Source organism: Cellulomonas endometrii (assembly GCF_949769265.1).
GTDB lineage: Bacteria > Actinomycetota > Actinomycetes > Actinomycetales > Cellulomonadaceae > Cellulomonas > Cellulomonas endometrii.
On record NZ_CATKPC010000017.1, the window covers coordinates 1 to 57671 of the forward strand.

Below are 57671 nucleotides of genomic sequence, written 5' to 3' on the forward strand. Positions count from 1 at the left end.
TGGCGGTCGGCGTCGCGGGCGGCGTGCTGCTGGCCGCCGGGGTCGTCCTGGTCGCGGCGTTCCCCGTGCTGGAGGACTGGGTGCCGTACCCCCTCGTCGCCCCGCTGGTGCTGGGGGCGGGCGCGGGGGTGCTCGAGCGGGCGCCCCCGCGTCCCCCCGGCCCGCCGCCGCGACCCCGTACCGGGGGACCGCCCGGCTGGCCGGGGCGCTGTACCTGCTGACGTTCGTCGCCTCGATCGCCGCGCTCCCGCTCCTCGGCCCGGTGCTCGACGACCCGGCGTACGTGCTCGGCGCCGGGGCGGACGGCGCCGTCACCGCCGGCGCGCTGCTCGACCTGGTCAACGCGCTCGCGTGCGTCGGCACGGCGGTCGTCCTGTTCCCCGTCGTCAGGCGCTGGGGCGAGCACCTCGCCCTCGGGTTCGTCGCGTCCCGGCTGGTCGAGGCGGCGGTGATCGCGATCGGCGTCGTGAGCCTGCTCGCCGTCGTCACCCTGCGGCAGGAGGTGGCGCCCGGCACGGACGACGCCGCACGGATCGCGGTCGCGCAGGGCCTGGTCGCGGTGCGCGACTGGACCTTCCTGCTCGGCCCCGGGGTGATGGCCGCCGTCAACGCGCTGCTGCTGGCGCCGCTGATGCTGCGCTCTGGCCTGGTGCCCCGGGCCATCCCGGTGGCCGGGCTGGTCGGGGCGCCGCTGCTGCTGGTGTCGGACCTCGCGACGGCGTTCGGGGTGAACGAGCAGCTGTCGGCGCTGTCGGCTGTGGCCGTCGCGCCGGTGTTCGTGTGGGAGCTGTCGCTGGGCCTCTGGCTGCTGGTGAAGGGCTTCCGGCCGGTCGCGGCCCTCGCCGGTCAGGACGTCGCCGCCGGTCCAGGCCGTACCCTGGGGTCCTGAGGGTCGGACGAGCTCCCCGGGGGGCCTGAGCACGAGGAGCGGCAGTGGCTGACGCGCGCCGGCGCCCGTCCGTGAAGGACGTGGCGAGGGAAGCCGGCGTGTCGTTCCAGACCGTGTCGCGCGTGATCAACGACGGCGGTCGCGTCTCGACCGCCACCCGCGACCGGGTGCTCGCCGTGATCGCGGAGCTGGGGTACCGGCGGAACGACGCGGCGCGGGCCCTGGTGACCAGCCGGTCCCGTGCGATCGGGGTCATCGCGGACGCCTCACCGCGCTACGGGCCCGTGAGCACGCTCGCGGCGGTCGAGTCCGCCGCCCGGGACGCCGGCTACACGGCGCTCGTCACCACCACCAGCTACCCGGCCCCGCACGAGGTCGCCGACACGTTCCGGGCGTTCGTCGAGCGGGGGGTCGAGGGCGTCGTCGTCATCGCGCCCCGCGTGTCGCTCTCCCACGTCACGCAGGAGGTGACGGCAGGGCTGCCGGTCGTCCTGCTGTCCCCGGGGGAGACCAGCCAGGAGGGCGTCACCGTCTTCTACGAGGACCAGCAGCTCGGCGCCCAGCTGGCCACGCGCCACCTGGTGGAGCTCGGTCACCGGGAGGTCGCGCACCTCGCGGGGAACCAGGAGTGGCTGGACGGCCAGGTGCGGCTGCGGGGCTGGCAGGCGGAGCTGCGTGCGCACGGGCTGCCCGCGCCGGCGGTGCAGTACGGGGACTGGACGGGCGAGGGCGCCTACCGGATCGGCCGCCGGATGGTCGCCGCCGGGCTGCCCACCTCGATCTTCATCGCGTCCGACCTCATGGCGCTGGGGTTCCTCCGCGCGCTGTACGAGGCCGGGGTCCGGGTGCCCGAGGACATCTCCGTGGTCGGCTTCGACGACAACGAGTTCGCCGCGCAGACCTTCCCGCCGCTCACCACCGTCCGCCAGTCGTTCTCGACCGTCGGCTCGCGGTGCATGGAGATCCTGCTCGGCCTCATCGAGGGCCGCGAGGTCGACACCTCTCCCGCTGCTCCCACGCTGGTCGTGCGCGCGTCGGCGGCCGCTCCGTCGCCGCGCTGAACCTCCCCGGTCCCGCCGCCGTGCCGCCGCGCGTCACCGCAAGCGGGATCGCACCGCACCGCGCCCTCTGAGACCCCGCATCCCCTGAGGCTGCGCGTGCTCGACGAGCGCGCGTCCTCTCCCGCGGCTCAGGGCCGCGCCCCGCCCGGCAGATCAGTCCCGGTGACCGTGACCAAAACGTGACAGGCGAACGTTCGCCTAAGTCCTTGACCGCGCAGAGGGCGAACGTTCACACTCGACGTGTCGGGCGGTCCACCGTGGGGCCGGCGCCGGCGATCGGGGACCAGGCCGAGGGGGGCGTTCCCGACCAGCACCACCACCGCACACCGATCGAAGGAGATTGATGATGTTGCGCAGGCTGCGTTGGGTGGCACCCCTGGCCGTCGCCGCTGTCGCTCTGACAGCGTGCTCGTCGGGGACGGGCGAGGCCGCCGAGGAGAACACCGAGGTCTCGACCCAGGCGGACGAGGCCCTGGCCGACCTCGCGGGCCAGGTGCTCGCGAAGGGCCCGCACGGCGAGGAGCCCGCCCCGGCGTCGGAGGCGGAGCTCACGCCGGACGAGGTGGCGCAGGTGCGCGAGATGGGGGCGACCGCCGCCATCGTCATGCACTACGGCGGCAACGACTGGGCCAACGCCCAGATCGCCGGGCTGCGGGAGCGGTTCGAGGAGCTCGGCATCGAGGTCGTGGCCGTCACCGACGCCGACTTCGACCCCGGTCAGCAGGTCTCCGACCTCGAGACGGTCATGGCCCGGGACCCGGACATCATCGTGTCGATCCCCACCGACCCCGTGGCGACCTCGGCGGCCTACCAGGCCGCCGCGGACGCCGGCGTGAAGCTCGTGTTCATGGACAACGTCCCGGACGGGCTCGAGCCGGGGACGGACTACGTGTCCGTGGTGTCGGCCGACAACTACGGCAACGGCGTCGTGTCGGCGCACCTCATGGCCAAGGCCCTCAACGGCGCCGGGAAGATCGGCCTGATCTCCCACGAGGCCGACTTCTTCGTGACGCAGCAGCGGTACGAGGGCTTCAAGACCACCATCGAGGACGAGTACCCCGACATCGAGATCGTGGACGAGCGCGGGATCGCCGGCCCCGACTTCGCCGGGGACGCCCAGGCCGTCGCGGACGCGTGGCTGACCCAGTACCCCGACCTCGACGGGATCTGGGCGGTGTGGGACGTGCCCGCCGAGGGAGTCATGGCCGCCGCCCGCGCCGCCGGGCGCACCGACCTCAAGATCGCGACCGAGGACCTCGGGACGAACGTCGCGATCGCCCTCGCCCGCGGCGAGATGGTCGTCGGGCTCGGCGCCCAGGTCCCGTTCGACCAGGGGACGACCGAGGCCGACCTGGCCGCCGGGGCGCTGCTCGGGAAGACGGCGCCGCCGTACGTCGCTCTCTCGGCCCTCCCGGTGACGCACGACAACGTCCTGGAGGGGTGGGAGCAGGTCTACCACTCCGACCCGCCGTCCGAGGTGACCGAGTCCTACGCGGACTGACGCCCACCGACCCGCACGAACCCGCACAAGGAGGTGCCCGCATGCCCGCCGACTCCCCGCTCGCGATCCGGATGCACGGGATCCGCAAGGCGTTCGACGGCGTGACCGTGCTGGACGACGTCGACTTCGAGGTGCTCCCCGGCGAGGTCCACGCCCTCGCCGGGGGCAACGGCGCCGGGAAGTCGACGCTGATGAAGATCCTGCAGGGCGTCTACCAGCGCGACGCCGGCGTCGTCGAGGTGTTCGGCGCTCCGCTGGAGGCCAAGAGCATCCAGGCCGCCCGTGCTGCCGGCGTGGGGATGGTGTTCCAGGAGTTCTCGCTCATCAGCACGCTGACGGTCGCGCAGAACATCTTCCTGGACGGGGAGCCCACCCGCGCCGGGCTCATCGACGACGCGGCCATGCGCGCCCGCGCGGCCGAGCTGCTGCACCGCATCGGCGTCGCCATCGACCCCGCGACCGAGGTCGGCGCGCTGTCGACAGCGCAGTGGCAGCTCACGGAGATCGCGAAGGCGCTCGGTCAGCACGCGCGAGTCCTGATCATGGACGAGCCCACCGCGTCGCTCGCGAAGCACGAGGTCGGCGCGCTGTTCGAGCTGGTGGGCCGCCTCAAGGACCAGGGCATCGCGATCGTCTACATCTCGCACCGGATGGACGAGGTCTACCGGATCGCGGACCGGATCACGATCCTGCGCAACGGCAGGAACCTCGTGACCGCGGCGCTCGACGACATCTCGCCCCGGGAGATCGTCGCCGGCATCGCGGGCCGGGAGCTCGCGGACGCCGGCGGACCCGCCCGTGGCGAACCGGGGCCCGTCGTCCTCGACGTCCGGGACGTGCACGCCGCCGGCGTGGACGGCGCCACGTTCCAGGTCCGTGCGGGCGAGGTGGTGGGCATCGCGGGTCTCATGGGCTCGGGACGCACCGAGCTCGCGCGGGCCCTGTTCGGGATGAGCCGGATCACCCGGGGGGCGGTGCACAGGAACGGCGAGCGGTTGCGCCTCGGCTCGGCCGCCGACGCGATCGAGGCGGGTATCGCGCTCATCCCCGAGGACCGGCGGCTCCAGGGCCTGGTGCTCGACCACTCGGTCCGGGACAACCTCACGCTGCCGCTGCTGGACGGGCTGCGCCGCGGTGGCCTCATCGCCCGGGACAAGGTGCGCGAGCTGTCCGACCGGCTGATCGCGCGGCTCTCCATCGCCGTGGCCCGGCCGGACGCACCTGCCCGGCTCCTGTCCGGCGGCAACCAGCAGAAGATCGTCATCGCCAAGTGGCTGGGGACCGACCCCGAGGTCCTGGTGATGGACGAACCGACCGCCGGCGTCGACGTCGGCACGAAGACCGAGATCGTCCGCATCGTGCGCGAGCTCGCGCAGACCGGAAAGGGGATCATCGTGATCTCGTCGGAGTACCCCGAGCTGATCGCCATGTGCGACCGGTTCCTGATCATGCGTGACGGCCGCGTCGTCGACAGCATCGACGCCGACCGCGTCACGTCCGAGGTCGAGCTGGAGCTCGCGGTGCAGGGGCTCGCGGCATGAGCACCACGACCCCCACCCGCCCCGCCGACCGGACGGCGACGCCCTGGTGGCAGTCCGCGGCCGCCCGCGTCGACTGGCGCCGCGACATCATCTACGTCGGGTTCGTCGTCGTCTTCCTCGTGTTCGCGGTCCTGCTCGGGGACCAGGGCTTCCTCAGCTCGACGAACCTGCTGAACATCCTCCGGCAGTCGGCGATCATCACGATCATCGCCGTCGGGATGACCTACGTGATCGCCTGCGCGGAGATCGACCTGTCCGTGGGCTCGATCGCCGGCCTGACGTCCATCACGGCCGCCATGGCGATCGCCGCCTGGGGCCTGGTGCCCGGGATCGTCGCGGGCCTCCTCGTGGGGGTCGTGGTCGGGGCGGTCAACGGCTCGCTCGTGGCGTTCCTGCGCATCCCGTCGTTCCTCGTGACCCTGGCGATGCTCGGGATCGCCGCCGGCGTCGCCCAGTGGGTGACGGCGTCCGCCCCGCAGCCCATCCTCGACCGCACGTTCAACACGGTCTTCGGCAGCGGGAACGTCGGCCGGCTCCCCGGTCTGGTGATCTGGAGCGCCGTCGTCGTCGCCGTCGGTGCCGTCGTGCTCAAGAAGGCGAAGTTCGGCCGGCAGGTCCTGGCGACCGGGGCGAACCGCACCGCCGCGGAGTACTCGGGCATCAGCACCCGGGCCATCACCTTCCGCGTGATGATGATCTCCGCGATGGCGGCGTCCCTCGCCGGCCTGCTCTACGCCGGACGGCTGCAGTCCGGGCGCTTCCAGTGGGGCGCCGGGGACGAGCTCTCGGCGATCGCCGCCGTCATCCTCGGCGGGACCGCGCTGGCCGGCGGCCGCGGGTCCGTGATCGGCACCCTCTTCGGCGCCCTGCTCATGGGCCTCATCAACAACGGCCTGATCCTCGCCGGGCTCGACTCGAGCCAGCAGCAGGTCATCAGGGGCGTGATCATCGTCCTCGCGGTGGCACTCGCCCGGAACAAGTAGCACCACCACCTCACCCAGGAAGGAAGGGACAGTCGTGCCCCACCACTCCGGCACCCACCGCCCCGTGACGATCCAGAACGGCTCCATGGCCATCGACGGCGAGGAGGTCAGCCTCTACGGCGGCGCCGTGCACTACTGGCGCCTGGAGCGCGACCGCTGGGAGCCGATCCTCGACTCCGTCAGGCGCATGGGCTTCACCATGATCTCCATCTACATCCCGTGGGAGGCCCACGAGATCGAGAAGGGGCGCTTCGACTTCGGCGAGATCGACCCCTCGAACGACATCGACGCGTTTCTCACGCTCTGCGAGCAGAAGGGGTTCAGGATCGTCGTCCGCCCGGGGCCGCAGATCAACTCCGAGCTGACGTGGTTCGGGTACCCGCAGCGGATCCTCGCCGACGAGCGGCTGCACGCGGTGAGCGCCAAGGGCTCGAAGGTGATCCTCACGCAGGTCCCCAAGCCGATCCCCGCGCTCAACTACGCCTCGGAGGCGTTCTACGAGGAGACAGCGCTCTGGTACGACGCGATCTGCGCGATCCTCGCGAAGCACGCGTATCCGCACGGCGGGATCGTCTCGGCGCAGGTCGACAACGAGATGGCGTACTTCTTCGGCGTCAACGCCTACATCGCGGACTACTCGGCCGAGTCCCTCGCGGCCTACCGGCGGTTCCTCGTGGGCAAGTACGGGGACCTGGAGGCGGTCGCGTCCGCGTACTCCCGCCCGTACGCCGAGCTCGCGGAGGTCGAGCCGCCGCGGCGGTTCGAGGCCACCGACAAGGCGGACATCCCCTGGTACGCGGACTGGGCGGAGTACCGGGAGCAGTACCTCGTCGACTCGATGGACCGGCTCGCGGGGATGATGCGGGAGCGCGGTCTGGGCGGGATCACGCTGTTCCACAACTACCCGCACCCCCTGGGCCCGGGCGGCGCCGCCTCCGGCTTCACCACCCCGTTCAACCTCATGCGGCTGGAGGAGAAGCTCGACTTCGTCGGTTTCGACATCTACTCCCGCAAGGAGCTGTTCTCCCACGTCAAGACGGTCGCGTCGTACGTGGTCGGGACGAGCCGCTACCCGTACATCCCGGAGTTCATCGCCGGCGTGTGGCCCTGGTACCTCAACCCGGGCGACTGGCACGACGAGGAGTTCGTCACCAAGGCCGCGCTCATGCAGGGCATCCGGGGCTTCTCCCGGTACATGCTCGTCGAGCGGGACCGGTGGCTGGACTCGCCGGTGCGCCGGGACGGTCGGGAGCGCCCCGAGAAGGTGGCGATGTTCGGCAACGTCAACGCGATGCTGGACCGGGGGGAGTACCACCGGTTCCGGCGGGACGCCGACGTGCTGCTGCTCGCCAACCGCGAGTACGACCGGCTGGAGGCGACGAGCGTCCTGGTGTCGTTCCCGGGCGACTTCCTCGAGACCCCGTCGGGGTTCTCCGAGTACGCCGGGCCGGTCACGGTGAGCGAGTCGACGCTCGGCTTCGACGAGCCGGTCCAGCTGGCCAAGGGCACCTGGTTCAGCGCGTTCTCGGAGGCACTGGCCGCCACGGGTGCCAGCACGGTCCTGTCCGACACGGACCTGCGCCCGGAGCGGTGGTCGGGCCGGAAGGTCGTGGTCCTCACCACTCTGGACTACCTCGACGAGGGTGTGCAGCGCGCGCTCGTCGACTTCGCCCGTGGCGGTGGCCGGGTCGTCGTCGGACCGAAGGTCCCCGGCCTGGACAGCGTGATGCGGCCGTGCTCGGTGCTCGCCGACGCCATCGGCCAGCCCGGGTCGGCCGGCGGCGTCGCGACCGCGCGCGTCGGCGCCGGGGCCGTCACCGTCGTCAGCGACCTCCAGGCGGTGCCGCAGGCCGTCGCGGCGGCGGTGCGCGACGCGGGCGTCCACGAGGTCACCACGAACGACCCGCGGCTGGACGTGACGATCCACTCCGACCCGCAGGACCCGAGCACCCTGCTCGTCTTCGTCGCGAACCCGTCGGCCGAGCCGGTCGACGCCGAGGTGTCCGTGGGGGTCGGCCTCAAGGAGGTCCAGGAGGTGTGGGACGGCCGGGACGTCACCACCTCGGGCAGCCACCTCGCCGAACCCATGGCGCCGTACTCGATCCACGTCTACCGGTGCACCGTCACCGCCTGAGAGGAGCACGTTCATGCTGCACCAAGACGTCCTCATGGCCGACATCGACGTCGACCAGTGGCGCAACGCCCAGTCGCTGCTGCTGCGCTCGGCCAAGGCCGCCCGCCGGCTCGTCGTCATCCACGACCGGGGGACCGTGGTCAAGTTCCGGCACACCAGCGGTGCGCCGTGCACGGGCCGCGTCGACCGGGTCGAGGACCCGCACGCCCTCGCCGCGGAGCTCTACGAGGCGAACCGAGACGCGGTCGACTTCGTGGTCGTGATGGAGCGAGACGCCGTCGACTCCTACTTCGCGGCCGTCCAGGACTCGTGGGACATCGACGAGGACCTCGACGTCTTCGTCCAGCGCACCTACGCGCTGCTGGACAGGTTCTCCGACGGCATCGTCACCCACCCGGGACCGGCCCGGGAGGTGCTCGGCCTGCAGTGGACGACCGGCGCGTCCCGGGACGACATCGAGGCCGCCGCGAAGGCGCTCGTCCCTGCGGGCACGAGCGTCGTCCTCGGCGTCCACGACGACGGCGCCCTGTGGGCCTCGCTCGTGCTCGACCTCGACGAGGACCACAAGGTCACGTCCGTCACCACCGCCGACCCGTCGCTGGTGGACATCGCGGGGAGCCGGGCCGAGGTCCTCGACCGGCTCACGCGCTGGCAGGAGTCCGTCGGGAAGACGGTCTCCCTCGGTCTGGTGCTGGACCGCGCGGCGGCGGACGCCTACCTGTCCGCCCCGGCGCAGGAGAAGGCCGGCGTGCTGGCCTCGCTCGTGGAGCAGGGCGCCGCGACCTTCCGCTCCTGAGCCGCGCCGCCGCAGGGACGACGGAGGCCCGGACCGCCTGGTCCGGGCCTCCGTGGTGCCCGGCTCAGGCCAGGACCGAGTACCCCGCGGGCAGCGCGGTCCGCCCGGTCAGCGCGAGCAGCACGGCCGCCGCGTCCCCACGCGCTGCCGCTGCGTCCGCGGCCAGCGCGAGCGCGTGCGCGGCGGCCTCGCGGGGGACGTCCGCCGGGAGCCCCAGAGCGCGGGCGAGGTCGCACGTGTGCACGACGAGCTCGAACGTGCGGGTGGGGACGTAGTCCGCGAGCCGCATGCCGCCCGCCACGGTGCTGACGAGGGCCGTGCCGTCCTGCGCGTCGACGAGCCGGACGACGCGCTCCGCGGTGGCCGCGACCGCGGAGACCGGGTCCGCGCCGAGCGCGTCGCCGGCCGCGCGGCCCCGGGCGGTCACCTCCGGCCCCGCGGCGACGGCCGTGGTCGCGCGCAGGTACGCGGCCGGCGACGCGAGGTCCACGCGCGCCGCGGGCGCGGCGAGGTACGCCTCGACCGTGAGCAGCGCCCGGGTGGTGTGGCCGACGAGGGCGCGGACGTCCCACTCGCCGAGGCCGGGAGCGTCCCAGCGGCCGTCGACGCGGGTGACGGTCGCCGCGAACCACCGCGCGGCCTCGGTGAACGCCCGGCGGGACCCGGGCCAGGTCGGCTCCATGCCGGTCAGGGTAGGTCCGCCGGGCCCGGACGGCGTCAGGCGTGCCCGGCCTCGCCCTCGACGGTCTCGGCCAGCACCTGCTCGACCGACGCGCGCCGCATGCCGCGCAGCGACACGAACGCCACGCCGGCGGCGACGAGCGCGAGCACCGCGCCGACGGCGAACGCGCTGTGCAGGCCCGACTCGTAGGCGCTGGTCGCGAGCGCCGCGCCGGCCGCGTCGAGGTGCGCGGGCACCGCACCCTGGGCGAGGCCCTCGAGCTCGTGCTCGCCGAGGCCGAGCCCGGCCGCTCCGGAGCCGACCCGCGCGGCGACGACCGCCGACATGACGGCCGTGCCCAGCGCCCCGCCGATCTGGATGCAGGTGGACTGGAACCCGCCGGCGACGCCCGCCAGGTGCACGGGCGCGGACCCGACGACCGCCTCGGCACCCGCGGTGATGGTCATGCCGGCACCGAACGCGAGCACGACGAACGCCGCCGCGATGACGCCGTAGGACGAGTCGGCCGACGCGTCGAGCAGCACGAGGAGCGCCACGGCGGTCAGCCCGAGGCTGAGCACCGCGGTGAACCGGGTCCCGAGCCGCGACACCAGCAGGGCGCCGACCGGTGCGGCGACGATCGACAGGGCGCTGAGCGGCAGGATCATCACGCCCGCCTGGAGGCCGGTCGCACCGCGCAGGTTGATGAAGAACATCGGCAGCAGGAACGTCGCGCCCAGCAGGACGAAGAAGTTCACCGCGATGATCAGGCCGCCCGTCGCCACGGTGGTGCCGCGGAACAGGGACAGCGGAAGCAGCGCGTTGGCGGTGCGCGCCTGCAGGGCGAGGAAGCCGGCGATCACGAGCACGCCCGCGGCGAGCAGGCCGAGGGTGCGGGGGGAGCCCCAGCCCCAGGACTCCGACTGGACGATCGCGAAGACGGTCGCGCACAGGCCGACGCCGAGCACGACCACGCCCCGGACGTCGAACCGGCCCTCGGACGGGAAGCTGGTGCGGGGCAGCAGGAACGCGGAGTACACGAGCCCGATCGCGGCGACCGGGACGTTGACGTAGAAGACGGACTCCCACCCGAACGACGCCTCCAGGGCGCCCGCGAGCGTCGGCCCCGCCGCGATGGCGATGCTCGAGATGCCGCCCCAGAGGCCGACCGCCATGCCGAACTTCTCGCGCGGGAAGGTGGCGCGCAGCATGGCGAGCGTCTGCGGCATGAGCACCGCGGCGCCGATGCCCTGCACGACGCGGAACGCGATGACGGCGTCGGCGGTCGACGACAGGCCGATGGCCACGCTCGCGGCCGTGAACACCACCAGGCCCACGAGGTACAGGGTGCGGTGGCCGTACTTGTCGCCGAGCTTGCCGGCCAGGATCAGGAACACCGCGAGCCCGAGCAGGTAGCCGTGGGTGATCCACTGGAGCTGCGCGAACGAGGTGCCGAGGTCGGCGGCGATCGCGGGGTTCACGATCGACACGACGGTCGAGTCGAGGCCCACCAGGAACAGGCCGAACGCGACGCCGACGAGCGTGAGCAGGGGCCGTCCGCGGAGGGGGCGCGCCGGGCCGGTGGGGCCGGCCCAGGGGACGGGGTCGCCGTCGCGGGCGGGGACGAGACAGACATGGGGCTCCCTTCCCGGGGCATGGTGATGCCCGGGTCGTGAAAGATTTGATTATGGAAGTATACGCATCTGGGGACGGCGGCGGTCGAGAGGGGCGGTGGTGATGCGCGACACTGCACCCATGCCGCAGCAGGACGACGACGACCGCCTCGCCGATCTCGCGGACGCCGTCCTCGACCTGGCCCGCAAGCTCGACGCGACGCAGGCCTCGCTGCGGGACGTGCCGCTGACCGGCACCGAGACCACGGTGATCCGCGCGGTCCTCAACCGCCCCCGCAGCACCCCGACGCAGGTGGCGGCCGCGACCGGGCTCCGGCGCAGCAACGTCAGCACGGCGGTGCGGGCCCTGGAGGCCGGCGGTCTGGTCGTGCGCGAGCACGCGGCGGCCGACGGTCGGGTCGTCGAGCTCGTGCCCACCGCCCGGGCGGAGGAGAGCCTGCGGCACCTGCGGCGGTTCTGGGCGCAGCGGCTGGGAGAGGCCCCCGAGGAGCTGCGCGCCGCGGCCGTGCGCGCGGCGCCGGACCTCGCGGCGCTCACCGAGGCGCTCGCGCACGACGCGGACTGACCGTCGCGGGGGGGCTGTTCCCTTCCCACCGGGACCGCCGCGGAGCACACTGGCGCCATGCCCGCGGACGACGACGTCTTCGGCCCGGCCCTGGCGCGCGCCGACGCCCATGCCCGGCAGTGGCTCGCCGCCGCCGCCGACCGCGCCGTGCCGCCCCGGCTCACCCCCGCACAGGCGCTCGCCGCCGTCGAGGCGCCGCTGCCCGAGGGGCCGACGCCGCCGGACGCCGTGGTGGACGAGCTCGCGGCGCTCGCGGAACCAGGGCTGATGACGTTCGGGTCCGGCCGGTTCTTCGGGTGGGTGGTCGGCGGGACGCAGCCGGCGCCGCTCGCGGCCGACTGGCTCGTGAGCGCGTGGGACCAGAACGTCGGCATGCGGGCGATGTCGCCGGGCGCCGCGGCCGTCGAGGAGGTCGCCGGCCGGTGGCTCCTGGACCTGCTGGGGCTGCCGGCAGGGTCCGACGTCGGGTTCGTGACCGGGGCGACCTCCGCGAACCTGACCGGGCTCGCCGCCGGCCGCGACCAGGTGCTCCGCGCGGCGGGCTGGGACGTCGAGCGGGACGGGCTCGCGGGCGGCCCGCGGGTGCGGGTGCTCGTCGGGGCGGAGCGGCACGTGAGCGTGGACCTGGCGCTGCGCTACCTGGGGCTGGGCGTGCCCGAGGAGGTGGCGGCCGACGACCAGGGCAGGATCGACGCCGGCGCGCTCCGGCGGTCGCTCGCGGCGGGGACCGGGCCGACGATCGTCTGCCTGCAGGCGGGACACATCCACTCCGGGGCGTGGGACCCGATGGCCGAGGCCGTCGCCGCCGCGCACGCCCACGGCGCGTGGGTGCACGTCGACGGCGCGTTCGGCCTGTGGGCGGCGGCGTCGCCCCGGCTGCGGCCGCTCCTCGCCGGCCACGAGGGCGCCGACTCGTGGGCCACGGACGCGCACAAGACGCTGAACGTGCCGTACGACTGCGGGATCGCCGTGGTCGCCGACCCCGAGCCGCTGCGCCGGGCGATGGGCGTCCAGGTCGGCGCCGCCTACCTCGCGGCGTTCCAGCAGGCCGCGGACCCGCTGGACAAGACGCCGGAGATGTCGCGCCGGGCCCGGGGGGTGCCCGTGTGGGCGGCGCTGCGGGCGCTCGGCCGGTCCGGGGTCGCCGCGCTCGTCGACGGCCTGGTCGACCGGGCCCGCGCCATCGCCGAGGGCCTCGCGGAGGTCCCCGGCGCCGAGGTGCTGAACGACGTGGTGTTCACCCAGGTCTCGGTCGCGTTCGAGGACGACGACCGCACCCGGCGCGTCACCGCGCGCGTGCTGGCCGAGGGGGAGGCGTGGATGTCGGGTTCGCGGTGGCGCGGGCGCGACGTGCTGCGGGTCTCGGTGAGCAACGCCGCCACGACCGAGGAGGACGTGGCGCGCGCGGTCGCGGCGGTGCGCAGGGCCGCGTCCGCGGTCTGAGCCGGGCGCCGCCCCTCGCCGGGCGGGGCGGATGACGGTAGAACGGGCCCATGACGGTCCTGCACCGCGAGGTCGAGCGCACCTACGCCGCCGCCGACGACGCGACGCTGCCGTCGCTCGCCGCCCTGGTCGCGGGGGCGGACGGCGCCCTGCCCGACCCGGGGACGCCGGCGACCGAGAGCGGTGGCACGCTGCACCTCGCGGCGACCTACTTCGACACCGCCGACCTGCGGCTGGCCGCGGCGGGGCTGACGCTCCGGCGCCGGACCGGGGGCCACGACGCCGGGTGGCACCTCAAGGTGCCGGCCGGCCCGGACGCCCGCACGGAGGTGCGGTTCCCCCTGGGGCGTGCGGTCCGGACCGTCCCCGCGCCGCTGCGCGCCCTGGTGCGGGCCCGCGCCGGCGGCGCCGTCCTGCGTCCGGTCGCCGAGGTGACGACCGAGCGGCACGAGCACCGGCTGGTCGACGCCTCGGGCCGGGTGCTGCTGGAGCTGGCGGACGACCGGGTGACGGCCCGCCGGGTGCTCCCCGCCGGCGGGAGCGGCGACGCCCTCGGCGCGGTGCAGTCGTGGCGCGAGGTCGAGGCCGAGGTGGTCGACGGGCCCGAGGAGCTCCTGGACGTGGTGGACCGCGCGCTGCGGGCGGCCGGGCTGCGGCCGGCCGACGTGCAGTCCAAGCTCGCGCGGGTGCTCGGGACAGGGCTTGGGGAGCCGCGGGACGAGCCGGCGCGGCTGCGGCGGAGCTCCCCGGCGGGCGAGGTGCTCCGCGCGTACCTGGCGGGGCAGGTGGAGCAGGTGCTCGCGCAGGACCTCGCGGTCCGGCTCGGCACCCCGGACGCCGTGCACCAGATGCGCGTCGCCACGCGCCGGCTCCGCAGCGCCCTGCGGACGTTCGCGCCCCTGCTGGACACGACGGTGACCGGGCCGCTGCGCGACGAGCTCCGGTGGCTCGCGCGCGATCTCGGCACCGTGCGGGACGCCGAGGTCCTGCGGGACCGGGTGCGGGCGGCCGCCGTCGCCGCCGGGCCCCTGGTCGACGCGGGGCCCGACGAGCTCGAGGACGACCGGCGGGCCGCGCACGACCGCGTGCTCGCGGAGCTGGACGGCGAGCGGTACCACCACCTGGTCGTCGCCCTCGCGGCGCTCGCCGCGTCGCCGCCGCTGCGGGCCCGGGCCGCCGCACCGGCCCGCACGACGCTGCCGCGGCTCGTCGCCCGCCGCGACCCCCGGGCGCGTCGCCTGCTGAAGCGCGCCCGCCGGGCGCCCGCCGGCCCGGAGCGCGACCGGGTGCTGCACGAGGCGCGCAAGGCCGCCAAGGCCGCGCGCTACGCCGGCGAGGCGGTCCGCCCGGCGCTCGGCAAGCAGGCGGCGGCGTACGCCCGGGCCCTGGAGGCGGTGCAGGAGGTGCTGGGCGAGCACCAGGACGCGGTCATCACGCGGGAGCGGCTGCGGGAGCTGGCCCGGCGCACGGCGAGCACCGAGGCGGCGTTCCGGTACGGGCGGCTGCACGCGCTCGAGGAGGAGCGCGCCGAGCAGGCCCAGCAGCGGATCCGGCCGACGTGGAAGGCGGCTCGCGGCGCGGGACTGCGCCGGTGGCTGCGGTGACCCGCCCGCTCGCCCAGCCCGCCGACGCCCGGTCCGCTCGCCCGCAGCCCTCTCGCGCGCTGCCCTCGCCCGTCAGACCCGGAACTGCCCGACCAGCTGCTTGAGCTCCGTCGACATCTGCGCGAGCGAGACCACCGCGCGCTGCGACTCGGACGCGCCCTCGGTCGTGAGGTCCGCCGCGCCGGCGACGCCCGCGATGTTCGCGGCGATCTCGCCCGAGCCGGTGGCGGCCTCGGACACGCTGCGGTTCATCTCGGCGGTCGTGGCGGTCTGCTCCTCGACCGCGCTGGAGATCGACAGCTGGAAGTCGTTGATCTGCGTGATGATGCCGGTGATCTCGCTGATCGCCCCGACCGCGCCGTGCGTGTCCTCCTGGATGGACTCGACACGGCGGGCGATGTCCTCCGTGGCCTTGGCGGTCTCCTGCGCGAGCTCCTTGACCTCGCCGGCGACCACCGCGAACCCCTTGCCGGCCTCACCGGCGCGCGCGGCCTCGATGGTGGCGTTCAGCGCCAGGAGGTTCGTCTGCTCCGCGATCGTCGTGATCATCTTGACGACGTTCCCGATCTCACGGCTGGAGTCGCCGAGCCGGTCCATCGTGGTGGTCGTCGCGGTGATCGCGGCGACGCCGCGGCCGGCCACCTGCGCGGCGCGCGAGGCGCTGTGGGCGATCTCCTGGATCGACGCACCCATCTGCTCGGACCCGGCCGCGACCGTCTGCACGTTGCGCGAGACCTGCTCGGCCGCAGCGGAGACGACCCCGGCCTGGGCGGCGGTCTCCTCCGCGGACGCGGCGATCTGGCCGCTGGTGGCGGACATCTGCTCGGCGGCGGACGCGAGGGACGCGGAGGACAGGTCGATCGTCGCGATGACCTCGCGCAGGTTCGCGACGGCGGAGTCCAGCGCGGCGGCGGTCCGGCCGACCTCGTCGCGCGAGTCCAGCCCGGCCGTGACGGTGAGGTCGCCCCGGGCGAGCGCGTCGGCGAGGGCCTGCACGCGCTGCAGGCCGCGGACGATCGAGCGGGCCACGACCGTGCCGAGGCCCAGCGCCAGGGCGACGCCGATCACCAGCACGAGGATCATGGTCGTCCGGCTCGCGCGGTACTGCTCCGCGGCGGTCGCCGCGGACGCTGCCGCGTCGGCCTCCTCGCCGTCCACCAGGGTCGTGAGGCTCGTCGACATCGCGTCGAGGATGGGCTGCGCGACCGTGTCCCGGATCTCGGCGAACGCCTCGGGGTCGCCCTCGCGGCTGGCCACGAGCATCTGGTTGTCGCGGACGTCCACGTACTCGCCCAGCGCGGCCTCGAAGTCGGCCAGCGCCCGCTCGTCGTCGTCGTCCAGCGCGAGCCCGTGGTAGGCGGCGAGCGCCGAGCGGAGCTCCTCCTCGCTGGCGGCGATCTTGTCCTCGAAGCCGGCCATCACCGCCTCGTCGGTGGACAGGACGTGGTTCGTGACGTCGAGGCGCATCTGCACCATCGCGCGGCGCATCGTGGAGGCCTGCTGGAGACCGGCGAAGTTCTGCTCGTACATCACGGTCGTCGCGGCGTTCGTGCTGGCGAGCGACGAGATGCCGACGACGCCGACGACGCCGCCGACGAGGGCGGCCAGCAGCACCGCGGCGAGGATCCGCGTGCTGACGCCGCGGTCGCGCACCCACGACGCGAGCGACGGGCGCGAGGGGGCGGGGTTGTGCGGCACGGCGGTCCTTCGGGGAAGCGGGTGGGGCGGCCGATCCACCCCGTCGCTCGTTCATCGTGCGCCGGACCGCCGATCTGAGGAGACCTGAGCGTCTCGACGGGGACCGCTTTCCCGGGTCACCAGCCCCACGAGGAGTCGGGGTGCGGCTCCGGGCAGGCGCCCGTGCCGTCGGGCGGGAGCTCGAAGTGCCACGGCTCGTTGGCGTACGTCGAGCAGAGCCCCAGGTCCGGCGCGTGCTCGACCAGCCAGTACGCGCCGGCGGTCGGGCCGACGTCGACCGCGCGGCCCTGCACGTGCGCCGAGCGGTCGGGGGGCAGCACCCAGCGGTGGGCCTCGTCCGGGTCGCCGTACCGGTCGAGAGCGTCGGCGACCAGCTGCTCCTGCTCCTCGACGGTGCGGCGCCCCGAGGTGAGCGTGAGCTCGACGCCGTCGGCGGCGGCCGCCTCCTGCGCGGCGCGGAACCGTTCAGCGAGCAGCGGGTCGAGCGCGTCGATCGCCGGGTCGGGGTCCGGCAGGCGGGTCGGGGTGCCGCTGGGCGGGCCGGCGGGGCCGGCGACTCCCGGCGGGCTCTCGAGCGGCGGTGGCCGGCCGGCTGCGGGGGCGGCGGGGCCCGCGGGGCACCCGCCGAGCAGGAGCAGGAGGCGGCGGCGGGGGCGGCGAGCGCGGGCAGCGGGCCGGGGACGAGCAGGCGGCGGGGGCGTGGAGCGGGCATGCCCCCAGCGTCGGCGCCGACCGCCTGCCGCCGCGTCCCGCTGCGGGCCCGTCGCCGCGGTCGGCCGCCCGGCCGGGCGGTGGCCCCGGACCCGACCAGGGGTGCGCTCCGGCGGGCCCTGATGCCATCCAAAGGTGGTGCCTCCCCGGGCGAGGACCGGTCGTGCGGGGGTCGGCGACGAGCGGCGGACCTCCTAGGCTCGACGCGTGCCCACCCGCAGCGCCGCGCGCCTCGACGCCCTGACGGCGGCCGGGGTGCTGCTGGTGTGGACGACGGTCGCCCTGGTCGCGCGGCGCAGCGGCTACTGGTACCCCGCGTGGTTCGGCGCGTACCTGTGGGCCGGGGTCGGCGTCGCCGTCCCGCTGGCGCTGCGGCGGGTCGCGCCGGCCGCGGGGTTCTGGCTGACGGCCGTCGGCTACCCGGTCGGGTACCTGCTGCTGGTGCAGGGGACGCTCATGCGCTCGGACTTCCACGTCCTGCCGCTCGTGGTGGCGGCGTTCGTGGCGACGCAGGCGGGGCTGCACCCGGCGCTGGTCGGCGGGGTGACGATCCCCGTGGTGATCGCCCTCCGGGTAGGCGTCGAGGGCGCGCGGGCGATCGTCGGCGGCTGGGCCGGCCCGCACGACTTCTCCCGCACGACGCTGCTGGTGCTGCTGGTCGCGGCCGCGACGCTGCTCGGCGCGATGGTGCACCGGCAGGCGGAGACCAGCCGCTCGCTCGCGGAGCGCAACGCCCAGCTGCGGGCCCTGCAGGAGGTGCGCGCGCGGGCGGCGGTGCGGGCCGAGCGCACGCGCATCGCGCGGGAGCTGCACGACGTGGTCGCCCACCACGTCACCGCGATCGTGGTGCGGGCGCAGGCGGCCGACCGGGTGGGCGCCGACCGCCCGGAGGAGTACCGCGAGGCGGTCCGGTGGATCGCGCCGGCGGGGCGGGAGGCGCTGACCGCGATGCGCTCGGTCGTGCGGGTGCTGCGCGAGCCGGACGGCGCGGCGACGGCGTGGCCGCCCGTGCCGGGCGCGGACGACGACCGCCCCGTCCCCGCCGGTGCCGGCCCCGCCGACGCCGGCCCCGGCGCGGCCCCCCTCGCGCCGCTGCCCGGGCTCGCCGACCTCGTCGCGGTGGCGGAGCGCGTGCGCGGCGCCGGGCTGGCCGTCACCGCCGAGCTGCCCGACCCGCTGCCCGCCTGCCCGCCGGACGCGGGCCTCGCCGTCGTCCGCGTCGCCCAGGAGGCGCTCACCAACGTGCTCGTGCACTCGGAGGCCGGGCGCGCGTCGCTGCGGCTGTCCGGCGGCACGGGGACGCTGGTGCTCGACGTCGCCGACCCCGGTCCGGCGCGCGGGCTGCCCGGGTCGCCGGGCGGCGGCAACGGCCTGGTGCACATGCGGGAGCGCGCCGCAGCCTGCGGCGGCACCCTGCACGCCGGCCCCGCGGACGGCGGCGGCTGGCTCGTCCGGATGGAGGTCCCCGTGCCATGACCGAGCCCGCCGTGCCTCACCCCACCGCGCCCGACCCCGTGCGCGTCGTCATCGCCGACGACCAGGCGATGATCCGCCTCGGCCTCCGGATGATCCTCGACCACGAGCCCGACCTCACCGTCACCGCGGAGGCGGCCGACGGGCGGGCCGCCGTCGACCTCGCGCCCGGCGCCGACGTGGTGCTGATGGACGTGCGGATGCCCGGGACGGACGGCATCGAGGCCACCCGCCGCATCCGGGCCGACCCGGCGCTCGCGGGCGTCCGGGTGGTCGTGCTCACCACGTTCGACGACGAGGAGTACGTGACCGGGGCGCTGCAGGCGGGGGCGGACGCGTTCCTGCTCAAGGACACCGACCCCGGCACGCTGGTCGCGGCGGTGCGGCGGGTGCACGCCGGCGGCAGCCTGCTCGACCCGGCGGTGACCTCCCTGGTGCTCGACCAGTGGCGGCGGTGGGGGCGCGGCCGTCCCGGCGACGCCGCCCCGGGTGCCGCGGCCGCGGGTCTGGCGGCGCTGACGTCCCGCGAGCGGGAGGTGCTGCTGGCGGTGGCGCGCGGCCGGTCGAACCAGGAGGTCGCGGACGACCTCGGCCTCACCGTCGCGACGGTCAAGGCGTACGTGCACAGCGTCCTCGCGAAGACCGGCTGCACCGCGCGGACGCAGCTCGTCGTGCTGGCGTACGAGGCCGGCCTGGTGGTGCCGGGGCGGGCCCCGGAGGCGGACGGGGCCTGACGCTCGGCGCGCGCCGGCCCGCCGGGTCCGCCACGCTGGTGCCGGGCACGCAGCAGCGGCAGGCAGCAGGGACGCGCGGCAGGGAGGACCACGGGTGGCGGAGCGGCGGCGCCGCGGCGAGCGGCGCGTGGCTGACTCGCCGGACGAGCGCGGCGGGCACGGCGGCCACGGTCTCGAGACGTACCGGTCGATGCGGGACTTCGGCCGGACCCCGGAGCCCGCGGGCGCGCCCGAGCCGGCACCGGCGGGACCGGGCGCACGCCGGGTCGTCGTGCAGCGGCACCGCGCGACCCGCCTGCACTACGACGTGCGGTTCGAGGTCGACGGCGTGCTCGCGTCCTGGGCCGTGCCGCGGGGGCCGACGCTGGACCCGGGCGTGCGCCGGATGGCGGTGCACGTCGAGGACCACCCGCTGGAGTACGCCGACTTCGAGGGCGTGATCCCGAAGGGCGAGTACGGCGGCGGCGACGTCATCGTGTGGGACCGCGGGACGTGGGAGCCGCACGGGACGGACGACCCGGCGGCGGCGATCGCGGCGGGGGAGCTGCACGCCGACGTCCACGGCTCCAAGCTGCACGGCCGCCTGGTGCTGGTGCGCAGCGGCGGCCCGGACGCCCACGGCAAGGAGCAGTGGCTGCTGCTGCACAAGCACGACGAGCACGCGGTCGACGGGTGGGACGCCGAGGACCACCCGCTGTCGGTGCTGAGCGGCCGCACCAACGACCAGGTGAAGGCGGACCCCGACCGGCTGTGGCGCTCGGACCTGCCCGCGGCCGAGGCCACGGTCGAGCTCCGCGCGCCGGAGGTGGACCCGCCGACCGAGGACGAGCTCGCGGCGCTGGACGACCTCGGGCCGGCCGGCGGGACGTGGGAGGTGTTCGGGCGCTCGCTGCGGGTGACCAACCTGGACAAGGTGCTGTTCCCCGCGCGCGACGGCGAGGAGCCGGTGACCAAGCGGGAGCTGGTGCGGTACGCCGCGCGGATCGCGCCCGTGGTGCTGCCGTACCTGCGCGGCCGCGCACTCAACATGCACCGGTACCCGCAGGGCGCCGGGTCGAAGGGGTTCTGGCACAAGGAGCTCCCCGACCACGCGCCGGACTGGCTGCCGCGGTGGGAGAACCCGGAGGCCGACCCGGGCGAGACCCGCACCTACCTGGTGGTCGACGAGCCGGCGGCGCTGGTCTGGGCGGCGAACTTCGGGGCGCTGGAGTGGCACGCCTGGACGTCGCGGACGGCGGCCATGCACCTGCCGACGTACGCGCTGGTCGACCTCGACCCCGGCCCGTCGACGTCGTGGGAGGACGTGCTGCTGCTGGCGCGGCTGCACCGGGACGCGTTCGCGCACCTCGGGGTCCGGGCGGTGCCGAAGGTGACGGGCCAGCGGGGCATCCAGGTGTGGGTGCCGATCGCCGTGGGGCCGCCGTTCGACGAGACGCGCGCGTGGGTCGAGCGGCTGTCCCGGACGGTCGGTGCCGTGGTGCCCGAGCTCGTGAGCTGGCGGTGGGAGGTCAAGGCCCGCGGCGGGCAGGCGCGCCTGGACTACACGCAGAACGCGATCAACAAGACGCTCGTCGCTCCGTACAGCCCGCGCGCGCGGCCCGGTGCCCCGGTGTCCGCGCCGATCACGTGGGACGAGCTGGACGAGCCGTGGCTGCGTCCGGACGCGTTCACGATCCGCACGGTGCTGGACCGGGTCGCCGAGCGCGGGGACCCGTTCCGGGACGTGCTGCACGCGGACCAGGTGCTGCCGCGGCTGGCGTGACGTCCCGGACCGTTGTCAGGGCGGGTAGGGGAGGAGCATGATCACTCGAACGGGGTAATCCGGACAAAACGGACAGTCGATCGCGACGGCCGGCCCCGGGGACCGCAGGCGGTGCCGCCATGGGGCAGCCCGACGACCGCGACGAGCAGCCGCCCGTCGACGCGCGCCTGCTGCGCCCCGCGACCTCGTCGACCTGCGCGTCGAGGCGCCCGGCTGCAGCATCGAGCCGGTGGCCGGCGGCGCCGAGCTCGTCGCCGGGCCGGACGCCGCGCTGGTCGTGCACCTCCGCCGCAGCACCTGGGCGAGCAGGTGTGGCAGGCCGGCGCCCGCCACCGCGCCGCCCGCCGCCCGGCCCCTCGAAGCACGTGGCCGCGGGGCCCTCGCGGCTGGTCTACGCGCTCCCCGAGGGCACCCGGATCGGCTGGACGCTGGAGCAGGTCCTCGCGGCGCTGCCGGGGCTGCCGCTGCGGGTCGCCGCCAACGCCCGCCGGCCGGCGTGGCGACGCCGGAGCGGCGGGACCCGGAGCCGCCGACCGAGCGGGAGACCGCGATCGAGGCGCCGTACCGCCTGGTCGTCTCGCCGAGCGCGCGCGGCGGGTTCCGGCACTCGAGCACCCCGGTGGGGCCGTCGGACCGCGCGGAGCTCTGGCGCACGCACCTGACCGTGCGCCCGCCCGGCGACGGCGAGGCGCCCGACCCCGGCGACCCCGCCGCGCAGCGTGTCGTGCGCGCCCTGTGGACCCGCGACGCGGAGCAGCGCCAGGACCTGCCGGCGTTCGACCAGGCGCTCACGCCGAAGGACCGGCGGGCCGTCGTGGGCCGGACCCACGGGGGCGACCCGCGCAACGCGGGCACGCCCCTGGAGGTGGCCCGGCTCGAGCTCTCGGCCCTCGGGGCGTGGTTCGACTGGAAGCAGTCCTGGGACCTGCCCGCGGACGTCGTGGACTACCGGCACCAGGCGTTCATGGGCCGGGACGCGTACGTCCGGGTGGCCTACCCGGGGCTGCTGTTCCCGTTCGGGCACCGGTGCTACCTGGTGAAGATCACCGAGCGCGAGGTGCGGCACCGGGCGACGCCCGTCGCGTACCTGTGGCAGCGGTGGTTCATCGTGGTGCGCCAGCCGACCCGCACGTACCCGCCCCGCGACCGGGACACCGTGTTCGGCGAGGTGACGATCAGCCCGCTGGTCACCCCGGACATCGACCGCCCGCCCGAGGACGGCCAGCCGTTCGTGCCGACGCGCGACGGCGTGCCGTACCCGTTCACGCTGACGACCGTCGACCGCGGCGGCGGCGTCCGGACCTGGCCGGCCCCCCTGCTGTTCCTGCAGGCGGCCGAGCGGCGGGGGCGCACGGTCGTGATCGGCGCGGACCAGGCCTCCGCGCGGTACTTCCCGGTGCGGCAGATCCTCGGGAGCGGGCAGACGCTCGCCGTGGCGCCGCCGGTGCTGGCGGGGGACACGTCCGTCGAGGTGGCGCACCTCGTCTTCGATGGGGTCGTCGACCAGGGTGCCGCGACCTCGCGCCCGTTCCTGACGTCGCTGCGCGCGGTGGTCCCGGCCATGCGGCACCTGGCCCCGCAGGCGCCCGCGGTCGACCTGGTGCTCGCGCCGGCGTACCTCACCGACGGGCTGCCGACCCGCCTGCCGGGAGCGCCGCCCGTGCCGGGCCCGAACGCGGGGGAGGTCGTGCTCGCCCTCACCAGCGCCCCGGCGGCCGTCGACTTCACCGGCGGGTCGGACCGGTCGGGCGGGTTCATCGCCCCGAACCTCGCCGTCCGGGGGCTGTCCCGCGCCCTCGGCGCGGTCGGGGAGAGCGGCGCGGGCCCCTCGCCGCTCACCTCCGGCACGTTCGACCCGGCGGCGTTCCTCTCCGGCGCGGTGCCCAAGCTGTTCGGGCTGTTCAGCCTGCTCGACCTGCTGGAGGCCGGCGGGCTGGACGAGGCGCCGGCGTTCGTGTCCGACACGCTGGACGCGGTCACCCGGCTCGCGACGGAGGCGCAGCGGCTCCGGGCCGCGGTGGACGAGGCGCAGGCCCGGCTGGCCGCCGAGGTGACGGCGGCGGCCCACGGCGGCGCCCGGGCGGTGGCCCAGCGGGCGCACGACGAGCTGCAGGCCCGCACCGCGGCCCTGCGCGGCCACCTGGACGCGCTCGTCACCGCCCTGGACGGGCTGCCCGGCGCGCCCGACCCGGTGCGCGACGCGGCCGTGGACCTCGCGGGCGACCTGGGCCCGCTGCTCGACGCGGTCGGGCTGCCGGGCGTGCCCGCCGCGGTCCGGGCCGCGCTGACCGTCCCGGTGCAGGCCCTCACCACGCTCACGGACCTGGCAGCGGACGCCGCCGGGCTCGCGCGGCTGCTCGAGGGCGCCGTCTCGGGCCAGGTCACCGCGCGGCTGGCGTGGCGGCCGGCGATCCGCCCGTGGGGGCCCCCGGGGATCCCGCGGGTCTTCGCACCGCACGACCGGCACGCCCTGCGCGTCGACGTCGAGGTCCGGGCGTCCGCGAGCGCCCCGCCGGTGGTGGACGTGGTCGCCGAGATCGCCGGCTTCGACCTGAACCTGATCGGGGACGGCGGCGGCGGGCTGATGCGGCTGGTGTTCCGGCGCGTGGGGTTCCACGCCGGGTCGGCCGGCAAGCCGGAGGTCGACGTCGTGTTCGGCGGCATCGCGTTCCTCGGGCCGCTGTCGTTCGTCGACCGCCTGCGTGAGCTCATCCCGTTCGACGGGTTCTCGGACCCGCCGTTCGTGGACGTCCGCGCCGACGGGGTGACCGCGGGGTTCGACCTCAAGCTGCCGAACGTGTCGGTCGGCGTGTTCAGCCTGGAGAACATCGCGCTCGGCGCCGACGCCCGCGTGCCGTTCCTGGGCGACGCGATGACCGTCGGCTTCCACTTCTGCAGCAAGGACGCCCCGTTCCGCCTGACGGTGCTCTGCATCGGCGGCGGCGGGTGGCTGGTGCTGCGTGCGGCCCCGAAGGGGCTCGTGCTGCTCGAGCTGGGCCTGGAGGCGGCCGCGGCGCTGTCGGTCGACCTGGGGGTGGCGTCGGGGTCGGTGTCGATCGCCGTCGGGGTGTACCTGCGGCTGGAGGCCGACCGGGGGCTGCTGACCGCGTACTTCCGGATCCGCGGCGAGGTCGAGGTGCTGGGGCTGATCAGCGCCTCGATCACGCTCGAGCTGTCGCTCACCTACCAGTTCGAGACGGGCAAGCTCATCGGCCGCGCCTCGCTCGTGGTGGAGGTCGAGGTGCTGTTCTTCTCCGCCTCGGTGGAGATCACGGTCGAGCGCCGGCTGGCCGGCTCGAAGGGGGACCCGACGATGCTCCAGCTCATGCCGCCCGACGCCGACGGCGCCAACGCCGACTGGGTCGCGTACTGCGCGGCCTTCGCCCCGGCGCCGGTCTGAGGGGCGACCGTGCCGACGACCCTCCTGGCCACGGCCCTGCCGCACTCGCTGGCCGACGACGCCCCGTTCCACCTCACCGTGTTCGTCACGCACAAGCTCGTCGCCGGGCCGGGCGAGCCCGCGGCGCCGACGCTCGCCGACTTCCCGCCCGCCGCGGACTGGGTGGGCACGCTGGCCGGCTGCACGCTCACGCTGCGCACCTCGCTGGGCGCCGCGCTGCCGCTGCGCGTGGTGTCCGCGCCGGACGCCGGCGCGTGGTCGGCCGCGCTGCCCCCGGGCACCCGCGTCGCGGCGTTCCCCGCGCCGGCGGTGTCCGACGCGCCGTGGCGCACCCTGCCGGCGAGCCGGATGAGCGACCACGCCGTCGACCTGCACCTCGCCGCGGTGACCGCGGCGCCGACGCGGCGCCCGGGGCTCGCCGGCGACCCCGTCGCCGAGGGGCTGCTCGAGACCCTCGCCGGGCTCGACCGCCGCGGGCCGCTGCGCCAGCTGCTGGACGACGCGCCGGCCCGGGCCCGCCGCGCGCTGCAGCTGCCCGCCCGCCGGCTCCAGGAGGCGCTGACCACGGTCGGCCCGCTGACGGAGCCGGACCCCACCGAGCGGGAGCCCCGGCGCGGTCGCGAGCTCCCGCCGCTCCCGCCCTACCAGTCGGAGATCGCGGACCAGCCGTCGCCGGTGGAGGTGCTGCTGGACGACCCGGACGCCGACCGACGCGTGACGGAGCGGCTCGACGCGGTCGCCGCGCAGGGCCCGGCCGAGGACCCGCAGCTGCGGCTGCTCGCCGACGCGCACGCCGTCCGCCGGTACTACGAGCGGCCCGAGCTGCCGCAGCCCGAGCCGCGCGCCGAGCCGGACCCGGCCGCCACCCCGCCGCCGCGTCCCACGCCGCCGGAGCCGGACGTGCACGCCCGCGTCGCCGGGTTCGGTGCGACCCCCGCGCTGCTGCGCCGGCTCGGGCTGGCGGTGGACGTCGTGGTCGACGGCGTCGACGCGGCGGGCGCGCGCGCGGCGCTGGACGGCGCCGCGTGGGTGAGCGTCGGGATCACGCCGCCGGACGGCGTCGCGCTCGAGGTCCTGCCGCCGCGCCGGACCGCGGTGGTCGTCGAGGGGGCCGTGTTCGCCGCCCGGTCGTCCGCCGACTGGGTCGGGGGCGCGCTGCCGCTGGGCGACGACGACTGGGTCGTGCTGGACACCGACCCCGACGCGTCGGGGCTCAAGCTCGACCAGTACGTCCGGGACCTGGCCCGGCAGTACGCGAGCGAGGCCAACGGCGACCCGGCCACGTCGGCGCCCGGCACCCTGCGCGTGACGGGCTTCGCGCTCGCGCGCCGGGAACGGGCCGCGCAGGTGCGCGAGCGCGTCCGCCGGGCCGAGCAGCTCGCCGCCGACGACGGCACCCGCGAGCTCCTGCTGGACGACCTGGTCCGCGGCGTCCGCGTCGAGGTGTGGGACGACGTCACGCGCGAGTGGCACGGGCTGCACCGGCGCCGGGTCTCGGCGACGGGCCCGGACGGGACGGTGCTGCTGGAGGACGAGCCGGACGCCGGGTTCCTCCAGCTCTCCGCGCTCAACCGGCCGCCCGGCGACCCGGGCGGCTACTACCTGCACGAGGTGGTGGCCGGCTGGGACGGCTGGAGCCTGTCGGCGCCGCGGCCCGGCCGCGTGGTCGTGCACGTCGAGCCGCCCGGGCCGGACGGGGCGACCGAGGCGGTGCTCGACGAGCCCCCGGACGCGCCCGCCGACGGCGTCCGGGTGACGTCCCGCGTCGAGCCCGGTTCGCTGCCCCGCCTGCGCTACGGGACGTCCTACAGCTTCCGGGTGCTCGCCGTGGACCTCGCGGGCAACGCGGTGCCGCAGGTGGCGTCGGCGCGCCGGCCGGTCCTGCCGCTGGCGGACGGCCCGGACGTCGACGCGGCGCGCGCGCACCTCGGCCGGCTCCGCGCGGCCGCCGAGCGGCGCGACGCGGCCGGGGTCGCGGTCGCCCGCCGGGACGCGGCGCTGCCCCCGCTGCGCGGCGCCGGCCGACGCGGGGCTCGGGTGCGGCTCCCGGACGAGCTCCTGTCCGGCGAGCCGCTGGTCGACGCGGCCCTGCGTGACCTGGTCGCCCGCGCCGCGGCCTCCGCGCCCGCGACCAGCGCCGCGCAGCGGCTGCTCGACGACGTGGCCGCGGCGGCGCGGGTGCTGGCGGGGGCCCGGGGGACGCTGCGGGTCCGCCCCCAGCTGCGCACCGACCCGGCCCTGCTCGCCGCGCTCGCCCGCAACGACGACCTGCTGCTGCCCGCCGCGGCCCGGCTGCCCGCGCGGCCCGTCGTCACCGCGCCCCGGCCCTACCTGCGCTGGGACCCGGTGCCCGCGCCCGCGCTCGTGCCGCGGCACCCGCTCGGCACCGGCGAGCAGCCCGCCCACCTGGTGGTGCGCAGCGGCACGCGGGGCGACGGGGACGCGCGCGCGACCGCCGAGCGGCACCTCGCCGCGCCGAAGGCCACGCAGCTCGAGGCGGAGACCGCCGGGCGGTTCGACGCGGCGATCGGCACCGGGGACGCGGCCGAGGTCCGGCGGCTGTACGCGGTGGCGCTCGCGGAGCGCGGCACGCTGCTGGACCAGGCCGCCCCGAGCCTCACCGACCCCCGGGCGACCGACCCGCAGCCCGGGATCGCCCTGGCCGACCGCCCCGGCGCGGACACCGACCCGGCGCGCCGGGCGACGCTCGAGGACGTCGCCGCCGACCGCGGCCGCCCGCTCGGCGAGGGCCAGTACGTCGTGCACGACACCGACGCGCTGCGACTGCCGTACCTGCCGGACCCGTACGCGAGCGGCGTCTCGCTCGTGTTCTACGGGGCCGGCGCGCCGCACGGGCTGCCCGAGCCGGAGGCCCTGCAGGCGGTGGCCGTGACGTACCCCGGGTCCTGGCCGTCGGTGCAGCCGCTCCGGCTGGTGCTCGAGCGCGGGGACGCCCTGGACGCGCGCGTCGAGGGGCACACGGTGCGGGTCGCGCTGCCGCCCGGCGAGCAGGTCCGCGTCGCGGTCTCCAGCACGGTGGACGTGCGGGCGCTGGAGCACTTCGGGCTGTGGCGCTCGCACCTGGCCAGCGCGGCGGACCCGGCGGACGGGTTCACCGCCGACGAGGTCGTGGCCGCGGCCGCGCTGATGCGGGCGGCGTCCTCCGGGTGGACGTGGTGGCTGACGCCGTCCGTCGACGTCCGCCTCGTGCACGCCGTGCCCGTGCCCGTGCGGCCCCCGGAGCTGCGGGGGCTGAGCGTGTTCCTGCGGCCGCCCGGGCGGTCCGTGGTGGCCCTCACCGGGCTGGTCGACGTGCACGGGTCCAGCACGGACACGCTCGTCGTCCGCGCGACCTGGACCGAGACCGTCGACGACCCCGCCGCGCCCGGCCCGCAGCAGGTCACCCGGTCCGACGTCGTCGTCCGGTCGGCCGTCGGCGAGCGCGAGCGGACCGGCGTGCTGTTCCTGTACGACCTCCAGCCGTCGGGGGCCCTGGCGTCGGCGCTCGGCGGGATCGGCTTCCACCGGGCGCTCCAGACGTTCGAGGACACGCACCACCGCCGCGTCACCTACGTGCCGAGCGGCACCACCCGGTACGCGGAGTACTTCCAGACGGCCGACGTCCCCGCGGAGCCGCCGGCGGGGGAGCCGGTGGTCCTGGACATCCCGTCCTCCGCCCGGCCCGCCGCGCCGACCGTGCTCGACACCGTGCCGCTGCTGCGCTGGTCAGCCGGACCGGAGCCGGACGACCCGTTCGCGTGGCGGCAGGTCCGGCGCTCCGGGGTGCGGGTGTGGCTGGCCCGGCCGTGGTTCTCCTCCGGGGACGGCGAGCTGCTCGGCGTGCTCGTGTTCGACCCCGACGAGTGGGTGCGGGGCGACGACGACACGTGGGTGCGGCGGCCCAAGGCGCTGCAGGCGCCGGACGGCGCGACCAGCCTGTGGGCCGCCGACCCCGTCGTCCAGGACGGGGGCCCGGCGTCCGGCGCGACCGTGCCGCCGCTGCTCGCGCTCGACCAGCTGGTGCTCGACCTGGTGGAGACCGCGGCGGCCGAGGGTGCCGGGATCCGCCCGCCGCTCGGCGGCGAGCCCCCCGGCGGGAGCGAGCGCGGCTGGCCGGACGAGCCGGGCAGCCCGGTCGCCGTGGCCGCGTCGGTCCCGCTGCGGGACGTCGTCGAGCACCCCGCGGTCCGCGTGCTGGGCTACCGGCCCGAGTACGACGCCGCGTCCGGCCGGTGGTTCGCCGACGTCGCGCTGCACGAGACGCCCGCCCTGTGGCCGTTCGTCCGCCTCGCGGTGGCGCGGTACCAGCCCGACGCGATCGACGGCTGCACGCTGTCACCGGTCGCGCTGACGGCGTGGGCGCAGCCGCTGCCCTCGCGCGCGCTCACCGTCGGCCGGCCCGACGCCGCGCACGTCCAGGTGACGCTGACCGGGGTCGTCAGCTGGCTGCGCCCGCCGGAGGAGCCGGTCCCGGGGATCCCCGGCGAGCAGCTGAGCGCCGACACCCCGACCGGTGAGGCCGCCGAGCGGGCCGCCCGGCTCCAGGCGTCGCGCACGGTCCGCGCGACCGTCCAGCACCGGCCCGAGGGCGCCGGCGACCTCGGCTGGGAGATGGTGTCGACGTCGCTGCTGCTCGCGGTGTCCGTCGAGGACTCCGGCGGGTTCCGGGCGACGTGGACCGGGTCGGTCGTGCTGCCCGCCGGGGGCGACGACGCCCCGGGGCTCCGGCGGCCCGGGGTCCCGGGCTCGCGGTGGCGGGTGCTGGTCGAGGAGCACGAGCTGCTCGACGCCGACCCGCTCCCCGGCGGCGCCGACCCCACGCGGGTGCCGCGGCTCGTGCACGCTGACGTCGTGGAGCTGTAGAGACCCCCGCGACCCCTGGGCCGGGGCGGCCCGGCTCGCGTACTCTCGGCAGCAGTCCCGGGGACGACGGGTCCGTCCTCCGGCGGGCCTGCACCCGGCTCGGCGGAGGACGACGCGATGCCCGACGTGGAGCAGACCGAAGCGAACAGGTACGACCCGGACGCCGCCCCGCGCACGGCGGCCGGGGGCCCGCGGTCGGCGGTGGCCGTGGCCACCTCCGTCGAGGGCGATCGACGGAGCCCGCGCGAGCGGCAGGTCAGCGAGTTCACCGAGCTGAGCCGCGCCGTGCAGGAGTCCGGCCTGATGCGCCGCCGGCACGCGTACTACTGGACGCGCTTCGTCGTGCTCACCGCGCTGCTCGCGGGCACCCTCACCGCCTTCGTGCTCATCGGACCCTCCTGGTGGCAGCTCGTCGTCGCCGCCGTCCTCGCGATCCTGCTCGGCCAGGTGATGTTCCTCGGGCACGACGCCGCGCACCGGCAGATCTTCGCGTCGGGCCGGTGGAACGACTGGGCGAGCCTGGTGATCGCGAACCTGTACGCCGGGATGAGCTACGGCTGGTGGCAGCACAAGCACTCGCGGCACCACGCCAAGCCGAACCAGGTCGGCGCGGACCCCGACATCGCGACCGGCTTCCTCGTGTTCCACACCGAGGACCTGCCGGCCCCGCGCACCGGCTTCACGGGCTGGTTCGCCCAGCGCCAGGGCTGGCTGTTCTTCCCGCTGCTGCTGCTGGAGGGGCTGAACCTGCACGTCTCCGGCGTGAAGACGATCTTCGGCCGGGGCCCGGTGAAGCGCCGTCCCGTGGAGATCGCGTTCGTCACCCTGCGCCTCGGCGGCTACCTCGCCCTCGTGTTCTGGCTGCTGCCGGTCGGCATGGCGTTCGCGTTCCTGGGCGTGCAGCTCGGCCTGTTCGGCGTCTACATGGGTGCGGTGTTCGCGCCGAACCACAAGGGCATGCCGCTGGTCCCGCCGGACGCGCGCATCGACTTCCTGCGCCGCCAGGTGCTGCAGAGCCGCAACGTCCGCGGCGGGCCCGCGACGGACCTGCTGATGGGCGGGCTCAACTACCAGATCGAGCACCACCTGTTCCCGAGCATGCCCCGGCCGAACCTGGCCCGCGTGCAGCCGATCGTGCGGGAGTTCTGCGCGGCGCACAACGTGCACTACACGGAGACCAGCCTGGCGCGGTCGTGGGGCATCGTCATCCGGCACCTGAACCAGGTGGGCCTCGCCGCCCGGGACCCGTTCCAGTGCCCGCTCACCGCGGAGTACCGCTCGGCGCGGTGACGCCGGGGGGCGCCGCACCCGACGGCGCGGCGCCGCACCCGCACGTCACCCGGCGGGGTGCCGTCGACGCGCGGCCATCGCGGCGAGCGGGTGCGCGCGCCCCCCGCGTCGCGTGCGTGCCCCGTCGCGGGAGGCCTGCGAGCGCCGGTGCTCCAGCCGGTGCTCGAGCTCGCGCTCCTGCTGGCGGTAGACGATGAGGTAGAGGTCGGGGTGCACGGGGTCCTCCTGCGTCGCTGTGGTGGCGGGGTCGCCACCGGTACCGCGCCGCGCGGGAGGGTCGCTCCGTCGCGGCCGGTGGACCGGGTCGGGTCCACGCCTCCAGCATCCCGCCCCCCGCGGCGCCCACGCGGGTGAAACCGCAGGTGGAGTGCCGTTCGAGCGCCCGCGGGCCCCGGTGCCGGCGGTCGGGGAAGGGACCTCGGTCCCGATCGGGGACACCCGTCCGAGGGGTCCGCGTACAGTGCGACGCGTCGGGGCGCACCGGCCCCGGCCCGCCTCCCCGGAGGACGTCGATGTCGGGTCGCCGCAGCCTCGCCGTGCTCGCCACGCTGGTCGTCGGGGGCGCGGCCGTGGCGGTCGGCTGCACGGCGCCGCCGGCACCCGGGCCGACCGCCCCGGCGAGCAGCTCGGGGACCGCCGGCGCGCACGTCGACGTCCTGGGGCTCTGGAGCGGGCCGGAGCTCGACGGCTTCCGGACGGTCGCGGCCGGGTGGGAGCACGACACCGGCGGTGTCGTCGACTGGGACGGCTCCCAGGACGTCGCGCGGGACCTCGCGACCCGGCTCGCCGCGGGCGAGCCACCCGACGTCGCCGTCCTGCCGAACCCCGGCCTGCTGCACGCGCTCGCCCGGGACGGCGCGCTCGTCCCGCTCGACCGGGTGCTGGACCCCGGGCCGGTCGCGCGGGACTACGCGCCCGCGTGGCTCGACCTCGGGCGCCACGACGGCGTGCTGTACGGGCTGTTCCCGCGGGCCACGAGCAAGGGCACGGTCTGGTACGCGCCGCGGGGCTTCGCCGCCGCCGGCTACGCGGTGCCCGCGACGTGGGACGAGCTCCTGGCCCTGGCCGACCGCATGGTGGCGGACGGCCGCACGCCGTTCTCGGTCGTGGCGCCGCGCGGCCCCGGCAGCGGGTGGGCGCTCACCGACTGGGTCGCGTCCCTCGTGCTCGGCACCTGCGGGCCGCAGGTGTACGACCGGTGGGTCGCCGCGGAGATCCCGTGGACCGACCCGTGCGTGCGGGAGTCGTTCGCGCGCCTGGGCACCGTGCTCGCGACCCCCGGGTACGTCCTCGGCGGCTCGCGGGCCGTGCTCACGACCGGCGACGCCGAGGGCGTGCTCCCGGTCTACGCGGACCCGCCGGAGGCCGCGATGTACCCCCTCGCCTCGTTCGCCCAGGGGTTCCTCACGCAGGCGTACCCGGACCTGTCGGCGGGCACCGACTACGACGCCTTCCCGTTCCCGCCCGTCGACCCCGCGCGCGCCGGGTCGGTCACCGTCGGCGGCGACGTGGTGGTCCTGCTGCGCGACACCCCGGCGGCCCGGTCGTTCCTGGCGTTCCTCACCGGCGCCGCCGCGCAGGAGGCGTGGGTGCGGCTCGGGGGGCACACGTCCGTCAACCGGAGCGTCCCGCCGGGCGCCTACCCGGACGGCGTCGCGCGCGCCGTGGCCGACGACCTCGCCGGGGCGGAGGTCGTCCGCTTCGGCGCCGGGGACCTGATGCCCGCGGCGGTGCAGCGGGCGTGGTGGGCCGCGATGCTCCGGCTGGTCGAGGACCCCGCGGCCGTGGACGAGGTGCTCGAGTCGCTGACGGAGGCCGCGGCGGCCGCGAGGTGACGGCGCGGCGCCCGCCTCACGCCACGGAGCCGCCGGCCCCGAGCGCCCGGACGGTGTCGATCGTGTCGACCTCGGCCACGGACTTGTCGTCCCGGTAGCGCAGCACCCGGGCGAACCGGAGCGCGACACCGCCCGGGTACCGCGGGGAGCGCTGCACGCCGTCGAAGGCGATCTCGACGACCTGCTCCGGCCGCAGCGTCACGGTCCACCCGTCGTCGGCGACCTCGAGCTCGCGGAACCGCTGCGTCTGCCACGCCAGCATCTCGTCGGTCATGCCCTTGAACGTCTTGCCGAGCATGACGAACCCGCCGTCCGGGTCGCGGGCGCCGAGGTGGATGTTGGACAGCAGGCCGGCCCGCCGGCCCGAGCCGCGCTCGACGGCCAGCACCACCAGGTCGAGGGTGTGCCGGGGCTTCACCTTCACCCAGGCCCCGCCGCGCCGGCCCGCCTCGTAGGGCGCGGTGGCGTCCTTGACGATCACGCCCTCCTGGCCGGCGGCGACCCACCGGGCGAACGCCTCCCGGGCGACGTCGGCGTCGCCGGTGACGACCCGCTCGACGGTGCGGCCCGCCGCGACCGCGTCGAGGGCGGCGAGGCGCTCGGACAGCGGCGCGTCCAGGAGGTCCCGGCCGTCCAGGTGCAGCAGGTCGAAGAAGAACGGGCGCAGCTCGGTCGCGGCGGCGAGCTCGGCGTCCCGGGTGGCGCTGCGGGCGGCGGTCTCCTGGAACGGGCGCGGGCGGCCGTCCGGGCCGACCGCCAGCGCCTCGCCGTCGAGCACGGCGCTGGACACCGGCAGGGCACGCACGGCCGCGACGACCTCGGGCACCCGGGCGGTGATGTCGTCGAGGCTGCGCGTGAAGACCCGCACGTCGTCGCCGTCGCGGTGCACCTGGACGCGGATGCCGTCGAGCTTGGCGTCGACCACGAGGGTCCGGCCGCCGAACCCCGCGACCGCGGCCGCGACGTCGGGCGCCGACGCGGCGAGCATCGGCCGGACCGGCCGGCCGACGGTCAGGCCGAACGCGTCCAGCGCGGCGACGGCGGCCTCGGGGGAGCCCGCCCCGAGCGCGGCCTCCGCGACCGGCTCGCTCCCGCCCGCGAGCATCGCCGCCCGCCGGACCGTGGCGGCCGGCACGCCGGCGGCCTCGGCGACCGCGTCGAGCAGCAGGGCGTCCAGCGCCCCCTGCCGGACGTCGCCCGCGACCAGGCCGGCGAGGAACCGCTGCTCCCCGGCGGTCGCCGCCCCGAACAGCGCCGCGGCCTCCGCGGCCCGGGCGGCGGCCGAACCGGGACCGGAGAGGGCGGCCATCCGCTCGAACGCCGCGTCGACCGCCAGCACGTCCAGCGACGGCTCGGCGGCCGCGTCGGGGAGCGCCTGCAGCGACCGCCAGCCGAGACCGGTGCGGCGCTGCCGGAGCTCGCCCGCCAGGTAGCGGGCCACGACCGGGACCTCGTCGGGCGCGGTGCGGCGCAGGAGGTCGACCAGCAGGGCCCGCTTGGCCAGGCGGGACCGGGTCGCGGCGAGGCCCGCGGAGGTGGTGGCGACGTCGGCGAGCAGCACGTCCGTCATCCTGCCGCGGGGCACCCACACGCGCGCGTCACGGTGCCGCCGGCACGGCCTGCGCGGGGTCCGGCACCTCACCGGTGGTCGCGAGGCGGCGGTACCAGTGCCCGGAGTCCTTCACGGTGCGGGCCATCGTCGCGTAGTCGACGTGGACCAGGCCGAACCGGCGGTCGTACCCGTACGCCCACTCGAAGTTGTCCATCAGCGACCACGCGAAGTACCCGCGGACGTCGGCGCCGGCGTCCATCGCCGCGGCCACCGCCTCGACGTGCGCCCGCAGGTACGCGACCCGGTCCGCGTCGTGCACCCGCCCGTCGGGCGCGACGACGTCCGCGTACGCGGCACCGTTCTCCGTGACGTACAGCGGCAGGCCGGGGCGGCGCCGGTGCACCTGCAGCAGCAGCTCGGTGAGCCCCGACGGGTCGACCACCCAGCCCATCTCGGTGTGCTCCCCGGGCTGGGGCACCCACTCGACGCCGGTGGCGACGTCGGCCGGCGGCCGGTCCGCGGCGGGCCCGGCCACCGGGTGCGCCGCGCCGGGGCGCACCGGGTCCGCGGCCCGGACCAGGGAGGTCGTGTAGTAGTTGACCCCCAGGGCGTCGAGGCGCGTCCGGACCAGCTCCAGGTCGCCGTCCCGCACGAAGGCCCAGTCCGTCAGGTGCGCGGTCTCGGCCACGACGCCCTCCGGGTAGGCGCCGTCGAGCACGGGGCCGAGGAACACCTCGTTGGCGACGCGGTCGAGCCGCTCCTTCGCGGCGACGTCGGCGGGCCGGTCGGACGCCGCCCGGTTGACCTCCAGGTTGAGCGTCAGCGACACCTGCGCGTCGTCGCCCGCGGCGGCCCGGACGGCGCGGGCACCGAGGCCGTGCGCGAGGTTGAGCGTGTGCACCGCCGCGAGCGCCTGCGCCGGGTCCTGCACGCCCGGCGCGTGCTCCCCGGAGGAGTACCCGAGGTACGCCGAGCACCACGGCTCGTTGAGGGTGGTCCACAGCCGCACCCGGTCGCCGAGGGCGCCGGCGACGAGCCCGGCGTACTCCGCGAACCGCCACGCGGTGTCCCGCGCGGGCCAGCCGCCGGCGTCCTGCAGCGGCTGCGGGAGGTCCCAGTGGTACAGCGTGACGACGGGCGTGATGCCGCGCTCCAGGAGCCGGTCGGCGAGCCGACGGTAGAAGTCGAGCCCCCGCTGGTTCGCCGGACCGCTGCCGGTGGGCTGCACCCGGGGCCAGGCGACGGAGAACCGGTAGGCGCCCAGGCCGAGGTCCGCCATGAGAGCGACGTCCGCCTCGACCCGGTGGTAGTGGTCGGTCCCGCGGTCGCCCGTGTCGCCGTGGAGCACCGCTCCCGGCGTGCGGCTGAAGGTGTCCCAGATCGACGGGCCGCGGCCGTCCTCCGCGACCGCGCCCTCCACCTGGTAGGCGGCGGTGGCCGCGCCCCACCAGAACCCCGGCGGGAACCGGCGCGCGCCGTCCTCGGCGGTCACCGGGCGGCCTCGAGGGCGACGCCCCGGTCGGCCTGCGGGACGGCGCGCAGGTCGTTCGCCGACCGCAGCACGGGCGCCGCGACGAGCGCGTCGAGGTCCAGCTGGGCGCCGGTGCGCACGTGGAAGGTCGCGCGCTCGCCGGCGGGCAGGGTCACGAGCGCGTCGTCGACGGTCGCGTCCGCGGCGAGCCGGTCGGCGTGCAGGGTGACGTCCCGCGCGTAGGACCGGGCGACGACGTCCACCCGGTACCCGCCGGGCTCGCGCGTGGCGGTCGCCCGGACGGCGTCCGGGTCGAGGCGCAGGTCCACGTCCTCGACGAAGGGGTGCGTGGCCGTCCGGCCGTCCAGCCGGGCGACGACGACCTCCCCGCCGGGGTCGCCCGGCGTCGCGACGTCGGCGTCGAGCGGCAGCACCGCGACCGCGCGGGGGGCGACGCGCACCGCCACCTGCGCGGCCGCGGCGACGACGCCGGTCAGCGTCTCCCGCCGGACGTCCGCCGTCGCGGTCCACGGCTCGTCCGTGTCGTTGGTGGCGACGAGGACCAGGACGCCGTCCCGCTCCGCGAGGAAGACGGCGCGCGGGGCGCTCGCGGCGCGCAGGGCGAACCACAGCGGCTTGGGCCGCTCCTGGGAGTCGACCGCGGCCCAGGAGGTCACGGGCCAGCAGTCGTTGAGCTGCCAGACGATCCACCCCGCCGTGCGGGGCCACCACGCGCGGTAGTGCTCGACGGCGTGCCGGACGGCCCGCGCCTGGTTGAGCTGCGTCGCCCAGTGCCAGTCGGCGAAGTCGCGCGGCACGCCGAGGTGCGGTGCCATGCCGCGATCGAGCTTGCCGTTGCCGTCGTCGGCCTTCTGGTGCACGAGGAAGACGGGGTCCTCCTGCGGCACCGCGGCCCCGGCGAGCGGCCCGCCGTCCTCCGCGTGCACGAGCTCCTCCAGCGTCCGCCACGCGGGCGGTCCCTGGAAGCCGAACTCCGAGCAGAACCGCGGGACCTCCGAACGGTAGGCGGTGTAGTCGACGCGGTTCCACACCTCCCACTGGTGGTGCGATCCGCGGTCGGGGTCGTTCGGGTGCACGTCCGCCGGGTCGTGGCGCGGCGTGAACGGGCTGTTGGTGGCGTAGGGCCGCGTCGGGTCGAGCTCGGCGAGCACGGCGGGGAACAGCTCCTCGGCGTACCACCGGCCCCAGGTGCGGTCGCCGAGCACGTCCTTCCAGCCCCAGTCCTCGTGCCCCCACAGGTTCTCGTTGCCGCCGTTCCACAGCACGAGCGAGGGGTGGGGCATGAGGCGCACCACGTTCTCCCGGGCCTCCGCCTCGATCTCCGAGCGCAGCGGCTCCTCCTCGGGGTAGGCGGCGCAGGCCAGCAGGAAGTCCTGCCACACCAGCAGCCCGCGCTCGTCGCAGGCGGCGTAGAAGTCGTCCGACTCGTAGATGCCGCCGCCCCACACGCGCAGCAGGTTGAGGTGGGCGCCGACCGCCTGGTCGAGGCGGCGGTCGAGGCGCTCGCGGGTGATCCGGCTGACGAAGTGGTCGTCGGGGATCCAGTTCGCCCCCCGGACCTCGACGGGCCGGCCGTTCACCACCACGGTGAACCGGGTGCCGTGCTCGTCGTCGGTGGTGTCGAGGGCCACCGACCGGAAGCCGACGCGACGGTGCCAGGCGTCGAGCGACACGGCCCCGCCGTCCTGCGCGACCGCGAGCGTCACCTCGAGGTCCGCGAGCGGCTGGTCGCCGTGCCCGACGGGCCACCACACCGGCGCCCCGGGCACGGCCAGCTCGAGGACCGCCGACGTGGCGTCCGCGGGCACGGTGGTCTCCGCTGCGACGCCGTGCACGGCCGCGCGCACGGTCAGCGGCGTCGCGTCGCCGAGGCCGGACCGCTCCACGTCCACGTGCACCGCGACGCGGCCCGTGCCGTCGGGGCCCAGCCCGACCTGCGGCCGGACCCGGGCGAGCCGGGCGACGGACCAGCGCTCCACGCGCACCGGCTTCCACAGGCCGGCGGTGCGGAGGTCGGGGCCCCAGTCCCAGCCGAACGAGCACGCCATCTTCCGGACGAAGTTGAACGGGACGGGGCTGTACGCGGACGGCCGGTCCCCGAGGGCGTCGCGCAGCTCGTCGGCGTACGCCGTGGCCGACCGGAGGTCGACGGTGAGCGGGCGCTCGTCGCCGTCCGCGAGCTCCCGGACGTCGAACCGGTAGGACCGGTGCATGTTGGCCGTCGAGCCGAGCACCCGTCCGCCGAGCGCCACCGTGCCGACGGTGTCGACGCCGTCGAGCACGAGGTCGACGCGCTCGCCGGGGGACGCGGGCGCGAGCGTCAGCGCCCGCTCGTACGTCCAGTCGGTGTCGTGCAGCCAGCGCAGCGCCGCCTCGTTCGCGTCGAGGTACGGGTCGGGGATCAGCCCCGCGGCGAGCAGGTCGGTGTGCACGCAGCCGGGCACGGCGGCCGGCACGGCGCCGCCGATCGAGGCGGGCACGGGGCCGGCGGGGGCGTGACGGTCCAGCCGTCGGACAGGGTCAGGTGCTGCACGGAGGCTCCGGTGGGTGTCGCGGGGTCGGGGGTCGGGCCGGGTCGGGCGGGTCGGGCCGGTGGGCGCTCGGAGGCGCCCGGGACGTCGCGGGTCAGGGGCGGGCCCCCGGCTCGCGCAGGACGCGCACGCCGCCCGCAGGCACGGTGACGACCGGGCCGTGGTCGGTGCCGGTCAGCAGGTCGGTGCCGGCGGCGCGCACCGACCGGTCGGCGTCGGTGTGGTTCAGCAGGAACAGCCAGGAGCCGCGGTCGCCCACGCGCCGCACGGCCTCGACGCCGGGGTCGGCCTCGACGGTGCGCGGCAGGCGGGTGTCCTCGACCAGCCGGGCGGCCACGCGGTCGACGCCCGCCCGGGGGAGGGCGGCCGACACGTACCAGGCGGACCCCTCACCGGCGGCGCGCCGCGTGACGGCGGGACCGCCGGCGAGCGACGACGTCGCGTACCGGACCACCGCCTCGGCGCCGTCGAGCACGACGCGCTCCGTCCAGTCCTCGACGGTGCTGCCGTCGTCCAGCCGCACCTGCTCGCCGGCCTGCAGCGGGTAGTACTCGTCGGTCCACGCGCCGAGCACGTCCTCGAGCACCCCCGGCCCGCGCCGGACGCGGCCGGTGGGCTCGCACACCCCGGACAGGTAGGTCACGAGCAGCGTGCCGCCCCGGGCCGGCACGGCGCGCAGGCGCTCGGCCTCCGCGTCGTCCAGCACGAGCAGCGTCGGCGCGAGCACGAGGTCGTAGCCGTCGAGGTCGGTGCCGGGCGGCACGACGTCGCAGAGGACCTGCCGCTCCCACAGGGCCCGGTGCCAGGTCCGCAGCTCGCGCCCGTACCGCAGCGACCGGTGCGGCTTCAGCCCGTGCTGCAGCGCCCAGCCCGCGACGTCGTCCACGACCATGGCGGCCCGCGCCCGCTCGACGGCGGAGCCCTGCACCTCGGCCAGCGCGCGCAGGTGGCCGCCGAGCTCGACGACCTCCCGCCACACCCGGGACCGCGTGCCCGAGTGCGGGAGCATCGCCGAGTGGAACTGCTCGGCGCCCGCCGTCGAGGCGCGCCACTGGAAGAACAGGGCGCCGTCGGACCCCCGGGCGACGTGGCCGAGGGCGTTGCGGGCGATCTCCCCGGGGTCCTTGGCGCGGTTGCGCTGCTGCCAGCTCGGCGCACCGGTGGAGTGCTCCATGAGCAGCCACGGCCGGCGGCCGGCGGACATGCCGCGCATCCGGTCGCCCGCGAACGCGAGGTCCTGCTCGCGGTCGGGGTCGTCGACCAGGGTGTAGTGGTCGTTCGCGACGACGTCCGTGTGCGGCGCCCAGGAGGCGTAGTCCACGACCTGCGCCCCGGGTCCGACCATCATGTTCGTGGTGACCGGCGCGTCGGAGTGCCGGGTGATCACGTCCTTCTCGGCGAGGTAGTGCGCGAGCAGGGCGTCCGAGGAGTACCGCTCGTAGTCGAGGAACAGCCCCGGGTTGGGCGCTCCGTGCTTGCCCCGCGGCGGCAGGATCTCCTCCCACGCGCCGAACCGGTGGCCCCACTGCGCGGTGCCCCACGCCTCGTTCACCGCGTCGACGGAGCCGTACCGCGCCGCCAGCCAGTCCCGGAACGCCGCGGCCGACACGTCGCAGTAGCAGCGCGCGTTGCCGCCGCCGAGCTCGTTGCTCACGTGCCAGAGCCGCACCGCCGGGTGCCGCCCGTACCGCCGGGCGAGCGCGTCGACGAACCGCAGCGCGTACCGGCGGAACACCGGGCTGCTCGGGCACCAGGCCAGCCGGCCCCCGGGCGGCTGCTGGTACAGGTCCGCGTCCCGCGGCAGCACCTCGGGGTGCGCGGTGTGCAGCCAGGACGGGGGCGCGGCGGTCGGCGTCGCGAGGTCGATGCCGATGCCGTGGGCGTGCAGCAGCGCGACGACCTCGTCGAACCACGCCCAGTCGAGGACCCCGTCCGCGGTCTCGACGAGCCCCCAGGAGAAGACGCCCAGCGTCACGAGGTTGACGCCCGCCTCGGCCATCAGCCGCACGTCCTCGTCCCAGACCTCGCGCGGCCACTGCTCGGGGTTGTAGTCGCCGCCGTACGACAGCCCCTCGGTGGGCCACGCGAACGGTCGCGGACCGGGGCCGGCGGCGGGGACGACGGCGCTCACGGCGTCAGGCACGGGCCCGCTCCCGCCGTGCAGCGCCCGCCTCGTCGATCGGCACCCACGCGCCGAGCCCGTGGTCGTAGCAGACCGAGTTGTCGATGCCCTCGCGCGCGGGCGCCGTGTCGCCCTCGCGCCCGACGCTGCCGACGCGGTCGGGGTCCGGCGCGGCGAGCGCGAGCATCTTCGTGTAGTCGTGGTGCGGGTCGAGGATCACGGCGTCGGCGGGCCCGCGCTCGACGACCCGGCCGCGGTACAGCACCAGGATCTCGTCGGAGAAGTGCCGGGCGGTGGCCAGGTCGTGGGTGATGTAGAGGACGGCCAGGTTGTCCTCGCGCTGCAGGCGGCCGAGCAGGTTGAGCACGCCGAGCCGGATGGAGACGTCGAGCATCGACACCGGCTCGTCGGCGATCAGCACCTGCGCGCCGGGCGCGAGCGCGCGGGCGATGGCGACGCGCTGGCGCTGCCCGCCCGACAGCTCGTGCGGGCGCCGGGCGGCGATCTCCTCCGCGGGGTGCAGGTTGACCCGCTCGAGCATCTCCAGCACCCGGGCGTGGGTGGAGGCGGCGTCGTGCGTGCGGTGGTGGATCCGCAGGGGTCGCGCGACGTGGTGCTCGACGGTGTGGAACGGGTTGAGGGAGGCGAACGGGTCCTGGAACACCATCTGCACGTGCCGCTGGTACACCGAGCCCATCACCGGCGTCCGGTCGTCCAGCTGCACGTCGATCCGGCCGGCGGAGGGCTTCTCCATCCGCGTGAGCAGCTTGGCGATGGTCGACTTGCCGGAGCCGGACTCCCCGACGAGCGCCACGGTGCGCCGGGGCACCAGGTCGAACGAGACCCGGTCGACGGCCCGCAGGGTGCTGCGCCGCAGGCCGGAGCGCAGCGCGTAGTCCTTGGTCAGCTCGGTCACGTGCACGCTGGTCATGCGGGGGCCTCCTCGTCGAGGTCGATGCCGTCGCGGATGAACGCGCCGCGGTCGCCGGACAGGCTCGGGAACGAGCCCAGCAGCCGGCGGGTGTAGGGGTGGGCGGGGGAGCGGTGCAGCCGGGTGGCCGTGTCGAGCTCGACGATCTCGCCGGCGAGCATCACCGCGATCCGGTCGCTGATCTCGAGCAGCAGGGGCAGGTCGTGCGTGATGAACACGACCGCGAAGTCGAGCTCGTCGCGCAGCCGGACGATCTCCCGGAGGATCTCGCGCTGCACGACCACGTCGAGCGCGGTGGTCGGCTCGTCCATGATCATGATCTGCGGCTCGAGCAGCATCGCCATCGCGATCATCACGCGCTGCCGCATGCCGCCGGAGAGCTCGTGCGGGTACGACCGCAGCCGGCCCGGGTCGACGCCGACGCGGGTGAGCACCTCGGCCGACCGGGCCCGGCGCTGCGACCGCGACATCCGGGTGTGCGCACGCAGCGTGTCGTCCAGCTGCGCGCCGACCGTGCGCACCGGGTTCAGGGAGTTCATCGCGCCCTGGAACACCATCGACAGCTGGGACCAGCGGAACCGCCGCAGCGGCTCGTCGTCGAGCGCGAGCAGGTCGACGTCCTGCCCGTCCCGGTCGTGGAACACCACGGACCCCGACGCGATCCGCGCCGGCGCCTGGTGCAGCCGGTTGACCGCGTAGGCGAGGGTCGTCTTGCCGCAGCCGGACTCGCCGGCCAGGCCGAGGATCTCGCCGCGGCCCAGCTGCAGGCTGGCGTTCTTCACGGCGGTGACGGGCTGCTCGACGTCGTAGACCACGGTGAGGTCGGTGACGGTGAGCACCGGGCGCCGGTGCGGCGCGGACGGGTGCGGGACGGTGTCGGTGAGCGTGGTCATGCGGACCTCCTGCCGGCCTGGCGGCGCAGCGCCTGCTGCTCCGTGCGCTGCGCGGCCTTCGCGCGGCGGCGTGCGGTGCGGACGTTCTTCAGGCGGGGGGTTGATGATCTCGTCGATGGAGAAGTTGACCAGCGACAGGCCCATGCCGAACAGGGCGATGACGAGGCCCGGCGGCACGAACCACCACCAGGCGCCGAGCGGGAGAGCGAAGCCGTTCTGCGCGTAGAACAGCATGGTCCCCAGGGTCGAGGCGTTCGAGGCGCCCAGGCCGAGGAACGACAGGCCGGCCTCGCCGAGGATCGCGGCGATCACGGCGTACACGAACTGCGACGCGAGCACCGGCAGCAGGTTCGGCAGGATCTCGACGCCGATGACCCGCCACGGCTTCTCGCCCGACAGCCGGGACGCCGCCACGTAGTCCCGGGACCGGACGGACAGGGTCTGCGCGCGGAGCACCCGCGCGGACGCCGCCCACGAGGTCAGCGCGAGCACCACCGCGATGGTCCACAGGCCGCGGCTCTCGCGCGGCACGAAGCCGGAGATCACGATGACCAGCGGCAGGCCGGGGATCACGAGGAACACGTTGGAGAGCAGGGAGAAGCCCTCGTCCGCGGCGCCGCCGAGGTACGCGCCGTAGATGCCGAAGAACGCCGACAGCACCGTGGCGAGCACGCCCACCATGAGGCCGATCTGCAGCGACCCCCGGGTGGCGTGCGCCAGCTGCGCGAGCACGTCCTGGCCGGTCTGCGTGGTGCCCAGCCAGTGCTCGGCCGACGGGCCGCTGAGCCCCACGTCGCTGATCGCGTCGGGGTCGCCGACCAGGTACGGCCCCACCACGCCCAGCAGCACGACGCCCGCGATGAGCACGAGGCCGGTGGCGAGCCACGGGGTCATCGTCGGCAGCAGCAGCCGCCACGCGGGGCGGGCGCGGCCGGGCCGGCGGTCCGGCCCGTCGGCGTTCGCGGTGCCGGGTCCGGCGGGAGCCTCGACGGGGCCGCCGGGGCCCTCGAGGGCCACCTGCACGTCCGGTCCGATGTTGGTCATCTCTGCGCCGCCCCTCAGGCCTTCGCGCGGGTGCGCGGGTCGATGAGGCCGTACAGCAGGTCGACGACGAGGTTCGCGCCGAGCACGGCCAGGGTGATGAACAGGAACACGCCCTGCATGAGCGCGTAGTCGTTGTTGGTGACGGCGGCCAGCAGCCGCGACCCGATGCCGGGGTAGGAGAACACCTGCTCGGTCACGACCGACCCCGAGACGACGAAGCCCAGCGAGATGGCGAAGCCCGCGACCGACGGCAGCACGGCGTTCCGGGCGGCGTAGCTCCGCAGGATCTGGCCCTGCGGCAGGCCCTTCGCGCGGGCGGTGAGCACGTAGTCCTCGGAGAGCGTGGAGACCATCATGTTCCGCATCCCGAGCAGCCAGCCGCCGATGGACGCCACGACGATGGTCAGCGCGGGGACGAACCCGTACTCGATCGCCGAGCCGATGAACTCCGGCGTCCACCCGGGGTCCAGCACGACGTCGTAGCCGCCCTGCGAGGGGAACCACCCGAGCACGCGGGACAGCAGGTAGACGAGCACGAGGGCGAGCCAGAAGTACGGCACCGCCGCGAGCAGCGTGGTCAGCGGCACCGCCGAGTCCAGCCAGGTGCCGGGCCGCCAGCCGACGAACGCGCCGAGCAGGACGCCGATCGTCGCGGCGATCACGGTCGCGATGCCGACGAGCACCACCGTCCAGGGCATCGAGGTCCCGATGACCTCGCTGACGGGGGTGGGGAAGTAGGTGACGGAGACGCCGAGGTCGCCGTGGACGAGGTTCGACAGGTAGGTCCCGTACTGCTGGAGCAGGGAGTCGGAGGTGTCGCCGCCGAGCAGGGCCGCGTAGGCCTCGCGCGTCTCGGGCGTGACCGTCCCGCCGCGCTGCTGGAGCTTGGCCAGCAGGATGTCGACGGGGTTGCCCGGCAGCAGCCGGGGGATGAGGAAGTTGAGGGTGACGGCGGCCCACAGGGCGACCGCGTAGAAACCGAGCTTGCGCAGGACGTAGTTCACGAGGGCGACCCCTTTGCTCGACGCGGGTGGCGGACGAGGTGCCGGGGCCGGGCGCGGACGCCCGGCCCCGGGGCGCCTCAGCCCTCCGCGGGCTCCAGGTGCTTGAAGATCTCCGCCGCGTCGAAGGCGGACCACACCGCCGGGAACGCGTACATGTCGTCCTCGGTGGGCCACCCGGTGAAGCGGGCGGTGTTCCACTCGCTCGTGGTGCCGCCCGTGAGGATCGGGATGTACGGCATCTCCTCGACGACCGCCGCCTGGATGGTGTCGAAGTACGGCTGCCGCGCCGCGGCGTCGTCCAGCGGGAGCGTCTTCAGCGCCTCGAGCGCGGCGTCGACCTCCGGGTCCGCGAACCGGGAGTAGTTGTTGCCGGCCGGCTCCCCGACGGGGGCGCCCGCCGCGGACGCGAAGAAGTACGTGTACAGGTAGTACGGGTCGGGCGCCGGCCCCTGCCACAGCGAGTCGATCGCGAGCTGGAAGTTGCCCTGCGTGCGGCGCTCCGTCCACTCGTTCCAGGACGACTGCGCGGTCTGCAGGTCGATGCCGGCGGCCTTGGCCTGCTGCGCGATGGTCTGCACGGCGGTGATGTAGTCGGTCCAGCCGGTCACGACCTCGACCGTCACCGTGAGCTTCTGGCCGTCCTTGGCGTAGATCCCGTCGGACCCCTTGACCCAGCCGGCGGCCTCGAGCACCGCCGCGGCGCCCTCGGGGTCGGCCTTCTCGGGCGCGACGGGCTCCTCGACCGCGGAGGAGATCCAGGACTCCTGCGTCGAGGTCAGCGCGAAGGTCGGCGAGATCTCCGACGCCGTCTCCTCGAAGGCCAGCTGGTTGAGCTGGGTCCGGTCCATCGCGAGGTACAGGGCGTGCCGGACGGCCGGGTCGGTCTGCGGGCCGGAGCACCCCAGCTCCACGCTGGAGCACGTGGCCAGGACCATCTGGCTCTGCGCCGCGGTCAGGGTGTCGTAGCCCGGGAAGTTCTCGGCGACGTTCTGGATGTCCGGCACCGGGCCGGTCTGCCAGTCGATGGTGCCGTTGGCGATGCCGTCGGCCCCGGCGGTGTTGCCGGACAGCGACAGGAACCGGATGGTCGTCACGGCGGGCTCGCCGCCCCAGTAGTCGGGGTTCGCGGTGTAGGTGAAGGCCTGCGGCTTGAAGTCGCCGAGCGTGTACGCGCCGGTGCCGACCGGGTCCTCGACCACGTCGGAGGTCGGGTCGACGTCCGCCCACAGGTGCTCGGGGACGATCGGCACGCTCGCGAGCACGTCCGGGCCCTGCACGAACGCCGGCGCGTCGAAGGTGAAGGTCACGTGCGTGTCGTCGGTCGCCGTCGCCGTGCCGGCGTAGCCGACGTTGTTGATGGCGGGCGTGCTCGCGAGCAGGTCGAACGTGAAGACCACGTCGTCGGCGGTGAACGGCTCGCCGTCGGTCCAGGCGGCGTCGTCGCGCAGGGTGACCTGCAGCTCGGTGCCGTCCTCGTTCCAGGTGTAGTCGGTGCCGAGCAGGGGGACCGGGTCGGACTCCTGCGCCTTGTTGATGAAGAACAGCGGCTCGTAGATGGCGCCGAGGCCGCCGATCCGGGACGGGGAGAACGGGTTGAAGTTGACCTGGTAGTCGCCGGACTGGCCGGTGTAGGCGACGAGCGTGGCGCCGTCGCCGGACGCGCCCGTGCCGCCGCCGCCGTCGTCGCCCCCGCTGCAGGCGGTCGCCAGGAGCGCGACGGCCGCGACGGCCGCGGCGGTCGGGAGGAGGCGGCGGGACGGCCGCCGGTGCGCGTGTGCTGACCTGAGGAACATCGCTGGTCCTTTCCACCCGTCGCGGGCGACGGTCTGGTCGAGGCCGCGGCAGTGCGGCTCGCACATATCGTTACGTGCTTAAATTAACCATGTCAAGATATGGTCGGGACATGCGAGCCCCGTCCCGCGCCGCCACGGGCGCGCTCGTCCTCGACCTCGTCCGCACCCACGGCACCGTCAGCCGCGTGGAGCTCGCCGACCGGTCGGGGCTCACCGCCGCCACCATCACCCACGTCGTCCGGGACCTTCTGGCCGAGGGCCTGCTGCGTGAGGTCGGCCGCCTGACCGGCGGCGTCGGGTCGCCTCGGCGGCTCCTGGAGCTCGACGCGGGCGCGGGCTACGCGGTGGGCGTCCAGCTCGACCGCTCCGCGAGCAGCGTCGTCGTCACCGACTTCGCCGGGCGCCGCGTCGCCTCCACCGGGGTGCGCGGCGCCGGCCGTGGCCGGCCGGAGGAGACGCTCCCCGTGCTCGCGCGGCACATCGACCTCCTGCTCGAGGGTGCGGGCATCGCGCGCGGGCGGGTGCTCGGGGTGGGGCTCGTGACCCACGGGCCGCAGGACCGGGAGCGCGGGACGGTGCTGACCGGCCAGCCGACCCCGGAGTGGCGCGGGTTCCCGCTGACCTCGACCCTGTCGGGGCTGCTCGACCTGCCGGTGCTCCTGGAGAACGACGCCACCGCGGCCGCCGTCGGGGAGCAGTGGGTCGGCGCCCTCGACGTCGACACGTTCGGGGTGCTCTACATGGCCACGGGCATCGGCGGCGGCGTCGTCGCCGGGGCGGAGGTCTACCGCGGCGGGACCGGGAACCCCGTCGAGGTCGGCCACATCCCCGTCGACCCCGGCGGTCCCGCGTGCGCCTGCGGCAACCGCGGCTGCGTGGAGGCGCTCGCCGGGCCCGGCGCCGTGGTCGCCGCCGCGACGCGGGAGCCCGGCCTCGCCGCGCGGCTGCGGCTCGACGGCCGCCCCGACGCCCGGCTCGCCGACTTCCAGCGGGTGGCGCGGGCCGCCGTCGCGGGTGACCCGGTGCCGCTCGCGCTCGTGGAGGCCTCCGCCCGGCGGCTGGGCACCGCGGCCGTCACGCTGATGAACCTGTTCGACCTCGATACCGTCGTGCTCGCCGGGCCGGCGTTCGGCGTCGCCGGCGCGCTGTACGTCGACCGCGCGCAGGAGGTCGTCGACGCCGGCGCGCTCGCCCGCCTGCTGCGCCCCGTCCGCGTCCGGCTGTCCCGCGACGTCGGGGTGTCGGCGGCCGTCGGCGGCGCGCTGGTCGTGCTGCGGTCGGCCCTCGGTCGCCCCGCGCCCGCGGCACCCGCCGAGCTCACGTCCGCCTGATCCGCACCACCGACTCGAAGGAGAGCCCGTGACCCCCGACCGCCACCCCGCCCCCGCGACCTGCGACCGGCCCGGCTGGACCGTCCTGCGCCGCGACGGCGTCGCCGTCGTCCTCGCGCACCCGGAGCGCGGCCTGCCCCAGGTCCAGCACTGGGGCGCCGACCTCGGCCCGCTCGACCCCGCCGACCTCGCCGGGCTGCGCGCCGCCGCCGACCGGCAGGCGCCTCCCGGGACGCTCGACGCCGCCGGCCACCCCAGCCTGCTCCCGCAGGAGCCGGACGGCTGGCCCGGCCGCCCGGGGCTGCAGCTCGTGCGCGACGGGGTGCCGCTCCTGCCCGCCTGGACCCCCGCGGCGGTCGAGGTGCACCCCTCCGGGCACGCGGTCGACGTGGTCGCCGAGGACCCCGCGGCCGGCCTGACGCTGCGCTCGCGGCTGCACCTCGCGCCGGGCGGCCTGCTCGCGGTGGAGCACCGGGTCGAGGTGGCGGCGGACGCCCCGGGACCGGTGGAGGTGCAGGCGCTCGAACCGGCGCTGCCCGTCCCCACGCGCGCCGACCTCGCCACGACGTTCTCGGGCCGCTGGACCCGGGAGAAGGTGCCCGCGACCGGGCCGCTGCCCCGCGGCAGCCTCGCCCGGCAGACCCGCCGGGGCAGGCCGGGCCACGACCACCCGTGGCTCCTCGCGCTGTCCGCCGCCGCGCCGCGGGACCGGGACGGCGAGCTGTGGGCGGTCCACCTGGCCTGGCCCGCCGACGCCACCTACCGGACCGACCGGCTGCCGGACCAGCCGACGCTGCTCGGCGCCGGCGAGCTGCTCCGCGCGGGCGAGCTCGTGCTCGCGCCGGGGGAGGGGTGGACCGCGCCGACCGCGTGGTTCGCCTGGTCCGACGCGGGGCTCGACGGCATCACCGCGCGGTTCCACGGGTACCTCCGGTCCCGCCCGCAGCACCCCCGAGCGCCGCGGCCGCTGGTGCTCAACACCTGGGAGGCCGTGTACTTCGACCACGACCCGGCGACGCTGCTGCGGCTGGCCGAGCGGGCGGCCGCGATCGGCGTCGAGCGGTTCGTCCTGGACGACGGCTGGTTCCTGGCCCGCCGCGACGACACCCAGGGGCTGGGCGACTGGGTGGTCGACCGCACGGTGTGGCCCGACGGGCTCGGCCCGCTCGCCGACCGGGTGCACGCCCTCGGGATGCAGTTCGGGCTCTGGTTCGAGCCGGAGATGGTGAGCCTCGACTCCGACGTCGCGCGGGCGCACCCGGACTGGCTGCTGCACGACCCCGCCCAGGTCCCGGGCCCGGACGGCCTGTCGTTCCGCACCCAGTTCGTGCTCGACCTCGCCCGGCCGGAGGCCTACGCCCACGTGCTCGGGCAGATGGACGCGCTCGTCGCGGAGCTGGGGATCGACTTCATCAAGTGGGACCACAACCGCGACCTCGTCGACGCCCGGCACGCGGGCCGGCCGGGGGTCGACGTCCAGACGCGCGCCACCCTCGCGCTCGTCGCGGAGCTGAAGGCGCGGCACCCCGGGCTCGAGATCGAGTCCTGCTCGTCGGGAGGCGCCCGCTCGGACCTCGGGATCCTGGAGGTCACCGACCGGGTGTGGGCGTCCGACTCGAACGACGCGGTCGAGCGGCAGGACATCCAGCGGTGGACGCAGCTGCTGCTGCCCCCGGAGCTGGTCGGCGCCCACGTCGGCCCGCCGACCGCGCACAGCTCCGGCCGGACCGTCGACCTGTCCTACCGCCTCGCGACCTCGCTGATGGGCTCCGCCGGGTTCGAGTGGGACGTGCTGTCCTGCTCGGACGAGGAGGTCGCCGTGCTGACCCGGTTCGCGGGGCTGTACCGCGAGCTGCGGCCGCTCATCCACACCGGCGTCGCCGTCCACGCCGACGTCCGCGACCCCGCGCTGCGGGTCACCGGCGCCGTGGCCCCCGACGGCTCGGCGGGGGTCTGGACGGTCGCGACCGTGGCCGCGCTGGAGGACGCGCGCCCCGAGCCGGTGCGGCTCCACGGGCTGCGGCCGGCCACGCGGTACCGCGTCCGGGTGCGCGACGAGGTCGGTGCCGCGCGGTGGGGGTGGATCACGCCGCCGTGGCTGGCCGCGGGCGAGGTCGAGCTGCCCGGGAGCGTGCTCGGCACGGTCGGGCTGCAGATCCCCGCGCTCTGGCCCGCGCAGGCGCTCGTGCTGCACGTGACGGCGCTCGGCTGAGACCGGCCGCGCCGGCCACCCGTGCCGCGCGGGTCAGCGCCGCCGCGGCGCCGTCGACCCGCGCGGCACGACCCGGATGCCGGGCGTGCGGGTGGTCCCGGGGGAGCGTCCCTCGACGGCCCGCAGCAGCACCTCGGCGGTCAGCGCGCCCAGCTCGTGCACGTCGCGGCTCACCACCGACAGCGGCGGGTGGGAGATGCGGACGTTGGCCGAGTCGTCCCAGGCGAGGATCGACAGGTCCTCCGGCACTCGCACGCCCAGCCGCGTCGCCTCGCGCAGCCCGGCCAGCGGCATGAGGTCGTTGTCGTAGACGATCGCGGTGGGCGGCTCCGGGAGCGCCAGCAGCTCGGCCGTCCGTGCCGCGCCGCTCGCGTCGCCGTAGTCGCCCTCGCGCGCCACCCCCACGGCACCCGCCTCGGCCACCGCCTCGTGGAACGCCACGCCGCGCAAGCGGGTGTGCCGGTATCGCTGCGGGCCCGACACCCAGCCGATCCGGCGGTGACCCAGGTCCACCAGGAACCGCACCGCGGTGCGCATCGCGCCGTCGTTGTCGTAGTCGACGACCCACCGGCCCTCCCCGGGCTCGCCGCCCAGGAGCACCGCCGGCAGCGCGAGCTCGCGGCACGCCTCCTCCCGCGGGTCGCCGTCGACCAGGTCCGAGATCACGACGGCGTCGACCAGCCGGTCCTGCGCCCAGCGCCGGTACGCCACGAGCTCCGCGTCCAGGTCGGGCACCACGTGCACGAACACGCTGGCACCGCGGGCGTCGAGCTCCTCCTCCATGCCCGCGAGGAGGTCCGCGTAGAAGGGCTCCAGCGCGCCGTCGTCGTCGGCCGGCAGCAGCGCCAGCCCCACGCGGACGCCCTGGCCGCCCCGGTTCCGTGCCGGGTTCAGCGTCATGCCCCGCAGCATCGCACGGGCGGCGGGTGCGCACGGGTCGCACCGCAGGCCAGGCGCACGCGGGCGCCGCGCCAGGGCGTGCCATGCTGAGCGCCATGGACGGCGTCGAGGGCGTGCGGGCGGCTCCCCGGCGCGGGGGCAGGGCGCCGTCGACCAGCCGCAGCCAGGTGCTGGACCTGGTCCGGACGCGCGCGCCGATCAGCCGCGTCGAGCTCGCCGAGCTCACCGGGCTCACCCAGGCGGCGATCTCGCACACGGTGCGCGCCCTGCTCGCCGAGGGGCTGCTGCGGGAGACCGGCGACCGCGAGTGGACCGGCGGGAAGCCGCGCGTCATGCTCACGCTCGACCCCCTGGCGCGGTGCGCGGTCGGCGTGCAGCTGGGCGCCGACTGGCTCGTGGTCGTGATCACCGACGTGCGCGGCGCCGTGGTCGCGCGCACCCGGGTCCGCGGCGCCCGGCGGCACGAGCCGGACGCCGTCGTGCAGACCATCGCCCGGCACGTCGACGTGCTCCTGCGGGCGTCGGGCGTCGGGCGGCGCAGCGTCGTCGGGCTCGGGCTGGCCGTCCCCGGCACCCTCGACCTGGACGCGGGGGCGATCGCGGTGTCCCGCTCGCTCGACCGGTGGCAGGGCTTCCCGGTGCGGTCCCGGCTGGGCGCCGCCGTCGGGCTGCCCGTCGTGATGGACAACGACGCCACGGCCGCCGCGGTGGGGGAGTACTGGGCCGGCCGGACCGTCGGCTCGGCGGCGCACTGCACGCTGTACATGGGCGCGGGCATCGGGGCCGGCATCGTCGTCGGCGGCGCCGTGTACCGGGGCGCCAGCGGCAACCCCGGGCCGCTCGGGCAGATGCACCTGCACCGCGAGGGCCACGCCCCCGGACCCACCCTCGAGGAGCTCGCCGCCCCGCACGCCGTGGCTCGACGGGCCCGACGCGCGGTCGCCGAGGGGCGGCGGACCACCGCGCGGCTCAGCGCCGACGCGGACCCGATCACCGACTTCGGCGCCGTCGCGACCGCCGCCGTGCAGGGCGACGCCCTCGCCGTCGAGCTCGTCGAGGACTCCGCCGAGTACCTCGCCGACGCCGCGGTGACCGTCGCCAACCTGCTCGACGTCGACTCCGTGGTGCTCGCCGGGCCCGCGTTCAGCACCGCCGGCTCCCTGTACGCGGCGGTGGTCGAGCGCCGGCTGCGGGCCGAGCTGCACGCGGCGGCGCGGCACGGGGTCCGGGTGGCGCTCGCGGCGCACGTGGCGGACGCCGCGGCGGTCGGCGCGGCGGCGCTGGTCCTGCAGGAGGAGCTGGCGCCGCGGCGGCGGTGATCCCGGCGCCGGGCCCGCTCAGCCCGCCCGGCTCAGCATCGCCAGGCTCACCGCGTCGATCATCAGCCCCTCGTCGTGCCGCACCCACCGGGCCCCGGTGCTGCGCCGCTCCTCGGGGGTCGCGAACCGGTACCGGTAGAGGCGCGCCCGCACCCACCGTGGGCGCTGCCCGTCGAACGGGTCGTGCGCGAGCAGCCGCAGCGTCGACCGGTCGGCCTCCAGGAGCCTGCCGAGGAACGGCACGAACCACTGCAGCTGCGCCGACGACCCGAGCGCGAGGAACCACATCAGCCAGTCGAGCCGCAGGTGGTACGGCGCGTACTGCCGCGGCAGCCGCCGCACGTCGCCGGGCTTGCCGCGGAACTCGTACTCCCGCCACGTCGACCCCGGTCCCGGGTCGGCGTCGAGCGTCCCCTCGACGACCACCTCGGTGCGCCGGCGTGTGATGCTGCCGAAGGCCCCGTAGGCGTTGACCAGGTGCCACACGTTGAACGACGCGTTCATGCGCTGGTTCCTCGACACGAGGTTGCGCAGGGGCCACCAGGACAGCACGACGCACAGGGCGCTGACGGCGAGCACCACGACGACGAACCCCAGCGACGGGTCCGCGGTCGCGGCGCTCGTCACGTCGACGCCCACGAGTCCCAGGACGGCGTCCCAGGCGCGGTCGTCGACGGCGGCGGCGGCCAGCACGATCGTCAGCCAGTTCAGCCAGGCGAAGTTCCCCGACAGCACCAGCCAGAGCTGCGTGACGATCATGACGCCGGCGGCGACGCTCGCCACGGGCCCGGGGATCAGCAGCCCGAACGGCACGACCAGCTGCGTCACGTGGTTGGCGACCACCTCGACGCGGTGCAGCGGCCGGGGCAGCAGGTGGAACAGCCGGCTCGCCGGCCCGGGCATCGGCTGCGTCTCGTGGTGGTAGTACAGCGCCGTCAGGTCCCGCCACGCCGGGTCGCCGCGCCACTTGATGAGCCCCGCGCCGAACTCGAGCCGGAACACCAGCCACCACAGCAGCGCCAGGACGGTCCAGGGCGGGGCCACCCGGTCCGACCCGAGGAACGCCACGAGGAACCCCGCCTCGAGCAGCAGCGACTCCCACCCGAACCCGTAGAAGGTCTGCCCGACGTTCACCACCGACAGGTACAGGACCCACAGGACGCCGAACGCGACGAGCGGCACCCACGGCGGGCCCTGCTGCGGGAGGCCGAGGACCAGCGTCGCCGCGACCAGCACGCCGACCCAGCCGACGACGAGCACCAGGCGGTCGGAGTACCGCCAGAAGAACAGGCTCGGCGACGCGCGCCACGGCACGTGCGCGGTGAACCGGGGCACCGGCAGCAGGCCGTGCTCGCCGAGCAGCGGCCGGAACTGGCGGAGCACCGCCACGAACGCCAGCACGTACACGGCCGCGACGCCCCGCTGCACCACGGACCGCGCCACCGTGTACTGCTCGGCGTCGAACCACTCGGCGTCGAACCACTCCATCCCGGACCCCCGCGTGCACGCCGGCCGCGGGCCGGCCGGCCCCTCGACCGCCCCGCGCGATGGCACCAGCGTCGCCGCTGACGCCTGCGGACGCGACCGGGCTCGCGAGGGGCGGGCGGGCGCTGTGCCGACGGGGGTTGTCACCGTGACGGTAGCGATATATCGTTAGCGTCATGAGACACCATGACGAGAACGACAGCGAGGGCCGCGACGAGCGGTCCGGTCGCGGCCCGCGAGGGTCGCACGAGGGGCACGGGCCGTTCGGCGGCCACGAGGGCCACGGCGGCCACGGAGGTCAGGAGGGTCACGGCGGCCACGAGGGCCACGGCGGCCACGGCGGGGGCTTCGGGGGCCGCGGGCCGCGGGGCGGGGTCGGACCGGGCTTCGGACCCCGGCTCCGGACCGGGTTCGGGCCCGGGGGACCGGGGGTTGGCCCCCGCGTCGGGCGGCCCCGCGGGGGGCCGGGGCCCCGCGGGCCGCGGGGACGTGCGCATCGCGGTCCTGCTGCTGCTCGCCGAGCAGCCGATGCACGGGTACCAGCTGATGGAGGCCATCGCCGAGCGCAGCGGCGGCCGGTGGCGGCCGAGCCCGGGCGCGATCTACCCGACGCTCAACCTGCTCGAGGACGAGGGCGTGCTCACGCTCACGGCGTCCGCCGGGCGCAAGCTCGCGACGCTCACCGAGGAGGGCAGGGCGCTGGTCGAGCGGGAGTCCGCCGGCTGGCCCGACCCGTTCGCGACGGATTCGGAGGAGCAGGGCGTCGACCTGCGCGCCGAGCTCGGGCAGCTGCACGAGGCGGTCCGCTCGGTGGCCCGCGGCGGCACGGAGCCGCAGCGGGTGCGGGCGGCGGAGATCCTCGCCGACGCCCGGCGGTCGGTGTACCGGCTGCTGGCGGGCGACGAGCCGACGGCCTGACGCCTGCCGGGCGCGAGACCGCGCGCGGCCGGCCCAGGCGTGGGCGCTCAGTCCAGGTGGTGGCAATCAGCCCCAGGTGGGCGCGGTCAGCCCCAGGCGTGCGCGCGTGCGGCGAACTCCGCCGGGTCGCTGTGCACCGGGATGACGCACATGAGGTGGCCGCCGGGCACGCGCAGGGTCCGGCACTCCAGCCACCCGCCGACCTCGACCGCCCCGAGCGCGAGCAGCCGCTCCGTCTCGGCGGCGATGTCGTCGGTCTCCATGTCCAGGTGGTACCGCGCGGCCTCGCCGATCGACTGCACGGCGGTCACCAGGCCGGGCACGGGGTCGTCGAGGTGCGTGAACTGCTCCTCGCCGGGCACGGGCCAGCTCCGGACGCCGGTCGCCCCGGACCAGAACGTCGCGGCGGCGGTGGCCTCGGCGTGCGGGGCGTCGATGAGCAGGGTCGAGATCCGGCTGCGGTGCACGGGTCCTCCCGGGTCGGGGTCGGTACCCGGACCGTAGCGCGGCCGCCCGCCGCTGACGAGGGTCCGCGAGGGCCCGAGCCGTGCGGCCCGGGCCCTCGCGGGTGCCGGCTCAGTCCTCCGCGAGGATGCCGGGGATCTGGCCCAGGGCCTCCCGCATGCCCTCGAGCATGCCCATCTCGACCAGCTGCTGCATCGCCTCGGCGCTGGGGAACCGGGACGTGATGGTCATCCGGGTGCCGTCGGCGGTCTCGGTGAGCTCGACGCGGCCGACGGTGACCGGCATCGCGTCGTCGGGCCGGCCGGACGCGTCGGCGAAGCCGTCCTCGAACTCCAGGGAGCGCGGCTCGTCGACGGCGAGGAACCGCCACCAGCCGTGCGCCCGCTCACCCTCGGGCCCCGTCATGTGGTACTTCGCGCCGCCGCCCTCCGCCAGGTGGTGCTCGGTGAACGTCGCCGGCCACGTCGGCGGGCCCCACCAGCGCTCGAGCTGCCGGGGGTCGGACCAGAGCCGCCACACGCGCGCCGGCGGTGCGTGGAGCTCGGAGACGATGGTCAGCGTCAGGGCGTCGGTGTCCTTGATCGTGTCCACGACCGTCATGGGGCGTCACCTTCCTGTGCGTCGTCGAGGAGCGCCTCGATGCGGTCGATCCGGCCGCGCCAGATGTCCTCGAGCTGGTCGAGCAGCCGTGCGGCCGCCCGGATGGTCGAGACGTCGGCGTGGACGATCTGCTCGCGGCCCTGCCGCTGCTTGACCACGAGGTGCGCCCGCTCGAGCACCGCGACGTGCTTCTGCACGGCCGCGAAGCTCATCGCGTACGACTGGGCGAGCGTGCTCACCGACGCCTCGCGGCGCAGCACCCGGGTGACGATGTCGCGCCGGGTGGCGTCGGCCAGCGCGGCGAACACGCGGTCCACCTCGTCGGGGTCCAGCTGACGTGCAACCATGTAGTTGTACGTTACGCACCGCGGCCCGGCACCACAAGACCCCCGGGGCGGGCACACTGGTCCGGTGCTCACCGCCGGACTCGTGCTCGCCGCCCTCGCGGCCCTCGTGCACGTCTACATCTTCACGCTGGAGTCGCTGACCTGGACGTCCGCCCGGACGCGGGCGACGTTCGGCACGACCCCCGAGCAGGCGGAGGCCACGAAGGAGCTCGCCTTCAACCAGGGCTTCTACAACCTGTTCCTCGCCGTGGTGACCGCGGTGGGCGTCGTCGTCGTCGCGACCGGCAGCACCGGGGTCGGCGCGGCGCTGGTGCTCGCCGGCACGGGGTCGATGCTGCTGGCCGCGCTGGTGCTCGTGCTGTCGTCGCCCACCAAGGCGCGCGCCGCCGCGGTGCAGGGCGTGCTGCCGCTGCTCGCGGTCGTCGCGACGGTGATCGCCCTCGCGGCCTGACCGGCCTGACCCGGCCTGAACCGCCGGCCTGAACCGCCGGCCTGAACCGGCCCGACCCGCCGGCCTGAACCGGTCTGACCCGCCGGCCCCGACCGGTCCCGTGCGCCGCTAGGACGTGACGTCCGCCGTGGTGAACCGGGCCCACGCCAGCGAGCCGAACACCGCGACCCACGCGACCTGCACCAGCAGCCCGGTGCCGACCACGCCCCAGTCGACCTGCACCCGCAGGAACTCCGCGAAGTCGAACCAGTGGTGGGTCAGCAGGCCCGGGTGGATCGCCGACACCTGCGGCAGGGAGTCCAGCACCGTGGACACCACCGCCACGACGACCGTCGCGGCCATCGCCCCGACCGGGACCTCGGTGAGGGTCGAGAAGAACAGCCCGACCGCCACGAGCCCGGTCAGCGACAGCCCCACGTACCCGACGATCCCCGCGACGCGGAGCGCGCCCTCGCCGACCGGCACGGTGGAGCCGGACAGCAGCGTCACGTCGTCGAGCCCGAAGTAGATCGCGCCCACCACGAGCCCCGTCACGGCGACGGCCAGCACGGCTGCGGCCGCGAACGCCAGCGCCGCCACGGCCTTCACGGTGAGCAGGCGGGTGCGGGGCACGGGCACGACGAGCAGGTAGCGCAGCGTCCCGGCCGCGGCCTCGCCCGCGACCGCGTCACCGGACGCGATGCCGATGCACAGCGGCAGCAGGAACGGCAGGCACAGGAAGAGCGCCGCCACGACGAGGAACAGGCCGTTGCCCGTGACCTGGTCGATGAACGACGGCCCCTGCCCCGTGAGCGCGCTGTCCCGGGTGGCGAACAGGACCGTCCCCAGCAGCACGGGCACGAGCGCCAGCCCGACGAGGAGGACCTGGTTGCGCCGGCGGCCGAGGACCAGCCGGAGCTCCGAGCGCAGCAGCCGCGACCAGGCGACCGGTGCGGGTGCGGGTGCGGGTGCGGCTGCCACGGGGGGCACGGCGGCCGCCGTCGGCGATGCGTCAGCGAGCGACATCGAAGCCCTCCCCGGTCAGCTCGACGAACACCTGCTCCAGGTTCGGCCGCGCCACCTCGAACCCGACGAGGTCGATCCCGGCGTGCACGAGCGCGGCGGAGACCTTCTCCGGCGGGGTGGGGCCCAGCGCGGCGGTGAGCGCCACGGGGCCGTCGCCGGGGGCGGGCGGCGGCGGCTCGACCTCCGTCAGGCCGAGGCCGGTCAGCACGTCGGCCGCGGCACCGGCCTGGGCGGCGCGCGTCGTCACGACCAGCCGCGCCGCGCCGCGGTCGGTGAGCGCCGCACGCTCGCCCTGCAGCAGCAGGTGCCCGCGGCTCATGATCCCGACGTGCGTGCAGACCTGCTCGATCTCGGCGAGCAGGTGCGAGGACACCAGCACGGTCGCCCCGCCCTCCGCGAGCTCCCGCACCAGGTGCCGGACCTCCCGGGTGCCCTGCGGGTCCAGGCCGTTCGTCGGCTCGTCGAGCACGAGCAGGTCCCGCGGCTGCAGCAGCGCCGCCGCGAGCCCGAGCCGCTGCTTCATGCCCAGCGAGTACTGCCGGTACGGCTTCGCGGCGGCCGCCGACAGGCCGACGCGGTCCAGGGCCCGCTCCGCCCGCTGCCGCGAGGTGCGCGGGTCCGCGGTGGCGTCGCCCGCGTCCAGCCGCGCGAGGTTCGCGCGGCCCGACAGGTACGGGTGGAACGCCGGGCCCTCGACC

43 protein-coding genes (1 of these 43 running past the window's edge) are annotated in these 57671 nt (G+C 76.0%); 23 read left to right on the forward strand and 20 right to left on the reverse strand.

The features are described 5' to 3' along the window. The 8 genes from QNH85_RS15835 to QNH85_RS15870 form a co-directional block, all read left to right on the forward strand. Positions 1 to 221, forward strand: a 221-nt coding sequence (locus QNH85_RS15835) for a hypothetical protein (protein ID WP_282948074.1), incomplete at its 5' end; no start/stop codon positions are given. Beyond that, on the forward strand, positions 218 to 889 hold the full coding sequence (locus QNH85_RS15840; RefSeq protein WP_282948063.1) for a DUF4386 domain-containing protein: 672 nt from the start codon (positions 218 to 220) through the stop codon (positions 887 to 889). The genes QNH85_RS15835 and QNH85_RS15840, both read left to right, overlap by 4 nt. A gap of 44 nt (positions 890 to 933) precedes the next feature. Next, positions 934 to 1950, forward strand: a complete 1017-nt coding sequence (locus QNH85_RS15845) for a LacI family DNA-binding transcriptional regulator (RefSeq protein WP_282947951.1) — start codon at positions 934 to 936, stop codon at positions 1948 to 1950. A gap of 367 nt (positions 1951 to 2317) precedes the next feature. Further along, positions 2318 to 3451: a substrate-binding domain-containing protein gene (locus tag QNH85_RS15850; protein WP_282947953.1), complete on the forward strand. Its 1134-nt coding sequence runs from the start codon at positions 2318 to 2320 to the stop codon at positions 3449 to 3451. Positions 3452 to 3492: 41 nt separating this feature from the next. Next, positions 3493 to 4992 (forward strand): sugar ABC transporter ATP-binding protein, encoded by a 1500-nt coding sequence (locus QNH85_RS15855; protein WP_282947955.1) that lies wholly within the window; start codon positions 3493 to 3495, stop codon positions 4990 to 4992. Continuing rightward, on the forward strand, positions 4989 to 5975 hold the full coding sequence (locus tag QNH85_RS15860) for an ABC transporter permease (RefSeq protein ID WP_282947957.1): 987 nt from the start codon (positions 4989 to 4991) through the stop codon (positions 5973 to 5975). Before QNH85_RS15855 ends, QNH85_RS15860 begins: the two co-directional genes overlap by 4 nt. 64 nt (positions 5976 to 6039) lie before the next feature. Next, positions 6040 to 8109 (forward strand): beta-galactosidase, encoded by a 2070-nt coding sequence (locus QNH85_RS15865; RefSeq protein ID WP_282947958.1) that lies wholly within the window; start codon positions 6040 to 6042, stop codon positions 8107 to 8109. Positions 8110 to 8122: 13 nt separating this feature from the next. Continuing rightward, on the forward strand, positions 8123 to 8905 hold the full coding sequence (locus QNH85_RS15870; RefSeq protein WP_282947960.1) for a hypothetical protein: 783 nt from the start codon (positions 8123 to 8125) through the stop codon (positions 8903 to 8905). Between the two features lie 64 nt (positions 8906 to 8969). On the opposite strand, the gene QNH85_RS15875 is transcribed toward QNH85_RS15870, so the two are convergent. Both QNH85_RS15875 and QNH85_RS15880 read right to left on the reverse strand, forming a co-directional pair. Further along, complete coding sequence (locus QNH85_RS15875; RefSeq protein WP_282947962.1) at positions 8970 to 9587, reverse strand: maleylpyruvate isomerase N-terminal domain-containing protein; 618 nt, start codon at positions 9585 to 9587, stop codon at positions 8970 to 8972. 35 nt (positions 9588 to 9622) lie between these two features. Beyond that, a complete protein-coding gene (locus tag QNH85_RS15880; protein ID WP_282948064.1) occupies positions 9623 to 11116 on the reverse strand; it encodes a DHA2 family efflux MFS transporter permease subunit in 1494 nt (497 codons plus the stop codon). 205 nt (positions 11117 to 11321) lie between these two features. Between QNH85_RS15880 and QNH85_RS15885 the strand changes: the two genes are divergently transcribed. The 3 genes from QNH85_RS15885 to QNH85_RS15895 are packed head-to-tail and all read left to right on the forward strand — an operon-like array spanning position 11322 to position 14812. Further along, positions 11322 to 11765 carry a MarR family winged helix-turn-helix transcriptional regulator gene (locus tag QNH85_RS15885; RefSeq protein WP_282947963.1) on the forward strand — a complete coding sequence of 148 codons (444 nt, stop codon included), beginning with the start codon at positions 11322 to 11324 and terminating at the stop codon, positions 11763 to 11765. Positions 11766 to 11822: 57 nt separating this feature from the next. Then, entirely contained in the window at positions 11823 to 13208 is a 1386-nt protein-coding gene (locus tag QNH85_RS15890; RefSeq protein ID WP_282947964.1) for a pyridoxal phosphate-dependent decarboxylase family protein, read from the forward strand. Positions 13209 to 13258: 50 nt separating this feature from the next. After that, positions 13259 to 14812 carry a CYTH and CHAD domain-containing protein gene (locus QNH85_RS15895; protein WP_282947966.1) on the forward strand — a complete coding sequence of 518 codons (1554 nt, stop codon included), beginning with the start codon at positions 13259 to 13261 and terminating at the stop codon, positions 14810 to 14812. 72 nt (positions 14813 to 14884) lie between these two features. Here the strand turns inward: QNH85_RS15895 and QNH85_RS15900 are convergent, their stop codons facing one another. Then, the gene (locus tag QNH85_RS15900) at positions 14885 to 16510 is read right to left on the reverse strand and encodes a methyl-accepting chemotaxis protein (protein ID WP_282947968.1); all 1626 of its coding nucleotides are present in this window, start codon (positions 16508 to 16510) and stop codon (positions 14885 to 14887) included. A gap of 116 nt (positions 16511 to 16626) precedes the next feature. Further along, entirely contained in the window at positions 16627 to 17148 is a 522-nt protein-coding gene (locus QNH85_RS15905) for a M15 family metallopeptidase (protein WP_346016334.1), read from the reverse strand. Between the two features lie 280 nt (positions 17149 to 17428). Between QNH85_RS15905 and QNH85_RS15910 the strand changes: the two genes are divergently transcribed. The 6 genes from QNH85_RS15910 (at position 17429) to QNH85_RS15935 (ending at position 30743) form a co-directional block, all read left to right on the forward strand. Continuing rightward, on the forward strand, positions 17429 to 18697 hold the full coding sequence (locus tag QNH85_RS15910; RefSeq protein WP_282947970.1) for a sensor histidine kinase: 1269 nt from the start codon (positions 17429 to 17431) through the stop codon (positions 18695 to 18697). Beyond that, on the forward strand, positions 18694 to 19428 hold the full coding sequence (locus tag QNH85_RS15915; RefSeq protein ID WP_282947972.1) for a response regulator transcription factor: 735 nt from the start codon (positions 18694 to 18696) through the stop codon (positions 19426 to 19428). The genes QNH85_RS15910 and QNH85_RS15915 overlap by 4 nt, the downstream gene beginning before the upstream one ends. 127 nt (positions 19429 to 19555) lie before the next feature. Then, positions 19556 to 21190, forward strand: a complete 1635-nt coding sequence (locus QNH85_RS15920; RefSeq protein ID WP_282947974.1) for a non-homologous end-joining DNA ligase LigD — start codon at positions 19556 to 19558, stop codon at positions 21188 to 21190. Positions 21191 to 21686: 496 nt separating this feature from the next. Beyond that, on the forward strand, positions 21687 to 24590 hold the full coding sequence (locus QNH85_RS15925) for a hypothetical protein (protein ID WP_282947976.1): 2904 nt from the start codon (positions 21687 to 21689) through the stop codon (positions 24588 to 24590). 9 nt (positions 24591 to 24599) lie between these two features. Beyond that, positions 24600 to 29453, forward strand: coding sequence for a hypothetical protein (locus QNH85_RS15930; RefSeq protein WP_282947977.1), 4854 nt, complete (start codon positions 24600 to 24602; stop codon positions 29451 to 29453). 117 nt (positions 29454 to 29570) lie between these two features. Continuing rightward, positions 29571 to 30743: a fatty acid desaturase family protein gene (locus QNH85_RS15935; protein ID WP_428830426.1), complete on the forward strand. Its 1173-nt coding sequence runs from the start codon at positions 29571 to 29573 to the stop codon at positions 30741 to 30743. 45 nt (positions 30744 to 30788) lie between these two features. Here QNH85_RS15935 and QNH85_RS15940 read toward each other — a convergent pair whose 3' ends face one another. Next, positions 30789 to 30959 (reverse strand): hypothetical protein, encoded by a 171-nt coding sequence (locus QNH85_RS15940; protein ID WP_213283359.1) that lies wholly within the window; start codon positions 30957 to 30959, stop codon positions 30789 to 30791. 296 nt (positions 30960 to 31255) lie between these two features. Here QNH85_RS15940 and QNH85_RS15945 point away from each other — a divergent pair, with 296 nt between their 5' ends. Continuing rightward, entirely contained in the window at positions 31256 to 32578 is a 1323-nt protein-coding gene (locus tag QNH85_RS15945) for an ABC transporter substrate-binding protein (RefSeq protein ID WP_282947979.1), read from the forward strand. A 16-nt stretch (positions 32579 to 32594) separates the two neighbouring features. On the opposite strand, the gene QNH85_RS15950 is transcribed toward QNH85_RS15945, so the two are convergent. The 8 genes from QNH85_RS15950 to QNH85_RS15990 form a co-directional block, all read right to left on the reverse strand. Continuing rightward, complete coding sequence (locus tag QNH85_RS15950) at positions 32595 to 34139, reverse strand: ATP-dependent DNA ligase (protein WP_282947980.1); 1545 nt, start codon at positions 34137 to 34139, stop codon at positions 32595 to 32597. Positions 34140 to 34176: 37 nt separating this feature from the next. Next, positions 34177 to 35622: a GH1 family beta-glucosidase gene (locus tag QNH85_RS15955; protein ID WP_282947982.1), complete on the reverse strand. Its 1446-nt coding sequence runs from the start codon at positions 35620 to 35622 to the stop codon at positions 34177 to 34179. Next, complete coding sequence (locus QNH85_RS15960) at positions 35619 to 38102, reverse strand: glycoside hydrolase family 2 protein (RefSeq protein WP_282947984.1); 2484 nt, start codon at positions 38100 to 38102, stop codon at positions 35619 to 35621. The genes QNH85_RS15955 and QNH85_RS15960 overlap by 4 nt, the downstream gene beginning before the upstream one ends. Before the next feature lie 145 nt (positions 38103 to 38247). Next, positions 38248 to 40296, reverse strand: coding sequence for a beta-galactosidase (locus QNH85_RS15965; protein ID WP_282947986.1), 2049 nt, complete (start codon positions 40294 to 40296; stop codon positions 38248 to 38250). Then, positions 40289 to 41206 carry an ABC transporter ATP-binding protein gene (locus QNH85_RS15970; protein WP_282947988.1) on the reverse strand — a complete coding sequence of 306 codons (918 nt, stop codon included), beginning with the start codon at positions 41204 to 41206 and terminating at the stop codon, positions 40289 to 40291. The genes QNH85_RS15965 and QNH85_RS15970 overlap by 8 nt, the downstream gene beginning before the upstream one ends. Next, positions 41203 to 43143, reverse strand: coding sequence for a dipeptide/oligopeptide/nickel ABC transporter permease/ATP-binding protein (locus QNH85_RS19960; RefSeq protein ID WP_346016333.1), 1941 nt, complete (start codon positions 43141 to 43143; stop codon positions 41203 to 41205). The genes QNH85_RS15970 and QNH85_RS19960 overlap by 4 nt, the downstream gene beginning before the upstream one ends. 14 nt (positions 43144 to 43157) lie before the next feature. Beyond that, positions 43158 to 44147: an ABC transporter permease gene (locus QNH85_RS15985; RefSeq protein WP_282947990.1), complete on the reverse strand. Its 990-nt coding sequence runs from the start codon at positions 44145 to 44147 to the stop codon at positions 43158 to 43160. 77 nt (positions 44148 to 44224) lie between these two features. Continuing rightward, positions 44225 to 45940, reverse strand: a complete 1716-nt coding sequence (locus QNH85_RS15990) for an ABC transporter substrate-binding protein (RefSeq protein WP_282947992.1) — start codon at positions 45938 to 45940, stop codon at positions 44225 to 44227. A gap of 110 nt (positions 45941 to 46050) precedes the next feature. Between QNH85_RS15990 and QNH85_RS15995 the strand changes: the two genes are divergently transcribed. Both QNH85_RS15995 and QNH85_RS16000 read left to right on the forward strand, forming a co-directional pair. Beyond that, on the forward strand, positions 46051 to 47271 hold the full coding sequence (locus tag QNH85_RS15995) for an ROK family transcriptional regulator (protein WP_282947994.1): 1221 nt from the start codon (positions 46051 to 46053) through the stop codon (positions 47269 to 47271). A 28-nt stretch (positions 47272 to 47299) separates the two neighbouring features. Beyond that, complete coding sequence (locus QNH85_RS16000) at positions 47300 to 49483, forward strand: alpha-galactosidase (RefSeq protein ID WP_282947996.1); 2184 nt, start codon at positions 47300 to 47302, stop codon at positions 49481 to 49483. 33 nt (positions 49484 to 49516) lie between these two features. On the opposite strand, the gene QNH85_RS16005 is transcribed toward QNH85_RS16000, so the two are convergent. Next, positions 49517 to 50383: a LacI family DNA-binding transcriptional regulator gene (locus QNH85_RS16005; RefSeq protein WP_282947998.1), complete on the reverse strand. Its 867-nt coding sequence runs from the start codon at positions 50381 to 50383 to the stop codon at positions 49517 to 49519. Between the two features lie 83 nt (positions 50384 to 50466). Between QNH85_RS16005 and QNH85_RS16010 the strand changes: the two genes are divergently transcribed. Then, positions 50467 to 51702, forward strand: coding sequence for an ROK family transcriptional regulator (locus QNH85_RS16010; RefSeq protein ID WP_282948000.1), 1236 nt, complete (start codon positions 50467 to 50469; stop codon positions 51700 to 51702). Positions 51703 to 51720: 18 nt separating this feature from the next. Here QNH85_RS16010 and QNH85_RS16015 read toward each other — a convergent pair whose 3' ends face one another. Then, positions 51721 to 53190, reverse strand: coding sequence for a lipase maturation factor family protein (locus QNH85_RS16015; protein ID WP_282948002.1), 1470 nt, complete (start codon positions 53188 to 53190; stop codon positions 51721 to 51723). 486 nt (positions 53191 to 53676) lie between these two features. On the opposite strand from QNH85_RS16015, the gene QNH85_RS16020 reads away from it, so the two are divergent. Next, the gene (locus tag QNH85_RS16020; RefSeq protein WP_282948004.1) at positions 53677 to 54105 is read left to right on the forward strand and encodes a PadR family transcriptional regulator; all 429 of its coding nucleotides are present in this window, start codon (positions 53677 to 53679) and stop codon (positions 54103 to 54105) included. A gap of 86 nt (positions 54106 to 54191) precedes the next feature. Here QNH85_RS16020 and QNH85_RS16025 read toward each other — a convergent pair whose 3' ends face one another. The 3 genes from QNH85_RS16025 to QNH85_RS16035 form a co-directional block, all read right to left on the reverse strand. Next, the gene (locus tag QNH85_RS16025; protein ID WP_282948006.1) at positions 54192 to 54572 is read right to left on the reverse strand and encodes a VOC family protein; all 381 of its coding nucleotides are present in this window, start codon (positions 54570 to 54572) and stop codon (positions 54192 to 54194) included. A gap of 109 nt (positions 54573 to 54681) precedes the next feature. Continuing rightward, entirely contained in the window at positions 54682 to 55170 is a 489-nt protein-coding gene (locus tag QNH85_RS16030) for an SRPBCC family protein (RefSeq protein WP_282948008.1), read from the reverse strand. Then, positions 55167 to 55517: an ArsR/SmtB family transcription factor gene (locus QNH85_RS16035; protein WP_282948010.1), complete on the reverse strand. Its 351-nt coding sequence runs from the start codon at positions 55515 to 55517 to the stop codon at positions 55167 to 55169. Before QNH85_RS16035 ends, QNH85_RS16030 begins: the two co-directional genes overlap by 4 nt. 64 nt (positions 55518 to 55581) lie before the next feature. On the opposite strand from QNH85_RS16035, the gene QNH85_RS16040 reads away from it, so the two are divergent. Then, complete coding sequence (locus QNH85_RS16040; RefSeq protein ID WP_282948012.1) at positions 55582 to 55968, forward strand: DUF1304 domain-containing protein; 387 nt, start codon at positions 55582 to 55584, stop codon at positions 55966 to 55968. 108 nt (positions 55969 to 56076) lie between these two features. Here QNH85_RS16040 and QNH85_RS16045 read toward each other — a convergent pair whose 3' ends face one another. After that, the gene (locus QNH85_RS16045) at positions 56077 to 56928 is read right to left on the reverse strand and encodes an ABC transporter permease subunit (RefSeq protein ID WP_282948014.1); all 852 of its coding nucleotides are present in this window, start codon (positions 56926 to 56928) and stop codon (positions 56077 to 56079) included. A gap of 31 nt (positions 56929 to 56959) precedes the next feature. Beyond that, positions 56960 to 57671: the 3' portion of an ABC transporter ATP-binding protein gene (locus QNH85_RS16050; protein ID WP_282948016.1), read on the reverse strand. It continues 260 nt past the right edge of the window; only the last 712 of its 972 coding nucleotides appear in the window; its start codon lies beyond the right edge, outside the window; it ends in the stop codon at positions 56960 to 56962.

Coding starts and splice junctions, on each gene's coding strand:
- QNH85_RS15855 (WP_282947955.1), top strand. CDS start 3,493: ATGCCCGCCGACTCCCCGCTCGCGATCCGGATGCACGGGATCCGCAAG.
- QNH85_RS15860 (WP_282947957.1), top strand. CDS start 4,989: ATGAGCACCACGACCCCCACCCGCCCCGCCGACCGGACGGCGACGCCC.
- QNH85_RS15870 (WP_282947960.1), top strand. CDS start 8,123: ATGCTGCACCAAGACGTCCTCATGGCCGACATCGACGTCGACCAGTGG.
- QNH85_RS15875 (WP_282947962.1), bottom strand. CDS start 9,587: ATGGAGCCGACCTGGCCCGGGTCCCGCCGGGCGTTCACCGAGGCCGCG.
- QNH85_RS15885 (WP_282947963.1), top strand. CDS start 11,322: ATGCCGCAGCAGGACGACGACGACCGCCTCGCCGATCTCGCGGACGCC.
- QNH85_RS15890 (WP_282947964.1), top strand. CDS start 11,823: ATGCCCGCGGACGACGACGTCTTCGGCCCGGCCCTGGCGCGCGCCGAC.
- QNH85_RS15895 (WP_282947966.1), top strand. CDS start 13,259: ATGACGGTCCTGCACCGCGAGGTCGAGCGCACCTACGCCGCCGCCGAC.
- QNH85_RS15915 (WP_282947972.1), top strand. CDS start 18,694: ATGACCGAGCCCGCCGTGCCTCACCCCACCGCGCCCGACCCCGTGCGC.
- QNH85_RS15935 (WP_428830426.1), top strand. CDS start 29,571: ATGCCCGACGTGGAGCAGACCGAAGCGAACAGGTACGACCCGGACGCC.
- QNH85_RS15945 (WP_282947979.1), top strand. CDS start 31,256: ATGTCGGGTCGCCGCAGCCTCGCCGTGCTCGCCACGCTGGTCGTCGGG.
- QNH85_RS15970 (WP_282947988.1), bottom strand. CDS start 41,206: ATGACCAGCGTGCACGTGACCGAGCTGACCAAGGACTACGCGCTGCGC.
- QNH85_RS19960 (WP_346016333.1), bottom strand. CDS start 43,143: ATGACCAACATCGGACCGGACGTGCAGGTGGCCCTCGAGGGCCCCGGC.
- QNH85_RS15990 (WP_282947992.1), bottom strand. CDS start 45,940: ATGTTCCTCAGGTCAGCACACGCGCACCGGCGGCCGTCCCGCCGCCTC.
- QNH85_RS15995 (WP_282947994.1), top strand. CDS start 46,051: ATGCGAGCCCCGTCCCGCGCCGCCACGGGCGCGCTCGTCCTCGACCTC.
- QNH85_RS16005 (WP_282947998.1), bottom strand. CDS start 50,383: ATGACGCTGAACCCGGCACGGAACCGGGGCGGCCAGGGCGTCCGCGTG.
- QNH85_RS16010 (WP_282948000.1), top strand. CDS start 50,467: ATGCTGAGCGCCATGGACGGCGTCGAGGGCGTGCGGGCGGCTCCCCGG.
- QNH85_RS16015 (WP_282948002.1), bottom strand. CDS start 53,190: ATGGAGTGGTTCGACGCCGAGTGGTTCGACGCCGAGCAGTACACGGTG.
- QNH85_RS16030 (WP_282948008.1), bottom strand. CDS start 55,170: ATGACGGTCGTGGACACGATCAAGGACACCGACGCCCTGACGCTGACC.
- QNH85_RS16035 (WP_282948010.1), bottom strand. CDS start 55,517: ATGGTTGCACGTCAGCTGGACCCCGACGAGGTGGACCGCGTGTTCGCC.